The sequence below is a fragment of the Virgibacillus senegalensis genome, from assembly GCF_000821245.2.
Taxonomy (GTDB): Bacteria; Bacillota; Bacilli; order Bacillales; family Amphibacillaceae; genus Sediminibacillus; species Sediminibacillus senegalensis.
Genome location: NZ_LN611424.1, coordinates 320,732 through 378,402 on the forward strand (window position 1 = coordinate 320,732; position 57,671 = coordinate 378,402).

Consider the following 57,671-nt stretch of genomic DNA (forward strand, 5'->3'; position numbering starts at 1 on the left):
CCCGCCATGAAGATTTCGTAAAGTAGCGTTATAAGGAATAAACTTTTGAAAAAGGAAAGCTTTTTCCTCAAGGTGGGGAGCAAAAAACAAGACACAATTTCTGTTAAGCGGATTTCCTTAAATGCTGTCTTTTGATAGTTTAATAGCTAGATTTACCAAGAACCGGTTCTGAAGGTGAACCGGTTCTTATTTTTATTCTAACTAGCATTTTTTCTTTGAAAATCAATGGTTGTTTTCTTATTTTAATATGGTATTACCATAGAATCCAGGCAGCAAAAAGGTATCATCTTCCTATTAAACCTATTTTTTTTTACAATTTCATGTATAAAAACCGGGATTATTGCCCCACAATTACAAATATGACAAGTCTATGAAAAAGAGTTACCGTTGTAATTTACTCTTAAATAGGCTGTAACCACAATATGGATTTGTCTATGTTACTATAAGCCTTGTGAGAAATTTTGAGGAGGGAAACACAGATGAAGAAATTCGTAGTATCTCTAGCTACAGGACTTGTTATTGCAGGGACAGCTGCAACATCTGCATCCGCCGAAGACTATCAAGTAGATTCAGGCGATACGCTTTGGGGAATCGCCAATGACTACGACGTATCTGTTGAGACACTGAAAGATCTTAACAAGTTGGATTCAGACATTATCTACCCAGGACAAGATTTAGAAATAGATAAAGCAGAAACGTACAAGGTTAAGAAAGGAGACACGCTATACAGCATCGCTGATGATTATGGCGTAAGCGTCTCTGAATTGAAAGAATGGAACAAACTATCAACTAGCGTGATTCTGCCGGCGCAAGAATTGTTTGTAGAAGAATCCAATAATCTGGATATCATTCCACAAGTAGCAAACGAACCGGTGGATACAGAAACAGCTAAAGAATCTAGTAATGAAAAAACTGCGGAAGCAAAGACTACCCAACCTGAACAAAGCTCTGAAAAAGAAGCAGATGGAAAAGTGGTGACCGTTGAATCTACTGCTTATACAGCAGATTGTGCCGGTTGCTCCGGAATCACTGCGACGGGAGTCGACTTAAATGAAAATCCGAACGCTAAAGTGATTGCTGTTGATCCAAAGGTCATTCCGTTAGGTTCTAAAGTCTATGTAGAAGGGTATGGCGAAGCGATTGCGGCAGATACCGGCGGAGCAATCCAAGGTAACCGCGTGGATCTTCACGTACCGACAAAATCTGAAGCATATGATTGGGGCAGAAGAACCGTAGAAGTAACGATACTCGATTAATTCCCAAGGATAATCAAAAAGCAGAAGCGCTACAGTGCTTCTGCTTTTTTTATGTTGGGAAGGGTAACGTTCGGCACTATCTGTCTATAGAGCCCGTCCTCCATTTTCACAATTTATATAGTGAAGCTTTCGCTGCAGGGCATGGTTAGAAGCAAAATCCCGCTTCTAAAGAGCATTAATTGAGTAACTCGGTGCCTTTGTCCGCTTCCATTTCTACTTCGCCTTCCGGACTGACCGTTTGCACATAACCTACAACTCCAAAGCTAATAATTAACATAAGAAACAAAACGATTAACAGTTTCTTCACTACCAATTCTCCCCTTGTTAGATTCTTACTTTTATTGTAAATGATAGAGCCGTTTCATTTCTATAGGAAATTCTAACAATTTTCGATAAAATTCTAACAAGTTTGTAAGATAATATCTATTTGTTACGCCCCAGGTTAAAAGAATGGTATTTTAGGTAAGTAAACAATGTAAACTGTGGTTATACGGCAGAACTACAGGGAACACTATCAAGTAAACCAATAAAAGAGGTGAAACGGTTGGCGACATTTACTTCTCTAGGCATTTCTTCCAGGCTGGAAGAAGTTTTAAAACAGCAAGGTATATATGAACCGACTCCCGTTCAGGAACAAACCATTCCACAACTGCTTGAGGGAGAGGATGTCATTGCTCAGGCACAAACAGGAACCGGTAAAACATTAGCTTTCGTTCTTCCGATACTGGACCAATTACAGGAGGAAGGTGAAGGCCCTCAGGCACTGATTGTAACACCTACCAGGGAACTAGCTTTGCAAATTACGAGTGAGCTGAACAACCTGGCAGAACACCTTTCCGGCGTACATACATTGGCAATTTACGGTGGGCAGGATATTCAAGGTCAATTAAAGAAGTTGAATAAACGGGTGAACATCGTGGTGGCTACGCCAGGCAGATTGCTTGATCATCTCCGCCGAGGCACCATCTCCCTTTCCGACGTATCTATGTTTGTTTTGGATGAAGCGGATCAAATGCTGCAATTTGGCTTTATGCCGGAAATAAAAGAAATCATCAAACAGCTGCCCGTACGGAGGCAAACCATGTTGTTTTCTGCTACCATTCCGGACGAAGTGAGGGCCCTTGCAAACAAGTATATGATCAATCCCCGAAATGTTAAGGTAAAGGGAAGTGATACGACCTTAGCTGGCATTAAACAAATGGTGATTGAAACGACAGACAGGGAAAAACAGGATAAGCTTAAAACAGTGTTGGACCAGTTTCGTCCATTCCTGGCGGTTATCTTTTGCCGAACAAAGCGAAGGGCTGCCAAGCTGAACGCTGCCTTGCAAAGTGATGGCTATCTGTCAGATGAACTCCATGGAGACCTTTCCCAAGCGAGACGGGAAAAGGCAATGAAACGGTTTCGGGAAATGAAGACGCAATTTTTGGTGGCAACAGACGTCGCGGCAAGAGGGTTGGACGTGGAAGGGGTCACCCATGTGATTAATTACGATATACCGGAAGACACCGAAAGTTACATCCATCGGATCGGCCGTACCGGACGTGCAGGAAGCGAAGGTCTGGCAATCACCTTTGTTGCACCGAAAGACCGTAAATATTTACAGGCGATCGAACGGGATTTAAAAGGGAAAATAAAACGTAAGGAACTGTAACGGCAAGAAGGGGATGGTGGAAGTGTTACCATATAACCATACCGCTATCAATCTCGATTATGGCGATCTTGGCCGGATCAATGCAGCGGATGAAAATGTCTACCCCGGTACGAACATTACGATGGAACCGGGAGACATCCTCTATTCTGCCAAAGGAATGTCTACTTTTTTAGTAGGACATGTTGGAATGGTGGGGCATGATCAGCTTATCTATCATTCGCATCCTAAAGGCGGGTTTTATGAGAAATTGCCAGTCTATTTATCACGGCACAAGTTCGGTACTGTATTGACCGTTTTCCGTCCGGTGTACGGCGCGTCAGCTGCAGCACAGTGGGTGACAGACAATGTTGGCAGAATCCAAAGATATATCTTTGACCCTCGGTTAAACACGATTTCTACAAATTATTGTTCCAAATTTCTATGGCAATCGTTCTGGTACACCGGTATTGGGGACATCACCGGCAGACATAGACACGGTAAACAATGGGCCTGGATCTATCCTTTCATGATTAAAAAGGCAGAGAATTTAAAACAAATTGCTGTTATGAGATTGGGCAAGAGCTAATTTTCCTTGAGATGGCTGGAATAAAAACGACAAAGCGGGAATTTTCAAAAAAATCGATAACTTTTTATCGTTTCCTTATTGACAAATGAAAACGACCGTACTATGATTGTAAACAATAATTCAATGAGCTTTGGCGAAGACGAAGAGTAGTAGCACATACTGCGCGTTATAGAGAGCTGGTGGCAGCTGAAAACCAGTACGTCGGCTGTGTGAATGGACTTCCGAGCCCCAAACCGAACTTCCCGGAACAGTAGGCTTTGGCGGATTGCCCAACGTTAAAAGGGCAGGTGCAGACTTTGGTCTGTACTGTCAAAGTGGCTGTTTCTTAAATAGCTAAAAAGGTGGTACCACGGGTTTCCTCGTCCTTTATGGAGAGGAAGCCCGTTTTTTATACGTTCCAGACAATGATATACAAGCTTAAATCGCTGAGTAAGAAGAGTAAGCTTTTTGACTTCTCAAAGAGAGCCGGGGCTGGTGGAATCCTGGCAGAATAGGAAAGCTGAATGGCCTTACGAGAGTTTTTCTGAAAGCAGAGTAGGAAGAACCGTCCTTCCCACGTTATAGGGATAGAGTATCGGATGAGGATTTTATTCCATCCCGTACTCGAAAAGCGGAAGGAGAATATCCTTCAATAGAGGTGGCACCGCGGCAGAAACCGTCCCCTATAAACACAGATGCTTGTGTTTATAGGGGTTTTTTTTATCCATCAAACAACACAAAAACAAAGGAGCGTGTGAAAATGACAGTGACGATACATGAACCGGTATATAAACAAATGCAATTAAATGGAGACACACTGACCCCGATATCGGTTTTTAAACGGATGCAGGGGAAACGTAAATTTCTGTTGGAGAGCCTTTCCGGACAATCCGAAAAAGGACGATATTCATTTCTTGGAGCCAACCCTTATAAAGAAATGATTGGGGAAGGGAATCAAGTATTCAGCAAACAACCGCTCACAGATGAAGCGACAATCGAAACTGGCAGACCGCTCGAGATTGCCCAACGGCATTTAGGAAATCAAGAGCTGCCGCTTCCATTTCCGTTTTACGGAGGTGCAGTGGGTTACATCGGTTACGATGCCATCCGGCAATATGAATTTATCGGTGACATAGAGAACGATGAGATTGCGATGCCTGACATGCATTTATTGTTCTATCAGGATGTCATTGTCTTCGATCACCTTCATGATACGGTTTCGATAGTGGCGATAGATATGACGGGAGATCGTACCGAACAAGAACTGGGTGATAGATTAGATGAGTTAAGAAAGACAATTTTGACTGGGACAGAAGAAGCTGTTCCTGCCCTGGGATCTGTGGATTTCGAGCCTACAATCGATAAGCAGGCATTCATGGAAAGGGTGGAGCAAGCTAAACAGCATATTATTGATGGGGACATCTTCCAAGTGGTCCTTTCCCAGCGAATGAAAGCAAGCTTCGACGCTGATCCATTTACTTTTTACAGACATTTGCGCAGAGCCAATCCATCACCATATATGTTTTATTTGGATTTTGAAGATTACATCGTCCTAGGAGCTTCGCCAGAAAGCCTGATCAAAACCACAGGTGATCAAGTCATCACCAACCCTATTGCTGGAACACGACAGAGAGGGCGGACGGCTGAAGAGGATTACAGGTTAGCGGAAGAATTGCTGGCTGACGAGAAAGAGCTAGCCGAGCATAAAATGCTGGTTGATTTAAGCAGAAACGACCTTGGAAGGGTTTGTCAGATCGGATCGATAGAGATACCCAAATATATGACAATAGAACGATACCAGCATGTCATGCATATCGTTTCCGAAGTGCAGGGCACCCTGCTTACAGGGTACAGCGGGCTGGATATACTGGCTGCAACCCTTCCGGCAGGGACGGTGTCCGGCGCACCAAAGATACGGGCCATGCAAATCATCAATGAACTGGAGAAGGAAAGGCGAGGGGTTTATGCCGGAGCGGTAGGCTACTTGAATATGAACGGAGATGTTGATATGGCGCTTGCCATCCGGACGATGGTCATCAAAGACAAAGCAGCTTACGTCCAGGCTGGGGCAGGGATCGTCTATGACTCGGATCCGGCTGCAGAATACGAGGAAACGCTCAATAAAGCAAAATCGCTATTGGAGGTGAACCAGCATGATTTTATTAATCGATAATTATGATTCCTTTACGTATAACTTATTCCAATACATTTCCGAACTTGGTAAAACCGTACAGGTAGTCCGAAACAATGCGTTGCAAATAGAAGATATCCAGAGGTTGAATCCGGAAGCGATCGTGTTGTCCCCGGGACCTGGTACTCCCCGTGATGCAGGCATCTGTATCGAAACGGTGAAGAGCTTTGCTGGGAAAATACCGATACTTGGCATCTGCCTGGGACATCAGGCGATAGGGGAGGCATTCGGGGGTTCGATTGTTCATGCCGGGACAGTCATGCACGGCAAAACATCTGTCCTTTCTCATACAGGCTCACGGCTATTTACAGGCTCCCCAGACAAGTTGGAAGTGATGCGTTATCATTCACTGGTCGTTGATAAGACATCTTTTCCAGCGTGCCTGGACATAACTGCAACTGCGGAAGATGACGGGGAAATCATGGCCTTCCAGCATCGTTCCTTACCAGTTTACGGACTGCAATTTCATCCTGAATCGATCGGCACAGAATCCGGAAAGGCGATACTTCGGAATTTCTTTTCCATAATACGTAAGGAGGATAAATATGAAACGGTATCTTGATAAATTGATTCAACAGGAAGCGCTGAGCCAGGAGGAAATGGAACAGGCTGCACGGGAAATGTTCCTGGAAAGCACATCCGAGACGGAAATCGGTGCATTTTTGACAGCGTTGAAAATCAAGGGGGAGCAGGCAGGAGAAATAGCCGGACTAGTCACTGTCATTCGTGAAAAATCGATTGCGGTAACCGATGGAATCAATGGCGTGATGGATAATTGCGGAACAGGGGGAGATGGCTCGAGGAGTTTTAATATCAGCACAACTTCCGCCTTTGTCATTGCCGGAGCGGGTATTCCTGTCGCCAAGCATGGGAATCGCAGTGTTTCCAGCAAAACCGGAAGTGCAGATGTGCTCGAGGAGCTGGGAGTCTCGCTTGATTTGAGCAAACAGCAAATGCAGGAGATACTCGAAGAAAATGGCATTGCGTTCTTGTTTGCACCGCATGTGCATCCGTCTTTAAAGAAAATCATGCATGTTCGGAAAAACTTGCGGATACCGACAATTTTCAATTTGATCGGACCTTTGACAAACCCGGTGGCGCTTGAAACCCAGCTTCTCGGTATTTACAGCCGGGAAATGCTCGAAATGATGGCGTCTGCGCTACATCGTCTGGGCAGAAAACGCGCCTTGGTAGTCAACGGAGCGGGTTATATGGATGAAGCTTCACTGGCTGGTGAAAACCATTTGGTCTTAATGGAAAAAGGAGAGCTGATTCCGTTCACTTTACATCCGGAGGAAGTAGGGCTGCCAGTCTATCCCAATGCAGATATTCGGGGAGGAGACGCCAAGGCAAATGCAGATATTCTCTATCGTGTACTAAGAGGAGAACAAGGCGCTTATCGGGACACGGTCGTTTTCAATGCCGGGCTGGCGATCTTGGCCAACGGCAAAGCTTCTACCGTCCAGGAAGGCGTAGCCATGGCTCAGGAAAGTATAGACTCGGGAGCAGCTTTGACCAAGCTGGAGAAGTTGATTGATTACAGTAATAGAGTGAAACAAGAGGTGGTCGGCTGATGACGATTTTAGATAAAATTCTGGCAGAAAAAACAAAAGAAGTTGCCCGGTTAAAACATAACTATAACCCTGCCCCACATGCATCGGTGACAGCGAAACGTTCCTTATATGAACGCTTCATCCATGCAGATACTATCAGCATTATCGCAGAGATCAAACGCGCATCCCCATCCAAAGGGGTCATCAACCCGGACGTCAACCCTGCGGAACAGGCCAGGGATTATGCCGATAATGGAGCAGGAGCCATTTCGATCTTGACCGATCAACCATTTTTCCAGGGCACCATGCTTGATTTGGAAACAGTCCGGAAAACGGTCGATGTACCTATTTTGAATAAGGACTTTATCATTGATGAAATTCAGATCGACCGGGCAAAAGACTATGGAGCTGATGTGGTTTTACTGATTGCTGCGGCTCTTCCGCAAGAGCGCATGCAAGCATTATATCAGTATGCGAAGGCGAAAGATCTTGATGTCCTGCTGGAAGTACATGATGAAGCAGAATTAGAAGCTGCAGTGAACATTGGAGCGGAAATCATTGGTATCAATAATCGGAATTTAAAAACATTCGAAGTTGATTTAGCCGTTACGAAAAAGCTTGCTTCTCAAATAACGGATCCCGAAACGCTGATTATTAGCGAAAGTGGATTTAGGAACAGGAACGATGTAGAAAATGTTCGCCAGTACGGAGTGAGAGGTATTTTGGTTGGGGAAACGATGATGCGTTCCGGGGACTTATCGCAAACGTTTAAAGACTTGCGGGTGCCGCAGTTGTAGGAGGATGAAGACATGCAAGTGAAGATATGCGGTATTACGACAATCAAGACGGCCCAAGCAGCGGTGGATGCAGGTGCCGACTTTATCGGATTTGTTTTTGCTGCTAGTAAGCGGCGGGTTAGTAAGCAGCAGGCACGTGCCATTGCAGAGATAATCCCTCCAAAAGTGAAGAAGGTCGGTGTATTTGTCAATGAAACGACGGAAGTGATCGAAGAGATTGCCGAACACGTTGGCCTTGATTACGTTCAACTTCACGGCGATGAAACGCCGGAACTGGTCGAAAGCTTGAAAATCCCCGTAATCAAGGCATTTCAAATTACCAGTAAAGGTGATTTGACAAAGCTGGACCATTATAAATGTGATTATTTTTTGCTCGACAGTCCTGCCGGAAAATACCGTGGCGGCAACGGGGAGGTATTCGACTGGTCCCTAACCCGGAAACTGCCGGCACTGAACGGAAAGCTGATTCTGGCTGGCGGACTTCATGCAGATAACGTAAGCGAAGCGATAGCAGAGGTCTCCCCGGAAGCGGTAGATGTATCGAGCGGAGTCGAGACAGATGGCAGTAAAGATGAAGCGAAGATTTATGCATTTATTCAGGCGGCAAAAAGTACTAGAGAGGAAGGGTAACATGGAAACTTATCAACAACCCGATGTCCAGGGGCACTTTGGCAATTTTGGCGGACGATTCGTCCCCGAAACGTTGATGCCGGCGGTGTTGGAGCTGGAAAAAGCGTATGAAGAAGCAATGGCCGATCCGGAATTTATCGATCAAGTAGATTATTATTTTAAACAGTATATCGGCAGGGAAACCCCTTTGTATTATGCTGAAAATTTTTCCAACCAGCTTGGAGGACCAAAAATTTATTTGAAACGGGAGGATCTTAATCACACCGGTGCCCACAAGATTAACAATGCGATCGGGCAGGCTCTTTTGACCCAGCGGATGGGCAAGAAAAAAGTGGTAGCAGAAACCGGTGCCGGCCAGCATGGCGTGGCAACTGCAACTGTCTGTGCACTGCTTGGACTAGAATGCGTCATTTTTATGGGGAAAGAGGATATTCGCCGGCAAAAACTGAATGTGTTTCGGATGGAATTGCTTGGAGCGCGTGTGGAAAGCGTCGAGCAGGGCAGCGGTACGTTGAAGGATGCTGTAAACGAAGCGCTGCGTTACTGGGTGACAAACGTAGAAGATACCCATTATATTATCGGTTCTGTCGTCGGTCCGCATCCATTTCCGAAAATCGTCAGGGACTTTCAAAGTGTGATTGGAATTGAGACACGTAAACAAATCATGGAACAGGAAGGCAGGCTCCCAGAAGCGGTAATAGCTTGTATCGGCGGCGGGAGTAACTCGATGGGGATGTTTTATCCGTTTGTCGAGGATGAACAAGTGGCGCTTCATGGCGTGGAAGCAGGCGGTTCAGGTATTGAAACCGGCAAGCATGCCGCTACGCTGACGGACGGGAAAGCCGGTATTCTTCATGGCACACTTAGCTATTTGCTGCAGGATGAAAACGGCCAGGTAACGGAAGCACATTCCATATCAGCGGGACTGGATTATCCGGGAATAGGCCCGGAGCATAGTCACTTAAAAGAAACAGGAAGGGTGCAATACGATTCCATCACTGATGAAGAAGCACTGGATGCACTACAGCTTTTGACGAAGACGGAGGGAATCATGCCAGCATTGGAGAGTGCCCATGCAGTTGCTTACAGCATGAAGCTGGCCAAGACAATGGATGCCTCGCAGACTATCGTGGTTTGTTTATCCGGCCGCGGGGATAAGGATGTAGATACCGTGAGATCAGCGTTTGGAGGGAGTTCATATGAGTAAACAGTACATGCAACAAGCATTCCAGAAGGTTCTCGACCGGGGAGACAAAGCGTTCGTACCTTATATTATGGCCGGGGATGGCGGACTGGATAGTTTGGAAGAGAAGGTTCGCTTTTTAGAAGAAAGCGGGGCAACTGTTTTGGAGCTCGGCGTTCCATTTTCGGATCCTGTAGCAGATGGACCGACCATACAGGAGGCAGGTATTCGGGCGCTTAAGCATGGTGTCAGCCTTCGTGCGATTTTAGAAAAACTGGAACAATTCAAGGAATCCCGTTCGATTCCGATTGTACTTATGACCTATCTGAATCCGATTTATGCCTATGGTGTGGAGGCATTTGCTGAAGCATGCCGGACTTCCGGTGTCAGCGGATTAATCATACCGGATCTGCCGCTTGAAGAGGAAAACATGGTAACACGGCAACTGCAGGCAAACAATATTGCCTTGATCCGGTTGGCTTCTTTAACCAGTCCTCCGGAGCGTTTAAAGGAACTGGCGAAACGGACGGAAGGATTCTTGTATGCGGTAACGGTAACCGGTACAACGGGAGCGAGGTCGGCATTCCAGGATAATTTACAGGAACATTTGGCGTCGTTGAAGAATATTTGCCAAGCCCCGGTACTGGCCGGTTTTGGCGTTTCGACTCCGGATCATGTCAAACAATTGAGTGCCAACTGTGATGGAGTCGTGGTGGGAAGTAAAATCGTCGACGCCTTACATCAAAACAATCGTGAGGAGATTAAAAAGCTGATTGCTGCAGCAAGCTCAAAAGAGCAGGCAACGGCAGAGTAACAGGTAATAGACTCAGGTGGTTCTTCGGCTCGCGCTGTTCCCGCAGGCGTTAACACCGAACGCTCATCGTGGAATCGACTGGGTAAAACGAAATGCTGCGGGCATTCGTGAAAGATACAAACGACAGAGAAAGTACGTACCTTCTGTAAGAAAGAAAGGGATAACCAACCGCTGCGGCAGCATACTTCGCTTTCCGCGGGCACGGCCTCAGCTTCCTCAGAAGCACACTTCGCTTCTTGCGGGATCTTCGGACGCGTGCTGATCCCGCTGGAGTCTGCGTATGTTGCCTGCGCTAGGCGTAGGATAGCTATCCTGGATAAACGGATTACGAAACAAACAGGATGTTTGGATTTCCCTGTTTTTTCTAAAGAAGGAGCTTTCATCGCACCCTCAGAAAGTTGCACGTTTCCTAGCTGAGAATCTGGGAACGGTACATTGCGGAGGAAATACCCGAAGACTCCCGCGGGAGGAAAGGCCTCGGTGAGATCCCGCAGAGCTTTAGCTCGAGGAAGCTCACCAGCCGCCCGCGGAAAGCGCAGGGTATTTCCGGCAGCGATGAACAAATGAAGGAATATAGAGAGCGCAAACTTCTTGAAATGAAACGAAAAGCGGTCTGTATGGAAATGAAATTCCACACGGACCGCTTTTTTTACTATCTACCTATTATAAAGCTTCGATTTTTCAGTGGCCATCTTTTAAGAGACGGCTTTTTGTTGTTTGCCTTGTTTTTCCTCGATTTGTTTCATTGCCTGGATACAGACCTGATTGAGATAATTCCAGGGCTTATTGTAATGCGGCTGGAAGAAGAAATCGGTCATCGCCATTTGTTCAATCGTCATCTTGTTTTGAATGGCTACACTCAAGGTGTTCATCGCTTGGGTGAAATCTGCTTCAGAGATGACTTGGGCACCGACAATCCGGTGGCTGTCAACCTCGTAAACAACCTTCAACCGGAGCACCGCATTTTCCGGCATGAATTCTGGTCGATAGGTATCTTCCAGCAAGGCACTTTCCACTCGGATACCTGCTGCAGCTGCTGCGGTTTCAGTCAAGCCGGTCGCCGAAATATTGTGCTGATGGATTTTCAGACCAGAAGTCCCTTGTGTCCCTTGATGTGCAAGGCGTGGAGCTAATAGATTATATGCAGCGAGTGTCCCCATCCTGACAGCATTTGTAGCAAGGGGGATATAAGCCGTTTTCTTCGTAGGATTATAGGCGACAGCACAACAGTCACCTGCAGCGAACACGTCTTTTTTACTCGTTTGCATATATTCATCTACTATGATGGCTCCATTCTTAAGCATCTCTACTTGCCCTGTAAACAAGGTAGTGTTCGGGCGGAAGCCGATGCACATAATGACTAAATCTGCTTCATAGCTTGATTGACCAGTGATTACTTGCGTGACTTTTCCATCCTTACCTTGGAAGGAGCTGACTGTCTGCTTCAGGGCTAAGGAGACTCCCTTTTCTGTAAGTGTTCTTTCAATCGGGCTGGTAAATTCCTCGTCCAGATAACGATTAAGGATTCGCTTTTCACTATCAATCAAGGTGACGTGCTTGCCAGCCTGTTCGAATGCTTCGACCAGCTCGATACCGATATAGCCGGCACCGACTACAACGATGTTTTTGGCAGATTTTGCGCGTTCTATGATTTCGTTGGCATGGTGGAAGTTTTTGCAAATCTGTACGTTTTCCAGGTCACTCCCTGGAATTGGCGGTGTTACCGGCCAGGAACCAGATGTAATTATCAGTTTGTCATAACTGTATTTTTTTGTTAGATTTGTTTTCAAATTTTTGGCTTCCAAGGTTTTGTTGCTCGTATCGCATTCCGTGACGACGTGCTGCATATGCATGCGCACCCCTTGTTCTTCGAAGCCCTCGACGGATGCATAGAACAGTCCGTCGGAATCTTTTACTACTCCTCCTACATATAAAGCAATACCGCAAGATAAAAAAGATACATTATCGTTTTTTTCAAAGACATCGATTTCTGCTTCAGGGTACATATTCAATATATTGGTGATTGCTGCAGTTCCTGCGTGTGTACATCCGATAACCGCTACCTTCATGGAACATCATCCTCCAATGGAATAATTATATATAAATTGTGATGGAATTCACAAGTGAATGTGAAATCAATCACAATTACTTACAACCAAAGTATAGTCTTTTATAGTCCAGAAAGCAATAAGTTTGTGATAAATTTCACAAAATAGTCATTTAGTACGATGAAATGGAGGAGCCTCGTGCCATTCAACTTCTGGAGGTTGTTAGTAGCAGAGGATATTTCTACACCGCGTATTCCCGCTATTTTTTCAAGTATTCGGATGGCGTGGTTTCTCTCAAATACGCCAATGAAGATAGTATTAAGGAGAGGAAAATAACCTTCTAAACATAATAAAAAACCAGCCGCTTATGCGACTGGTTCAAAGGTTAAACAGCGTACATTTCTGCTACTTGCTGTTGCAATTTCTTATCGGCTACATATTCATCGTAACTCATTTCTTTGTCAATCAAGCCTTTTGGTGTAATTTCAATCAGGCGATTGGCAATACTGTCGACGAATTGATGGTCATGGGAAGTGAATAAAACAGATCCTTTAAAATTGACCAGACCGTTATTTAAAGATGTGATTGATTCCAAGTCTAAGTGGTTTGTCGGTTCATCCAACAGCAAAACATTGGCATTGCTGAGCATCATCTTGGAAAGCATGCAGCGCACTTTTTCTCCTCCAGAAAGAACGTCGGATTTCTTCAACGCTTCCTCACCGGAGAACAGCATTCTTCCCAGGAATCCGCGCAGGAAGGTTTCCGTTTGATCTTCCGGTGAATACTGACGCAGCCAGTCGACCAGGTTTAAATCACCATTCTTGAAATACTCGGTGTTATCTTTCGGGAAGTACGACTGCGAGGTGGTTACTCCCCATTTGTAGGTTCCTTCATCGGGTTCAATTTCGCCCATCAATATCCGGAGAAGGGTGGTTTTGGCAATTTCGTTTTTACCGACCAGTGCAATTTTGTCATCTTTATTCATGGTAAAGCTGACATTATCAAGTACCTTTTCCCCGTCAATCGTTTTGGAAATTCCTTCTACGCGCAACAGGTCGTTTCCAATCTCACGGCCAGGTGTGAACGCTACATACGGATAGCGGCGGGAGGACGGTTTAATGTCATCCAAGGTAATGTTGTCGAGCATTTTCTTTCTGGATGTAGCTTGCTTTGACTTTGAAGCGTTCGCGCTAAATCGTGCAACGAAATTTTGCAGTTCCTTGATTTTTTCTTCTTTTTTCTTGTTGGCTTCCTGGGCCATTTTCAAAGCCAGCTGGCTTGACTCATACCAGAAATCGTAGTTTCCGACATAGATTTCAATTTTGCCATAATCAACGTCAGCGATATGGGTACACACCTTATTCAAGAAGTGTCGGTCGTGGGAAACTACGATGACGGTGTTTTCGAAATTGATCAAGAACTCTTCCAGCCACTGAATTGCCTGGATGTCCAGGTGGTTGGTCGGCTCATCCAGCAGTAAAATATCCGGATTGCCGAACAACGCTTGGGCAAGAAGTACTTTTACCTTTTCCGAACCAGTAAGATCAGCCATTTTTTTGGAGTGGAGATCTTCGCCAATGCCTAATCCCTTCAATAAAACGGCTGCATCGGACTCTGCTTCCCAGCCATTTAATTCAGCAAATTCGCCTTCAAGCTCAGCGGCGCGCATACCATCTTCCTCGGAAAAGTCCGGTTTCATATAAATGGCATCCTTTTCTTGCATGATTTCATACAAGCGTTCGTGGCCCATTACGACTGTTTGCAGTACTTCGTATTCTTCGTACTCAAAATGGTCCTGTTTCAATACTGCCAGCCGTTCATCCGGTCCAAGTGACACATGGCCGGTTTGCGGTTCTACCTCTCCGGAAAGTATCTTCAAGAAAGTGGATTTTCCAGCGCCGTTCGCTCCGATCAAGCCGTAGCAATTACCGGCGGTAAACTTTATATTAACGTCTTCAAACAACTTTTTATCACCATAACGGAGACTTACATTGCTCACATTTATCATAAGTTATAACATTCCTCCAAAAAGTATTCCATCCAATCAAGGATAATGGTTTTACCGCTTTAAGTCAATGTATGGAAAGGGTTACTTGCTATTAATGCGGCTGCTTTTTTCTGCGGGCGGCTGTCAAAACGAGTTTTATCGATTAAAGCCTCTATATAATAAGGAAGAGATTTAACAGAAAAACTACAATCCGCCAAAATCACACTTTTCGGCAATTGTAGTTTTTCTCTAATGGATGACATTGTCAGTCATACTAAACAATCTTTTTACGTAGGTATCCGGAAATGATATCCACGATGGTTACCATCACGATAATCCCCAGTAGGATGATGCCAACACGGCTCCAGTCACGGGATTGCATGGCAAAAATCAATGGAGTTCCTATCCCGCCTGCCCCGATAATACCTAGTACACTGGCAGAACGGAGGTTGATCTCAAACCGATACAGAGTGTAAGAAATAAAGCCTGGCAATACTTGCGGGAATACAGCAAACCACAACGTCTGTAACGGACGGGCACCGGTTGCCTTCAACGCCTCGGAAGGCCCGAAATCAATATTTTCGACTTCTTCAGAGAACAGTTTGCCAAGCATGCCGATGGAATGCAGTCCTAATGCCAGTACCCCTGCAAACGAACCAGGCCCTACCATTTTGATGAATAACAAGGCCATGACCAATTCGGGGAAGGTACGGATAAAGCTGAGAAAGAATTTTCCGATACCTGCATTGGCTTTCCATTTACTCATGTTGTTCGCTGCCCAAAAAGCGAAAGGAATACATAGAAAAGCCGATATAAACGTACCAAGAATAGCAATGGCTAGTGTATCAAGAAGTCCGCGGAGCAAATCTTCTCCTTCCGGCAAGTAAACATAGTCCCAATCCGGTGAAAAGATTCCCGAAACGATGGCTTTCGAAATTTGCCCGGCTGTCTCTTTGAATCCTTCAATCGGAACACCGGATAAAGCCCAGATATACAATAAGGCGAGCGCGATAAAGATAACCCAGCGTCTAACGATTCTCTTTTTTGGTTTAATTGGTCTCGTTGCACTGCTCATAGTAAATTCTCCCGTAATTTAGTACTAATATAATCAATGATTAACACAACCAACAACGTAAATATAATAATCGTGCTGACCTTGTCATACTCCAGGAAGCCGAGGGTCCGGTCATAGTATTCACCGATCCCGCCTGCACCTACGAGCCCTAAAATAGCAGCAGCACGGACATTGATTTCAAAGGAATAAAGAACATAAGACACATAATAAGCGGCAACCTGTGGAACAACGGAAAACATGATCCACTGGATTTTATTAGCTCCTACTGCTGTCATTGACTCCAGCGGTCCTTTGTCGATTCCTTCAATTGCCTCATATGTCAATTTGGCAATGATTCCTGTTGAAAAGATTCCCAGGGCGAAAATACCTGGCAGCGGCCCTAAGCCAAAAATGGCAACGAATATTGCCGCAAGCAATAGCTCCGGAATAGTACGGACCAGGTTTAAAAGAAACCGGACAGGGTAATAAATCCATGTGGACTTTACCATATTACTTGCCGAGAAAATCGCGAAAGGTACGGCAATCAACGCGCCAATGGTCGTTCCCAAAACAGCCATACGAATCGTATCGAGCATAGCGCCGATGATGTTGTCGAAGTAGGCCCAATTGGGTGGAATCATTTGATCAAGAACAGAGAACATGTTGGGAAAGCCTTCAATCAATTCCCTGAATGTGCTGTCCGTTTGATAGGCGCTTCCCCATAGCAATAATAAGATCAGGAAAAAGGTAAAATAGTGCTTCAGATTACTTGGTGCTTTCGGAATCTTTTGCTCATTTACTTGGTTCATCGGCAGACTCTCCTACTTCTTCATCTTCTCTTGTTTCAAGAGGACGGCCATAAATTTCAGAGAACCTTTCGTCAGTCGCTTCTTCGACCGGACCGTCAAATACTACTTCGCCAGCTTGCAGACCGATAATTCTTGTCGCATACTGTCTGGCGATATCAATGAAATGCAGGTTTACAACGGTGGTAATGCCAAGTTCCTGGTTGATTTTTTGCAAGTCATCCATTACTTGTTTGGTAGTAAGAGGATCAAGGGATGCGACTGGTTCATCAGCCAAAATAATTTTTGCTTCCTGTGCCAATGCACGTGCAATCGATACCCTTTGCTGCTGTCCGCCGGAAAGCTGATCGGATCGTGTGTACGCTTTTTCAACGATGTTTACCCGCTCCAAAGCGTTAAGGGCAAGGTTGACGTCCTCTTTAGGAAACAGGCCCAAGACAGTCCGAAGTGTGGAGTGATAACCAACCCGTCCTGACAAAACATTGCGTATGACCGACGATCTTTTGACTAGGTTGAAGTTCTGAAAAATCATTCCGATATCACGGCGGGCAATACGTAAATCCTTTCCTTTTGCTTTCGTGATGGATTTCCCGTCGATGAGTATTTCACCTGCAGAAATCTCATGCAATCTGTTGATCGACCGGAGAAAAGTAGATTTACCAGCTCCGGAAAGGCCGACGATTACGACAAATTCACCTTTTTCAATCTTGATATTGATATCTTTCAGTCCTTGTGTGCCATTAGGATAAACTTTGGATACGTTCTTGAATTCTATCACTCTTCATACCAACCTTTATAAGAATTTAATCGATCTTAGCTGTAGGGATGTATCTCTTTGTTCACATAAAAGAAAAGCCAGTGCGAGATAATATCGACTGGCTGTATGTTCATACTATTGGATAAGTTATATCCCGAAAATGGATGAATCTATTCGGTTTTTACTTTGTCAGAGTATTCTCTTACAATATCAAATTTGCTGTCTTCGGACTCGACATATCCTTCATGAGTATAGATTTCTTTAATGATTTCGTGTCCTTCCTCATCTTGACCGATATCGATGAAAGCATCTGTAATCTTTTTGCTCCATTCCTCGTCCATGTCAGAACGGACAGCAATGGTATCGTTAGGAATCATTTCAGTAAACTCAATAATCTTTGTATCTTCGAATACAGTAGGGTAATCGCCTACTACCGTATTACGGGCATCCTGGAAGACAACTGCGGCGTCTACATCGTCATTCAGTACGGAGATAATACCCTGGTCGTGACCTTTGACCGTAACGCCTTGTACATCTTCAAGCGGGTCGATTCCAGCATCCATCAAAGACGCTGCCGGCCATACATAACCTGCGGAAGAAGTCACATCCTGGAAGGCGATTTTTTTGCCTTTTAAGTCTTCAATACTTTCAATATCGGAATCTGCTTTTACTACAAACTCGGATTTATAACCGTCTACCAGCTCGTCTGTCGGCTGGCCTGTTTCATCTTCTACTCCGTAACGTTGGGCTTGCAGGATTACTTCTGCTGCACCTTTTTCTTTTGCTAACACATAAGCAGTAGGGGGTAAGAATCCTACGTCAACTTTCTTTGAATCCATAGCTTCTATGATGGTGTTGTAGTTGGTGGATACACTAACTTCAACAGGGATGTCCAGACGTTCACTAAGCAATTCTTCCAATGGCTTCGCTTTAGCTTCCAATGTATCCGCGTTCTGGGAAGGGACGAATTGAACGGTCAATTTCTCTGGAACATATGCCTCTGAACCTTCACTACCAGCGCCATTTGCATCATCTGAACCGCCGCACCCACTAATAATACCAGCCGTTAAAGCTAAAGTCGCTCCAACTGTTGCAAGCTTCTTAAACAACATAGGAAAACTACCTCCAATATATTTTAAAATGTGTTACTTCGTTACTATAGCATAATTTTTGTTACAAGTTGTCAATATTTTGTAAAATTTTTTAAAAAATTTTTCCGATTTCGATTATAATAGATTTTGAAATTGTTATGATAATTTAAGAGAAAGTTAAGAGTAATCAAATCAGGAGGGGAACCATGCAAACAGAGATTCACGTGTTAGTCACCAGCGACATCCATGGGTATGTCTATCCAACAACCTATAGGGATCATACGGAAGAGGGGCTGGGACTTGCGAAAATTTCCACCCTGGTAAAACAAAAAAGGGCAGAGGGCAACGTATTGCTTCTTGATAATGGAGACTTGATCCAGGGTAGTCCTTTAACTTATTACCATGCAAAATATAAGCAGGATGAACCGAATCCGATTATCAAGGTCGCCAATCATATTGGTTATCAGTCTTCTGTTTTTGGTAATCATGAATTTAACTATGGACGGGAATATTTGAATAAGGTAGTGGAACAGGCTGATTTCCCCTGGCTTTCGGCGACCGTAGTCGATCAAAACACGGGGAAACCGGCATTTGGAAAGCCGTATATCATAAAGGAGATAGACGGTGCCAAAATAGCCGTTCTCGGAGTGACGACTCAGTTTATCCCTAATTGGGAGGAATCCCGGAATATTCAAGGATTGGATTTCCCGGATGCATTGGAAACGACAAAAAAATGGGTCGCTTCTATCCGGGAATCCGAGAGACCTGATGTGATGATTGTTTCTTATCACGGCGGCTTTGAAAGAGACTTGAAAACCGGTGAACCGACCGAACGGCTGACGGGTGAAAATGAAGGATATCAAATGCTGCAAGAGTTAGAAGGGGTCGATGTTTTGATTACTGGTCATCAGCATCGAACTATAGCAGAAAAGGTAAATGACATAGCGGTCGTACAGCCAAGCAATAACGGACAGGTACTTGGCGAGGTGAAGCTGACACTGGAGCAGACCGTTGAAGGCTGGAAAGTGAAGCAGGTACTTCCGAATATAATTGAGGTAGACGATGGAATCGAGGCCGATAAAGAGGTGTTGGATTTAATTTCCGATTTTGAAGCAGCCACACAACAATGGCTGGACAGCCCGATCGGAAAAATAGAAGGGGATATGACAATCGATGATCCACTGCAAACACGTTTGCAAGACAACCCGTTAATTGAATTTATCAATAAAGTTCAAATGGATGCTGCAGGTGTCGATATTGCCAACACCGCTCTGTTTAATAATGAATCTCCTGGTTTCAGGAAAGATGTCACCATGCGTGATATTGTTTCAAACTACGTTTATCCCAATACATTGAATGTCATCCGCATCAGCGGAAAGGATATCAAAGATGCGTTGGAGCAGAGCGCAAAATATTTTCAGCTGGTAGATGGGGAAATCACCGTCAATCCATCCTTTGTAGAGCCTAAACCACAGCATTATAACTATGATATGTGGGAAGGCATCGATTATCAGTTGAAGATATCCAATCCAGTCGGAGAGCGGGTCATCAAACTGGAATACCATGGAAGCCCGATCGACCCGGATAAACAGTATGATGTAGTAATGAACAATTACCGTGCAGGCGGGGCTGGCGACTATGATATGTATCAAGGCAAACCGTTAATCAAGGATATACCGGTAGATATGACGGAACTTATCGCCGATTACATTGTAAAACGGAAAACAATCAAAGCAACATGTGACCATAATTGGAAGGTCACAATCTAACAAAATGGCCTGGCGGAATTACGCCAGGTTTTTTGGTAACAGAACGCAGTATTACTAGTATGGATGATGGCTTTTTACATATAAATAATATGAACGGTCAGTCATAAGGTTTATCACTCATTGTTGTTTTTTTGCGTGTGATATAATTGATTATAAAGAGGAAGAGAAAAGAAAAAACGGAAAGGATTGGCAGAGTGAAATTATACACAATTTGTCGAAACTGTCGCGGAAAAGGGAGTGTATCGAAGAAGTTTCTGTTTTTTTATATGGAAAATAAGTGTCCGGAATGCAAGGGACTAGGAAAAACCATGAAAAAAGTTTAAGACTCAGTCTTGGCTGGAATCCTTCTTCATCTGAACAGGAATACGAAGGAGGAGACCAGAGCTGTTTTCATATTTTTTGATTGTTGTATATAAGCAAATTATTATATAATTATATAAGAATCAGGAAGGAGAGGCATTTATGGTTAAAACGGAAATTAGCATGGAGAAAGCAGCGCAGGTCCTCAAGCTGCTCGGAGATAAAACCCGCTTGACAATGATGAAGCTGTTGGTTAGCAATGATTGCTGCGTTTGTGAATTCGTTGAAATTTTTCATGCAAGTCAACCATCGATCAGTCAGCATCTTCGCAAGCTGCGCGATGCCGGTTTAGTAAAAGAAGAGCGCAAGGGACAATGGATCTTTTATTCCATAAATCAATCCAGCGATTACTTTCCGTTTGTCCAGCAAGTGCTCATGCAACTACCTGATCAAACAGATAAATTAAAAGAATTGGAAGCGAAAGGTACACGGATTACCTGTTGTTAACTGGAGGGAATAGTCGTTGTCTTTATCTGTCATCTTAGCATTACTAATCTTTTTGGCGACCCTTGTCCTGGTGATTTGGCAGCCAAAAGACTTATCGATTGGATGGTCCGCCTGCGGGGGAGCTGTCCTTGCATTACTGGTGGGAGTGGTCGGTTTCAGCGATGTTTGGGAAGTGATCGACATTGTCTGGAATGCCACGCTTGCTTTTGTCGCCATCATACTTATTTCTTTGATATTAGATGAAATAGGTTTTTTCGAGTGGGCAGCCTTGCACATGGCAAGGGCCGCCCAGGGGAACGGAACCAAAATGTTTGTATACGTCAGCCTGCTGGGGGCTGTTGTAGCTGCACTGTTTGCCAATGACGGAGCTGCGTTGATTTTGACGCCGATTGTGCTGGCGATGGTGCGAAACTTGGATTTTCATGAAAAAATGATTTTTCCCTTTATCATGGCGAGCGGCTTTATTGCCGACACGACATCACTGCCGTTCGTTGTCAGCAACCTGGTGAATATTGTATCCGCAGACTTCTTTGACATCGGGTTTCTGGAATATGCTTCGCGGATGATCATCCCTAACCTGTTCTCACTGGCAGCAACGGTCTTGGTACTGTTCATTTACTTTAGAAAACACATTCCAAAGCAGTATGACTTATCACAGCTTAAAAGGCCGGCTGAAGCAATCAGAGATCCAAAATTATTCCGGATTTCCTGGTATGTGCTTGGTGTGCTGCTCATCGGTTATTTTGTGAGTGAATTTATCTCCTTGCCTGTCTCCATTGTGGCAGGATTAGTGGCGTTATGCTTCCTGTTGCTGGCTCGTGGAAGCAAGGCAGTTAACACGACTGCTGTCGTGAAGGGAGCACCTTGGGAGATAGTTTTCTTCTCGATCGGAATGTACGTAGTCGTGTATGGTTTACGGAATGCCGGACTAACCGAGGTGTTGGCCCGTGCAATCGAGGTAAGTACCGAGCATGGTCTGTTCGCCGGAACAGTGGCAATGGGCTTCATTGCAGCGATTTTATCCTCGATTATGAACAACATGCCGACTGTCATGATTGATGCGCTTGCTATCGCAGAAACCAATACAACGGGTGTCATGAGGGAAGCACTCATTTATGCCAATGTCATCGGTTCTGACTTAGGTCCGAAAATCACACCGATCGGTTCCCTTGCAACGCTGCTATGGCTTCATGTTCTTTCCCAGAAAGGGGTTAAGATCAGCTGGGGCACTTATTTCAAGACGGGGATCATTTTAACGATCCCAATATTGTTCTTTACATTGGTAGGATTATTTCTAACGTTATTACTACTTTAAAAAAGGAGAATCAACATGGCTAAAAAAACACTATATTTCTTATGCACGGGAAACTCTTGCCGCAGTCAGATGGCGGAAGGATGGGGAAAAAAGTATCTTGGCGACGAATGGGAAGTAAAAAGTGCAGGGATTGAAGCGCACGGGCTAAATCCAAAAGCAGTGAATGCGATGAACGAGGCTGGCATCGATATTTCCAGCCAGACATCCGATATCATTGATCCGGAAATTCTTAACAACGCTGATCTGGTTGTTACCTTGTGCGGTGACGCAGCGGATAAATGTCCGATGACGCCGCCTCAGGTGAAAAGAGAGCACTGGGGATTTGATGATCCAGCCAAAGCAGAAGGAACAGAGGAAGAAAAATGGCAAGTGTTCCAGCGTGTACGTGATCAAATCGGTGAACGCATTCAACGGTTTGCCCAGTCAGGGGAATAATATTATTCGGGGACTATAGCATATTGACCAAGCAAAAACCGACCGATTCGATACATTCGGTTGGTTTTTGTATAAGCTACGAATAAACTTAGCAAAAAGTAAACCGTTCTAACCTTCTCTTACGAAAACTGCTATATATTAGGGAAAAACGCCACTAGTTTTAAAGAAGTTGGGGCATAAACATGGCAGACATAGCAAAAACCAACCTGTATTTTCTTTTACGCTGTTATTCGATGAGTGCGCATGCTACAGCAAGATACTACGCTTTCCGCGGGCACGGCTTCAACTTCCTCAGAAAGCACATATCGCTTTCTTGCGGGATTTTCTGCTCGTGCTGTTCCCGTAGGAGTCTCCGTAACTTGCCTTCGCTACATATTCGTCTTCTGATTTCCCCGTAATCAAAACACTTTAAGCCAAGGAACATCTATTCTGCCTAAAGTTAAAATGTGTTAAAGTAAAGAAGAGCATTATCCAGAAAGGATTTGTTTTAATGAGCAAAACTGTAGTACTAGCAGAAAAACCTTCTGTAGGCAGAGATATTGCCAGAGTGCTTGGGTGTCATAAGCAGGGCAACGGCTTCCTGGAAGGTTCTAACTATATCGTAACGTGGGCGCTTGGCCATTTGGTTACCTTGGCCGACCCTGAATTATATGATGATAAGTACAAAACATGGCGGATGGAGGATCTGCCAATGCTGCCGGATCGCCTGAAGCTAGTGGTGATTAAGAAGACTGGCAAGCAGTTCAATACAGTAAAAAACCAGTTAAACCGAAACGATGTCAACCAGATTGTCATCGCTACAGATGCCGGCCGTGAAGGAGAGCTGGTCGCACGCTGGATTATCGAAAAGGCACGGGTCAAAAAGCCAGTCAAAAGGTTGTGGATTTCTTCCGTCACCGATAAAGCGATTAAAGATGGCTTTAAACAGCTGAAGCCGGGCAAGCAATACGAGAACTTGTATGATGCAGCAGTTGCCCGCTCGGAAGCGGACTGGTATGTCGGACTGAATACAACGAGGGCATTGACGACCAAATTTAATGCTCAGCTGTCCAGCGGTCGCGTTCAGACGCCGACATTGGCGATGATTGCTGTCCGGGAACAGGAAATAAAAGACTTTAAACCACAGGAATACTTTGGCGTACAAGCAAAGACGGCTAAAGGTTTCACTTTAACATGGCAGGATGAGCAAAATAACAGCAGGACCTTCTCCAGGCAAAAAGCCGAGCAAATCTTGAACAGTGTTAAGGGTAAGCCGGCGAGAGTAGTCAAAGCCGATAAAAAGCAAAAGAAGAGCTTTGCTCCGCAGCTGTATGACCTGACTGAATTGCAACGGGATGCGAACCGGATTTTTGGTTTTTCCGGTAAGCAGACATTGTCTCTCATGCAGAAGCTGTATGAGCAGCACAAAGTGTTGACTTATCCGCGAACCGACTCCCGCTATCTGTCCAGTGATATTGTTCCGACCTTGAAGGACAGAGTGAAAGCGTGTGGAGTCGACGAATATGCCAAGCTCGCCAACAAGATCAGTAAGCGGGACATCAAGCTAGGGAAATCTGTGGTCGATAATAACAAGGTATCCGATCACCATGCGATTATCCCGACTGAACAGCCGGTTATATTGGAAGAGTTAAATGACAAGGAACGAAAAATTTACGACCTGGTGGTGAAGCGATTCCTCGCGGTCCTTTATCCGCCGCATGAATATGAGCAAACCAAAATCACTGCAGATATTGGGGGTCACACTTTTATAGCGAGCGGCAAACGAATCAGCAAACAAGGCTGGAAAGAAGTCTATGACAATCGCTATCAGGATGAGAATGACCAGGATGACGACCAGCAACTGCCGAACATCGAAACAGGCGACCAATTCACCAACTTGAACGTCTCCTTAACAAACGGAAAGACCAAGCCACCAGAACGATTTACCGAAGGAAACCTGTTGCAGGCGATGGAAAATCCGGTTCGTTACATGGCAAAGGACGACAAACACCTTGCCAAAACGATCAATCAGACAGGTGGATTAGGTACTGTTGCCACACGCGCCGATATCATTGAAAAGCTGTTCAACAGTTTTTACATGGAGAAGAAAGGCAAGCATATCTTCATTACATCGAAAGGGCGGCAGCTGCTTGACCTTGTTCCGGAAGACCTTAAGTCTCCCGCTTTAACGGCTGAATGGGAACAGAAACTTGGTCAAATAGCGGAAGGCAAGTTGAGCAAGGCGGCTTTCATCAAAGAAATGAAGGGGTACGCCAAGCAGGTTGTCCAGGAAATCAAACAAAGTGATGCAACCTTCAAGCATGACAATATGACTGGGACCAAATGTCCGGAGTGCGGCAAGCTGATGCTGGAGGTCAACGGCAAAAAAGGGAAAATGCTTGTTTGCCAGGATCGTTCTTGTGGGCATAAGAAAAATATAGCAAAAAAGACTAACGCAAGATGCCCAAACTGCCACAAACGTTTGGAACTCCGAGGAGAAGGGGAAGGCCAAATGTTCACTTGCAGCTGCGGCCATCGCGAAAAGTTGTCGACATTTAATGAACGAAAGAAAAAAGAGAAGCAGCAAAAAGTGTCGAAAAAAGATGTCAACCAGTATATGAAGAAACAGAACGAATCGTTCACCAACCCTGCACTGGCTGAGGCATTGGCCAAATTAAAAGATAAATAAAATCCAAAGAAGGGGTTATCCCAATAGTCCTCTTTAAAAGGAAAAAACCACGAAGAAATTGCTTTTTCTTCGTGGTTTTTTGTTATGAGCTTTTTTCAGAAAAACGTCGAGCATGGTGACTCGACCAAGCCCTAGACGCATTTTATCCATGCCACAATTAAGCAAAACTTAATTGTAGGACAGCCTCTTTCCTATTGGTAAAACAGATCATGCACGTATTGCAAATCTTCTGAAAGGTATGTTGCCAATCCATCGGTTTTCCCCTATATTAAAAAGTAATACGCCTTTAAAAATAGAAAATCACGGTCGTTGTTGATGGGGGAAAATGCGTGATGCAAACGAAGCAGGTTTTTGTTGTTTTTTCTGATACCGGTACCGTTTTAGGGAGAGTCATCAATCTTTGGACCAAATCGACCATGAACCATGTGTCGATCGCTTTAGATCGGGAGTTAACGGAACTATACAGTTTTGGCAGAAAAAATCCACGCAATCCGTTTATCGGTGGTTTTGTAAAAGAGGATATCCGCACGGCGTTTTTCCATAACAGCAAAGGCGCCGTCTACTGTTTAACCGTCAGCAGCCATGAATATCGGCGAATGCGGCTCAAAATCCAGGCAATGGAAGCGGAAAAAGCGAATTATCGATACAATTTTATTGGATTGTTCCTTGTGCCGTTAAAACGGGAGCTCCAACGCAAAAACGCATTTTTCTGTTCGCAGTTTGTGGCAACATTGCTTGGGGAATGCGGCAGCTATCGCCATGAAAAGCCTGCCTGTTTGACCAAACCGCAGGATATTCGTTCCTGGCACCAGCTACGTTTGATATATCGTGGTAAATTAGTAGATTACCCTGCATTTTTGGAAGATACAAATCAGAAGCAGATAGAACCTGAAAAAACGACAGCCTAAATTGGATCAAACCCAAAAAGGGTTTTTTGTCGTTAGAAGGAAAAAGAAAGTTTGGATAACCTTATCGTAGCTTTTTTGTGTGTCATCACGTTCCACTGACTTTAAAAACCCGATTCAGTCCATAATTTCTCATTCCCATGAAGGAATTCTACTCATCTATCATGAATAATGAAGATAGGACCCATTTATTTACAGGATGAAAAAAGGAGAAATACAATAATGGACTGTACAAACGAGCTTGAAGAGAAAATACGCCATATCGAGGCAGATTTATTGGAAGTGAAAAAGGAACTAAGAAGGTTAAAGCAGGAAGAGCAGGAAGCGGTGCCTGTAAAGAATATCAATACTCCAGTGGAAAAGGCGTCTTCCTCAATGGAAAAACAGCCAATCAGCATGGAAAAAATCATTAGTGACTGGCTGCCGCGGGTATTCATTTTCGTTTTCGTTTTGGGAGTAATCTGGGCCTTTATTGCTGCCGTGGACAGAGGGATTTTGAGCCCGCCGATCCGGGTGCTGGCTGGCTTTGTGGTGTCCGGATTGCTGTATGGATTAGGTCACCGGCAGTATCGCAGGGATGTCGGCGCGCTCAGCATTGTGCTACTTGGCGGCAGTATCGTCGTGTATATTGCCACCGTTTTTGCTGGCAACATCCTGTATCAGCTAATTTCATATTGGATTACCATGTTTTTGCTTGCTGTAGCAATAGGGATAGGAGTTTGGATGTCAAGAAAGTATGCTTCGCAAAGTCTGCTTGCCATCATCGGACTCGGAGCGTACGTTTATCCTTTTTTATTTGCAGGCGACAGAGGGACGGAAAATATCTTTTACGTATATGAAACACTGATTTTTGCCGGCCTGGTATTGGAATCGATTCACAGACGCTATAAAGTGACTTGGAACATTGCCAACTATGCCTTCCTATTCGCCGTGGTGTTTTTTGCTTTTGTGGGGATGGGATCGATAACTTACGTCACGTTGGCTGCACTGGCTTTACAACAGCTGTTGATCATCTATCTTACTTTTCGGTTTGATCACACGAGTAGTAAGGAAATGTATATTCCTGCTATTGCGACAGGTGCCTTTTTTCTGTATTTGATTGGAAGGGACGTTTTCTGGCAGAGTGAGGGCTATCTATACAGCTTTTATTTCGTGACAGCAATTATTTATGGTGGGTTGAGCCTTGTGAAAGGCAAGCCGCATACAGAGTTGAAAAATACCTTTTTCGTTTTTTCGATGTTTTATCTATTTTTGGTGCTCAGTGAATGGCTGGAAGATACAGAATACGTGCAGATGCTCATTTATATTATTCAGGCGGCAATTGTTTATTATCTGTCGCAAAAACGGAACAGTATATTTGGTACGGTGGCAAGCCTCTTGCTGTTGTTCATCGTCTTTAATCAATTAACTGCAAGTCCGGGCAGGGAACTGTTGGTAGTCGAAGTCTTATGCTGGCTGTTATTGGTTAGCTTCTTCCTGGCAATCTATCTATTTAAAGAGAAAGCAGTCGTGTTAACGGAATCGGTGATTACTCTTATTGCTCCCTATATCATTGCTGCATTGCTGTTACTATTCTTCAACGAAGTCGCTGACGCTGCTACGTACGGGAATAATTTGGACTTTAACATCGCCCTCTCGATTTCCTGGATGGTATTCGTTGCTTTGATGTATGCTGGATACAGCTTCTTTAAGGAAAAACAGTGGCAGTATCTCGGCTTAGCATTCTTGTTAATCACGCTCGGTAAGATCATCCTGGTTGATTTAACGACGATTGATATCATCTGGAGGGCAATTTTATTCATTACGCTTGGTGCTATAGGTTTGGTCATTTCGAGATTTTATTACAACCAGCAGAAAAACCAGGGATAAGGCAAGCGCTGCTTTGAGCAGTGCTTGTTTATTCTTCTTTTCCCGAAGATTGGGACCAGGTTGCGACTTGGTCATCTTCGTCGAATTCGATAATAACATCTGTTACGCCTCTTTGTGACTTGATTTGTTTCTCAAGTCTGTCCCGCATATCATCTGCCTCGGCAATGGTCAGTTGGGGATCGACTTCGATTTTCAACTCGACATGGCGTTGATCCCCTTCTTTGATGACATTCAGCCTTTTGATGTCTTTCACCAATTTTTCCTTCATAGCAAGGACACCGACCGTAGTTTCCATTTCGGGCACGGTAATTCCCAGTGCACCAGCTGCATTGTCGAGAAAAATTCTTCCTACCACAATAAATAATAAAAGGGCGATGAGAATGGAAGCATAACCTGTTGCACTATGAAAAGGTGTATAACTGGATAGGGCGATTGCAATCATGGCAATTAACGCACCAATAGTGGCCACTAAATCCTCCAGGAAGACTAACTTTGTTGCTGGGTTAGCTTTCTTAACATGTTTGAAACTTTGCGTGACCAGTCCAAGGCCTTTTTTTTCCTTATCGGGAATATGTTCTGTGATTTCTTTCATTGCCTTTGTAAGGACGAAACCTTCCAAAAGAAAAGATAATCCCAATACACCTATGTTCAGCCAGAACCATCCTTCGTGCCCGGCGGGCTCCAATACATGGTGGATTCCCTCTTTAATCGTTTCATAAGCAAGAATACCGACAATCAAAACAGCACCAAGCAGAACAAGGTTGACTAATCGGCCGAACCCGTTCGGAAAACGCTCGGTTGGCGCTTTTTTACTTAAAGCGGATCCAGTAAAAACGAACAATTGGTTGGCTGCATCTGCGTAACTATGCATCATTTCCGCAAACATCGCCACATTTCCAGTTATCAAATAAGCGATTGTTTTTATAATCCCGACGACGATATTGACAGTCGCCGCCCATAAGGAGGATTTTGTTCCTTGTTTTAAGAGTCTCCATAATTCTCCCATAACTCCTGCCTTCCTTTCCAAAGATGTTTGTCTAAGCCGTTGATTGTAATGAAACGAGATGGATTGCTGCTATTTATAATGCCTCTGTTTGGAGAAAATGAAACCTCTTGTCCGACATTTTATGTAATCAGATGACTGACAATGAAGCCAGAATAAGCCTTCAGGCTTAGTAGAAGTTATAGCTCCAGGTCGTTATATCTTGTTTTGATTCCTTTTATGATAGAAACAAGAAAGGAGGCTATCGACATGAAAACATTTTTGTTGCTATTACTAGGTGTGACAGCAGTCGTCCTCATTTTGGCAAATCTCGGGCCGATGATTTTATTGGCTGTCAGTCTGGTTGTTTCCTATTATGCCGTGAAAAAATTTATTCTAGCAGACACGGTTGGTCAGAAAGTACTTTGGGCCATCGCGGTGCTGGTCGGACTCTCGATTTCGTTGGCCAATCTGCCGGCGTTAATTGGCGTTGCTGCCTTTGTCGTCTTGTACTATACCTATAAAAAGTGGAAAAGAGATAAGCAAGATACCAGTTTTCTGGATGAAGATCTCTTTAATGAAACTGGAAAAGAATCCTGGTTGAACTAAACCTAATAGAGGAGTTGGATGAAAATGAGTAATTTATTTACAAGAATCAAGGATACCATTTCTGCGGACTTTAATGAGATGCTCGATCAAAAGGAGCAAAAAAATCCCATCGCACAGTTAAATCAATATGTCCGCCGCTGTGAGCAGGAAGTGAAGAAAATCAGAGGGCTCGTGGAGAAACAATACGCCCTCAAACAAGAATTCACTAGAGAATACCATCAGGCCGCTGCCATGGCGGACAAGCGTAAACATCAGGCAGAAGTCGCCTTGAAGGCAAATGAACAGGAGCTGTATGACCAAGCTCATAAAGATCAGGTGTATTTCGAGGAACGGGCGGCTAAGCTGGACTCCATCAGGCAAAGTGCCATTAAAGAACTGGAATCGCTGGAAAGTAAATATGTGCAGATGAAGCACAAATTAAAGGACCTTTATGTAAAACGGATGGAATTGAAAGGACGGGAAAACGCTGCTCAAGCCCACCAAGGGATGAATAGAGTACTGCAAGCCGATCGTTTCGCAGAAAAAAGCTATTCAACTTTTGCGGAAATGGAGGATTATATCGAACGGCTGGAAAACCAGGTGAATGCGGAATATCGAAGTTACACGCTTGATGCCCGGATCGCCGAACTAGAAAAAAGAGCGGATTAAGTAGGGGGCTTCTCCTTCTCTTCAGGTTCTGGTAATCTAAAAGGGAAACATTATCAGCATGTTTCAAAGGCGTACTTCTATCGTACGCCTTATTCTACTGTTGATTTCTGACTGCTTATTGGGAAAATTCCTTGTAAACAAACATATGATACATTCGATGAATCCGGGTGTGTTTTTTGCTGGCTCAGTGTTATTCATCCACCGTTATATGTTGATTGATCAGCAGATGCCCAGCGAGGTGCTTTTCCGAAGCGGAATTGGTTCCTAAATATTTGCTTTTAGAAAACAGCTTATTAGAAAAAGAGGAGTAGCCTTATGTTTAATCGTAAAAATACAGACCTCATTGTTATGATTTTGCTGATTACGGTCGTCATCTTTGTGTTTGAATTGCTTTTTGACGGTCCATGGCTTCTCTTCTGTATTATTATGTACATCGCAGCGATCTACTACGGCCGACTGCATATTGACAAGTCTTGGGGAAGGCTCGTTTTTTGGGCTGGGTTGGTCGGCTTGATCATTACAATATTAAACACCACTGCATTTAGATTTTTACTGTTGACCTCTTTGGCATACCTAATGTACAGATGGTATCATTCCAAAAAACAACCAGTATATCATAAACCACAGTTCGAGAAGGACGGTTCCGGAGAAGGGGCGATTCAGCGACCGACAATCTTCACGAATAAATGGTTCGGTCGTCAGAAAACAAGTACAAAACCTTATGAATGGCAGGATATCAATATACAAACAGGAATCGGCGATGCTGTCATTGATATGAACAACACCGTTCTTCCGAAAGGAGAAGCGGTTATATTCATTCGAAATCTTTTTGGCAATATGGAAATTCTTGTCCCTTATGAGGTGGAAGTAAGCATCAGTCATTCTACCTTGTTCGGTTCGGCCGAGATACTTGACTATGCTGAAGACCACATGTGGAATAAGGTCATCCATATCGAATCAGAGAATTATCAACATGCCAAACAAAAGGTGAAGATTGTCACATCCACACTGGCCGGCAAGATAGAGGTGAAGCGCGTATGAGAAACGTCTTACAGCGTTCACTTGTGGTTGGTTTGTTGACATCCTTGATACTCCTGGTTGTTTTTACTGCAGTTTTCTTTTTTGGTTTTCCACTTGATGAGTGGCAAGATCTGTGGCAGCGAAAAATATGGGAATTGCCATTTGTTGTTTTTATCATCACGATTACCCTGGTAGCAGGTGGAAGTTTCGGGGTGGCGGAAGGCTTGTACTGGAAAAAGCAGCTAACTGGGTTGGAAGCTGCACTGAAAAGGAATCGGGACAATCGGAAGCTTCCACAAGATAAAGCTTCATTAGCTGAAGTGCAAGCATTACATGAAAGAGCCGGAAATCTTCAGCGATACATGGACGAACAAACGAAACTGGCTCAAAAAATGGCAACGGAACGGGTAGAGAATCAGGAAAAGGAGATTGAAAGGGTAATATCAGAGGAAAGGAACCGGCTGGCAAGGGAGTTGCATGACTCGGTCAGCCAGGAGTTGTTCGCAGCTTCTATGCTAATTTCCGCGCTTAATGAGCTGAACAAGGATGAAGTTGTATCTGTCCAACTCAAACAAATCGAAGCCATGATTCAGCAATCCCAATTGGAAATGCGGGCGCTCCTCCTGCATTTACGACCTGCTGCTTTGAAAGGAAAATCGCTGCAGCAAGGGATCGAGCAACTGCTGGGAGAACTGAAACAAAAGGTACCGATAACAATTTCCTGGAAAATGGACCATGTACAGCTTGAGAGAGGTATAGAAGACCATCTTTTCAGGATTTTGCAAGAGTCGGTTTCCAATACGCTTCGACACGCAAAAGCCCACTCACTGGATATCCTGTTGATCGAAAGGGAAGGACAGGTTGTTTTACGGGTAATTGATGACGGGATTGGATTCCAGGTAGAAGAAAGCCAGTCGGGATCCTATGGCTTGCAAAACATGAAAGAACGGGCAGCCGAGATAGGGGCTGTCATCAAAATCATTAGCTTACCGGATAAAGGGACAAGATTGGAAGTAAGGGTACCGGTACTAAAATCAGAGGGTGATGTGGATGATTAAGGTATTGTTTGTCGACGATCATGAAATGGTCCGGATTGGAGTAAGTGCTTACTTGGCTACCCAGCTGGATATTGAAGTGGTTGCCGAAGCAGATAATGGCAAAAAGGCAGTTGATTTGGCATTGGAGCTTCGCCCGGACATTATTTTGATGGATTTGGTGATGGAGGAAATGGATGGGATCGAAGCGACGGAGAAGATTGTCCAAAATTGGCCGGAGGCGAAAATCATTGTCGTAACCAGTTTTATCGATGATGAGAAAGTGTACCCGGCATTAGAAGCAGGCGCTTCCAGTTACTTGCTGAAAACATCGAAGGCGAGTGAAATAGCTGAGGCAATACGTGCCACTTTTCAAGGAGAATCGGTTTTTGAACCGGAAGTGACCAATAAGGTCATGTCAAAAATGAGACACAGACGATCATCCCTTCCGCATGAAAGCTTGACTGCAAGGGAGATGGAAGTGTTGTTGCTGGTGGCTCAAGGAAAGACCAATCAGGAAATAGCGGATGAGCTTTTCATAGCCTTGAAAACAGCGAAAGTACACGTCAGCAACATATTGAGCAAGCTCGAGGTGCAGGATCGCACCCAGGCTGCTGTGTATGCCCATCGACAAGGGCTTGTTCAACAGTGAAATAACGGAACAAACCTGACACATGGAACGTTTAATTGTTAAACTTTATACCTCTCCGTAAAAAAGGCAGCCCTTTAAGGCCGCCGCATTGTCTTCAAAGACCTAATGTTTCATTTGGTACTTTTATTCGGAAGGAAATATCGTCATTCTTTAAGTCGAATTTTTCCGCTTTTACTTTGAAGTTGCTCTTTATGTCCATTTGGGTGATGGCGATATATATTTGTTCTTTATCGGGATTGACGACCACCCAGTCTGGAGTTGGGTAACTTTTATTCAAATACTCCAATACTTTCCTGTTAGGAAGGTATAATAATCCGAGTGAAATATCCTTCTGTTTTAGGACAAGGTCTCCGTTTTCCTGCACGATTGGTTCTAAGCGGATGGAAAAAGGAATATCGGTGCTAAATGCCCGTAATGTACCGGTGAATTGCACGTCATCCTCAAGAGACACTTCGTATTTTCCGGTAGTATCCTGGAACATTTGGTCTATATAAGCATTAACCAATTCATTGACGTTTTCTTTACTGGAAGTGACCGTGAATTCGGCCCCAGGTACTTGCTCCAGCTCTTCCCAATCAAGCGACGGATTTGACCAGGAAGGAATGAATATCAGAAACAGCAGGATCAGAATGACAGCTGCATCTATACCTAACAGTACTAGAAACCAACGCTTCCAATTCCTCCGTTTCTGCAGTTTTTCTTCGCTCATTGTTTCATTCCCCTATCTTGGTAAGGCTTACTCTGATCGTTCTATTTCCGGCCTGATATATTCAAGCACCCGTTCAGCCATCAACTTATAGCCGACAGGGTTCGGGTGGAAGTTATCTTCGTATAGTAAGTTCTGTTCCGCATTCGCAAATAAATCTTTGGTCGGAATGTAGTTGACTTGATCATATTCTAAAGCTACGCTACTTCCTGTCCCGTTCCAATCATCAATGATTTGGCCTAATTGTTCGACATCATTGAAATAATTGGCAAAAGGGTTATAAAATCCAATCAAATAAATGGTTGCATCTGGATTTAATTGCAGCATTTCATCAAAGATACTTCGTAAACGTTCCCTGTAATTTGCCTGTTCTTTTACAAATGGTTCGTATTCCAGGTTGGTAAAATTATCTTTTACGACTTTCATGATATCATTTGCTCCAATGGTAATCAGGACGATATCAGCATCCTCGAGGGAATCCTTTATTTCGGTCTGATCCAGGCGCTTTAGCAGCTGATCGGAACGGTTTCCCCGTTTTCCATAGTTGACGATATCCACTTCCTGCTTCCCGTCATCATTCAAGGTATTTTGAAGAATTCCTACATAACCGCCATTATGTGAGGTATCACCAACACCTTGGGTTAACGAGTCCCCAATAGCCACAATATCCAAGTCTTTTTTCACAAACAAACCGAGTGCGCTCTCGATAACCTGGCTGACTCTATCCTTTAGGTCCTCAGCCAAGGGTTGTTCCTCTTCTTCTGTTTCTTCGGCTTTTTGCAGTTCGGTATCCTCTGGTATGTCTTCTGAGACCTCAAGGTCTTTCTCTTGTGTATCCTGACTTATATTTTTTTCTGCATGATCGTTTTCATTGGGCTGCATTGCCTGAAAAGTGACAATCGACAGCAGTAAAATCAACAAAACGGCACCGATGAAAATCGTGGGGTATTTATTTCGCAATCTTATCACACCTACTATGCAATATATTAATTCAATATTAAAAGAATATTCCCCTCATCTTAGTTGTGGAAACGTGCGAAGGACAGTCGATCTCTATCAGTTGTTCGTACCATGTAAAAATATCGGCAAGGCCGATATACGGGTTACTAATAGTATACAATATGATACCATGTCTTGCGCTATCAGCCATAATTATTTTCGGTCAATGAAAAAAGAGATTGGAGAATAAAGAAAAAACCGGACTAGAGAATACTAGTGTCCGGTTTATAAATAAAGGATGTTGTCAGGTCCACCACATTTCTCCGACTTGTTCTTTCAGTATGACAGGTTGAAGATTCTCGACCGCTTTAGTGAATCCTTCATCAATAGACATCAAGCCATCTTCATGTTCAATACTAACCACGTAGTCATATCCAACCAGACGCAAAGCACTGGTGATATCAGCCCACGCTTTTCTTCCATGTCCAAAACCGACCGTCCGGAAATACCAAGCTCTGCTGCGCATCTCGTTATAAGGTGTCATATCCGTCAGTCCTTGCCGATTCATATTTTGCTGGTCGATGATGGTATCTTTCGCATGGAAGTGATGGATGGCATCTGCATCTCCAAGAATTTTAATTGCTTCTACGGGATCAATGCCCTGCCACCACATATGGCTAGGATCCAAGTTAGCTCCGATTGCAGTGCCGCATGCTTCCCGAAGCTTTAACATGGTTGCGGGTGTATGGACAGAAAATCCGCCATGGAGTTCGAGACCTATTTTCACGTGATGAGAAGCTGCGAAATCATTGATATCTTTCCAGTATGGAATGAGCTTTTCCTCCCATTGCCATTTCAGTACTTCCTGATAATCATGCGGCCATGCTGCCACCGGCCAATTTGGATAAAGAGCGCCATCATGGTCTCCTGGACAGCCCGAGAAGGTGTTCACAACCTGTACTCCTAATTGAGATGCCAATTTTATCGTGTTGCGGAGCAGCTTATCTGCGGGATCAGCTACCTTGTTCTGGGGATGCAGCGGATTGGAATGGCAGCTTAAAGCACTGATCATCAGCCCTTTATCAGCCAGTTTTTGAAGCATTTCCTGTTGATTATCAGGATTGTCCAATAGTTCTTCTATCTGGCAATGAGCATTCCCGGGGTATCCTCCAGTTCCCAGTTCAACTGCTTCCAATCCCTTGGAAGAAACATAATCGACCATGTCATCAAACGTTCTATCTGAGCATAAAACAGTAAAAACACCTAATTTCATCTTCCTCTCCCCCTTTGTGATACCTGCATTGTAATCCTTTACATAAAAAGTTACTTAGTTTTACAAAAACAATTGACAGACTCTTTTTCGTCCAGTACTATTTGTATTGTAAACGATTACAAAAAATAACGCAATGTAGAAAGAAGGACTGGGTAAGATGGCAACAATCCACCAGGTCGCAAAGCAAGCAGGGGTATCTGTGGCAACAGTCTCTAGAGTTTTGAATGGGCAAGACTCTGTCACGGCAAAAACAAGAATTAAAGTAGAAGATGCAATCAAGAAACTAAATTATGAACCTAGTCTTCTTGGCCGGAATTTAAGAAACTCTGAAAGCAGGCTCCTGTTAGTCCTACTCCCGAACATATCGAATCCTTTCTACTCAGAAATCATCAATGGAATTGAGACCACAGCAATCGCCTTGAATTATAATATCCTCCTTTGCGAAACCGACACCAATGCGGAAAGAGAGAATATTTACTTTGATTTGGTACGTAAAAAGATGGCCGATGGTATCATTTCTATGGACCCGGCTGTTAATATCGACACTCTCGTGAAACTAGCCGAAAATCACGCTATCATCCAATGCAGTGAATATGCTGTCGACAGTGGGATCCCTTATGTGACAATTGATAATGTTTCCGCTGCTTATCGTGCTGTGAAGCATTTAATAAGAATAGGGCATCAGAAAATTGCATTGATTAACTCGGATGAAAAATACCTGTATGCCCGTCAACGGCAGCTTGGTTACCAAAAAGCATTGGAAGAAAACGATATGGAATTAGAGGACAGCTTGATTATCCACACCCAGGGACTTGATTTTTCCAGTGGCCAACAGGCGATGAAAAAAATTCTGATGCAAGAAGAACGTCCATCCGCCATTTTTGCGGTATCCGACTTGCTTGCCATCGGAGCGCTGAAAGAAATTCACAGTCAAGGGTTAAGAGTACCGGAAGACATAGCGATAGTCGGTTTTGACAAAATTGCTTTTTCGAATATGACACACCCTACGTTGACAACTATTTCGCAGCCGATGTATGAGATGGGGAAGACGGCTGCCGAAATGCTCGTCAAGAAAATTCAGGGAGTAGAAGTGGAAAGTATCATTTTGGATCATGAATTAGTAATCAGGGAGTCTACTTTAGGTTGATCGACAACAAAGACTGGCACTGTGATATCAAGGTATTCTTGATATTAGAGTGCTGGCCTTATATGTAAACGATTACATTAAAGCGAGCTTCCAAAAACAAAAAAGGGGTGGAGAAGTGAAAAAACGACTACTTGTTTTGTTCGTGTCTATGTTGGTTTTATGGGGACTTTCAGCATGTGGAAGCGGAGAGGAAAGCGGTGGAGAGGCATCAGGAGAAGACGGGGATCTTAAAATTGGCATATCTTTGCCATCTGCAACCCATGGGTGGATGGGAGCATTGATCGATAATGCAGAAAAACAAGCCCAGGAGTTGAAAGAAGAGCAAGGAATCGACTATGTCATGACCAACGCAGCTGATCCAAACAAGCAGGCAAATGATGTGGAAGACCTCATTTCCCAAGAAGTAGATGTAATCGTCATGCTGCCGATTGAATCTGCGGCCCTGTCTCCCGTCGGCCAAAAAGTGAAAGATGAAGGGATTCCTTTAGTAATCGTTGACCGTGAGCTTGAAAATGACGCAGCAACTGTTGTTGTTAAAGGGGACAATGAAGGGATTGGAGTCAATGCAGGGAAATACTTTATTGAACAATTGAACGGTACTGGAAAAGTTGTCGAGATTACCGGACCGCCAAGCTCTGTAACGAATCAGAGAGGAAGCGGATTCCAGGAAGCAATGGAAGGAGAAGAAGGAATCGAGGTAATTGCTTCACAAAATGGCGACTTTTCTAAAGAGGCTTCATTAGAAGTAATGCAAAACATTTTGCAAGCGCATTCTCAGATTGATGCAGTGTTTACCCAGGATGACGAAATGGCATTAGGAGTTCTCCAGGCCATTAACGAAGCGGATCGCGAAGATATTCAATTCATCACCGGTGCTGGAGGCAATAAAACCGTTTTTGAAAACATGAAGGAAGATGGATTGATCAAAGCGACGTTTCTTTATTCTCCAACGATGGTCAGGGATGCAGTAACGATAGCGGCAGATCTCGCTAAAGGGGAAGAGCCCGAAGAAGGATTGGTGGTAAAAGAGGCAACCCAGGTAACCAAAGACAACGTAGACCAATACTATAACGAAGATTCCAAGTATTAAGCTGACACCCTGTAAAAGAAGAGGCATAGAAAAAGGAAATACAATCGATAAACGTTGTATTTCCTTTTTCTGATAGGGAGAGATGATAAATGAGTAGTAAGTATGTATTGGAAATGGAAAATATCGACAAATCATTTAATCGCGTTCCTGTGCTTAAACAGGCCGGTATTCGGTTGGAAGAGGGAGAAATACATGCCTTGTTGGGTGAAAATGGTGCTGGTAAATCAACGTTGATGAATATCCTGGGCGGCATTTTTCCTGCTGATAAAGGCACGGTGAAAATAAACGGTGAACTGGCGGATATAGCTGACCCGCGAACATCTCAACAGCTTGGAATCAGTTTTATCCATCAAGAGTTGAATGTAGTCGCTGACTTGAAAGTTTACGAAAATATGTTTTTAGGTGTGGAAAAAAGGAACCGGTTCGGACTGCTGCAAGTGGAAGAGATGTGCCGCAAGACTAGCGAGGTTCTGGCTGAATTAGGTGTTGAGATTGATCCAAAAGCTTATGTCCGCCAATTGGATGCCTCTTACAAGCAAATGATCGAAATCGCCAAAGCTCTGCTTCAGGAATCCAACATTATTATTATGGATGAACCAACTACTGCCTTAACGGAACACGAAGTTTATCGGTTATTCGAATTGATGAGGAGATTGAAGAAAGCCAATGTTTCGATTATCTATATCTCCCATAAATTAAAGGAAATCCAGGAAGTATGTGATAGTTATACAGTTTTGCGGGACGGAAAAGTAGTCGGTTCCGGCCGGATGGCTGAGCAGAGCCTGGAAATGATTACAAAGCTGATGGTCGGTAGGTCTGTATCGGAAGAGTGGTTTGCCCAGCAGCATGATGCTGGAAAGGAAGTACTGAAAGTAGCTGGACTGACTAGCCCGGGGTTATTTCAGAACGTCCACTTCACATTGCATGCTGGGGAGATTCTAGGTTTTACAGGGTTAGCTGGAGATGGTCGGACAGAGTTGTTTGAGAGCATTTTTGGATACAGAAAGAAGTATTCCGGCCAAATTACCGTGAATGGTCAACCGGTTCGTATTAACCATCCGAAAAATGCGTTACAGGCTGGCATCGGTTTTGTACCAAAGGATCGCAAAGAGAATGGAATTATTAAAGATTTGAGTGTCTATCATAACATGAGTTTATCCGCACTATCCCATTTTGAACGGATTGGATTTCTTCACCAGAAAAAAGAAAAGGCACGGTTTGAGTACTTCAAAGAAAAGCTGAATATAAAAGTTCACAATCCAACGGTGACCATCGATAAACTGTCTGGCGGCAACCAGCAAAAAGTGGTGCTGGCTAAATGGCTGGAAATCGATACGCCTATCCTAATATTTGATAATCCCACGCAGGGCATAGATATCGGAGCGAAGAGGGAGATTTACCAATTAATTGTCCAACTTGCTGAGCAAGGCAAGGCAATCATTATCCTATCGTCCGAAGCTCCGGAAATTTTAAAAGTCTGCCACACGATACATGTTATGTTTCAAGGAGAAATCACCGCAAAATTGAGGCGTGACCAAGCCAGTGAGGATGAACTAATGAAATTTGCCACTGGCTCCAAAAAGGAGGTCGAGCAAATTGGCTAGTCCAGCAATCAAACAGGAAAGTGAAAGTACGCAACCGTCAAGCAGAAGTCGATACTTGGCCTTTCTCTGGTCCGAGTATAGTGTAATTCTGGCATTTATCGTGATTTTTGTCCTGGCATCTTTCTTAAATCCACGGTTTCTTGATCTGAATAATCAGTTGAACATTTTCATGCAGGTTTCCATTATTGGAATTGTCGCATTAGGGATGACCATTGTCATGCTTTCCGGTGGGATTGACTTGTCTGTTGGATCGGTGCTGGCACTTGTCGGTGTTGTCTCGATTTTGGCATTGAATGGGACGGGAAGTATCTTGCTAGCGATTTTGACAGCTTTTTTAATCGGAACATTTGCAGGGCTGTTGAATGGACTGATGGTCGCCAAAGGGAGAATCGCATCGTTCATTGCTACATTGGGCATGATGGCTGGTGCAAGATCGATTGCGCTCTATATAGCTGACGGGGGAAGTATTTCCGGAGAGGTATCTAACTTCACTGTGATAGCAAACAGCGAGCTATGGATCATCGATTATCCCATCATCATTTTCCTGGTGATGACCGCTCTTGTTTATTTGTTGATGCAAAAGACGCGGTTTGGAAGATATGTCTATGCGATCGGAAGTAATGAAAAGGCGGCTTTGTTGTCGACCATCCGTGTAGACCGCGTCAAAATCGGTGTTTACAGTTTGGCAGGCCTGCTGGTAAGTATTGCGGCCATTATTGAAACATCAAGGCTTAATTCCATTTCTTCTTCAAGCTCCGGTCAAGCGTATGAACTGGACGCAATTGCCGCAGTAATCATTGGAGGGACAAGAATGACGGGCGGGAGAGGCAAGGTTATAGGTACATTTTTTGGTGTTTTGATTCTCGGTATTTTAAATAACATGATGAATCTGATGAATGTCTCTCCGCATTTACAGGGATTCGTAAAGGGCTTGATCATTATCATAGCGGTTGTTTTCCAGAAACGGGAATAGGAGGAGTGTCAATGAAGTTGAAAGCTGGGATAATCGGCTGTGGTTCCATTACCAAGTTTCGGCATGCCCCGGAATACGCGGCGAATCCGTTTGTCGAAGAAATCGTTTTTTATGATCGAAATCCCGAAAGAGCGGAGCTGCTAGCCAGCCAGTATGCAGGCTCGGTTGCAGCATCTTTGGACGACTTAATAGCAGATCCGACGATCGATATGATTAGCGATTGTTCCTCGAATGAGTTTCATCATATCAATTCCGTAAAAGCGTTGCTAGGCGGGAAGCATGTTCTATGTGAAAAACCAATTTCGTTAACCCTTGAGGGTGCAGAACAAATCGTTCAGGCACAGAAGACTTCGAATAAGAAACTGATGATCGATCATAACCAGCGTTTTACAAAAGCCCATCAAAAAGCCAGACAGTTGATAAAGAGGAAAGAACTAGGGGAGGTCCTTACTTTTAAAACGAGCTTCGGCCATGGGGGGCCGGAACTGTGGGGAATTAACAAAACGAATACCACTTGGTTTTTTTCAAAGGATCGTTCCGGGTTAGGGGTTGCAGGAGATCTGGGAATCCATAAGATTGATTTGCTGCATTACTTGCTGGACGATGAAATTCAACAAGTTAGTGCTTTTCAAGGGACATTAGATAAAACTACGGTTACTGGGGAACCCATTGAGGTTTGTGACAATCTTGTATGCACGTTAAAAACAGCCAAAGGACGAATTGGAACAGGAGCTTTCTCTTGGACTTATTACGGGGAAGAAGATAATAGCACGATTATTTATCTTACTGGCGGAATTTTAAAGATTTACCATGATAGTGAGTATCCGTTGATTGTTGTAGAGAAGGATGGGGCAATGGCGAAGTATCAATTGGAAACGATACAAACCAATGATAACCAAACATCCAGCGGTGTCATTGATTCCTTCGTGAATAGTATCTTACATGAGCACGAACCGCCTGTAACAGGGGAAGATGCGCTTGTTTCTCTAAAAGTGATTTTAGCTATCATGGAAGCGGCAGAAACAGAGTCTATCGTTCATATATCTGGACCGATGAGTAAAGTATGACAAGGTAATAGTGAAAAGAAAGGTTTAGCAGCACAAGGCGGCAAAGGTTTGGGTCGCGTAGCTGTCGGGAATTGTTTTATAAATACAAGTAAAGCAATTCTGAAAGGGAGCGATAAGCATGAAAGATTACAGCGTAGCACCAAACAAAAATGCAGAAGGCTGGTATGTAAAAATCGAAGACGTAGCTCCGACAGATTTATACAGCAATAAGGCGGATGCGATTGCAGAAGCAGAAAAACTTGCTTCTAATGATACACCAAGCCGGCTGATGATCCTGGACGAAAACCACGAAATCGTGGAAGAGAAAAAGTATTAAGCCTAACAAATACCCATATCAAACCAAAAAGAAAGGACAGCTCTGCATGAGCTGTCCTTTCTTTTATAGAAGGGAGGGGACAGTCCCTCTCCGGCTCATTATGGAAGATACTACCCTTAGAGGGGTCAGTCCCCCAAATCGTTGAAATGCTTGGAGTATCAGGATTCTCTTGAGAAAAACACCGGAAATCAGGGGTGAATTTGCTTGATGGGGACTGACCCCACCAAGGGCAATAGAGAGGAAATATTCCCTAGGAGGGACTGACCCCTGTTAGTCCCATCCTATTGCTTTTCCATTTATGGTATTCTTGTAAAAACATAGTCATTGGGGATGGGGAGGAATCGAAACATGGACACGACACAGCAAAACAGCAATGCCTGGGATCAGAAAGTAGAGGAGGGTTCGCGTTATACCCAATCGGTGGGTAGTGAAACGATTGAAAAAGCGAAGGCTGGTGATTGGCAGATCAGCGTGACAACGGAAAAACCTGTACCGAGAAACTGGTTTCCTGAGTCTCTGGTGGGAGTGAAAATCCTCTGCCTTGCTTCAGGCGGTGGCCAGCAGGCCCCAGTATTGGCAGCTGCAGGTGCGGATGTAACCGTCACGGACATATCGAGAAAACAACTGGAGCAAGACCAGTTGGTAGCAGAACGAGACGGTTTGTCATTACGTACTGTGCAAGGAGATATGCGTGATTTAAGTGATTTTGGCGATGAAACCTTTGATATGATTGTTCATCCTGTTTCTAACTTATTCGTGGATAACATCCGTCTGGTATGGAAAGAAGCGGCAAGGGTTTTAAAAAGCAATGGCACATTAATTGCCGGATTTACCAATCCATTATTGTTTATTTTCGATGACGATCAGGAACAAAAAGGAGTGCTCGATGTCAAGCATGCTATTCCTTCTTCAACTTTAGACCACTTGCCGAAAGATGAGGTAGAGGCTTACCTTCAATCCAATCAAACCATCGAATATGCTCATACCCTGGAAGACCAGATGCAGGGTCAAATCGACGCCGGCTTTGGAATAATGGGCTTTTATGAGGACAATTTCGGCGGTACACGGGTTTTGGATCAGTATATCAATACGTTTATTGCGACAAAGGCTGTAAAGCTGGGTGGATAATGGAATGGCTTACTAGATTGGCTTACTAGATTTCTTTCTCTCATTTACAATTGACGCGCAGTCCATATGAACTAAGTCCGTCTCTTCGCGGCGGAGCCTATATTAGATCAAATGGTACGGGAGGGAAGTGTTTTATCAGAAGAACTCCACAATGAGGTTTGAAGAAAATGGATGGGAGCATTAATTCAGGGCAGTCATATAGCATGGGATGACTGGAATAACATCAAGAAAGCTAAATAGTCATGGGGGTGGTTTTATAAAGAACACATATCGTATTACCGTGCATGTTATTAACATAAGATTGTTAGCTGCTTTCAGCATTCTTGGTTTTTTACTATTCATAAATATAAGCGCACTGGGCAGAGTGCCCAACGTCAACCCGTTAAAAATAGGCTATTTAATCGTATTGTTGTTCATGTGGGTGGTTAATTACTAGTACCAACTGTAAGAATAGAAAATGGATCGTACCGATAGCTGGAACTATCCTTTTCGTTGCCATTACTTTGCTGCTTTCGGGTGTGGCAATGCCATTTCTACAACAAGTTTTTTATTTTAGATAAACCCGCATTATCTCGGATTAAATAGAGACGACAAAAGAGAATGAAAAGAATAACGTTTAATGGAATATGTATCAAAAAAATAACCCTCCAGATCCATGAACACGGGGAAGGGCTTTTTTTCTATGCAAATACGATGTTATTATAGAGACCGCTACAAGGCACTTGCTCAGCGGAACAAGAATGTTGGAGCACCTGATAAAAATGTTAAAGGGGAGGGATTTTCTTGGTAGAAATAGGCTTATTGTTTATCATGGCGTTTGCTGGTGGTATCGTGGCCTTGTTCGGTTTTATCGGTATGTTTAACAAAAGAAATAGCGAACCAGAAAGGGAACTCCTGGAAAGAGTCGAACAGCTGGAGGAAGAGATACGTCAACTGAAAAAGTAGCGAGTAATACTTATCGCCTTGCTTAGCTGACAGAAGAAAGTCTTTTTCGTCTGCGTTTGTTTAAAAAAGCAATGATGGTAGTTTTTAACGAGGCATAGGAACCAATAGCTGCATATCCATAGAACCATCCCATGAAAATACCGTCAATCAGGCTGCCGCGATGGCTGATAAAAATAGAGAAGGCCAATCCAATTATCAAAGCGATTGTGGGGACGAATTTCTTCGGCACACGGAAAAACACCTTTATCAGTTGGGTAATGATCATAACTGCAGGGACCGCAATCACGGCATCCCAGAAATTTGTATGAATGGTCGGAAAATCCATCACTATTCCCTCCTTATCAAGAATAGTATGTAGGTTGAAAAGAAGTTTATACGGAAAGCCCAAGTGCCTCGAAAGCAAAACACGGTGGAACAAATGAGGTTGCTGAAAAAGTCCTTTTTAATCTATAGGGGCTGTCAAAGTTTGTTTGTCGTTGATTCCACAAATCGCTTGTCGGTGGATGCTTGCCGCGGGCACAGCCTCAGCTAACTTGGTCCAGAAGATCACTTGACCAAGTGGATCTTCGGCTCGCGCTGTTCCCGCAGGCGTCACCACCGAACGCTCATCGTGAAAATCAACAAAGGTTAAACGAAAAGACTGTTTCGAAAAGGTTGTCTCTTTCGTCCATTGTTGGAGTGGTTACCCAACGCTTTTTGCGTTGGGGGTATCCACATATACGGGAGCTTCACGGAAAATGTGTAAAGAATCGTTAAACGAATAAATGAACAGTGGGCACAAACTTGAATTAAACGAAAAGCGGTCTGGATGGAATTTATATTTCATCCAGACCGCTTTTTTAAAATTCTACCCTGCAATTTACTTAGGCATGCACAGGCTGTTGTTTGGATTCGCCGCTTCTTAGTCTTACCGCTTCTTGATAGGGGCAAAGACTTTCCACAACCGTAATTCCTTGTACACGAGCCTGATCGGTAACATCCAGGCTGGTTTCTTGGGAATCAAGCCACAATATCTTTGCATTCACCTCGTTGCCATTCGCCAGTAGCGCCTCGGCAGCCAATGTATCCTGAGTATAAAGGATGTCAATCTCCTCCTCAATCGCCGATACGCTAGCTACAGGAGTTTCTCCGAGAATTTTTTCGTTTCCATTATAGACCGGAATGATTTTGTAGCCAAGATTTTGCAATTTAGCTGTCGTTTGATGAGCTGGCTTAGATGTATCAGGGTCGATTCCCAATACAGCAATAGTCTTCTGGCGCAGGCCATTTTCACGGTCGAATGGTGAATGGAGTGCCCATTGAATGGCCTGTTCATTTGTTGCCGTAATAGTAGGCTGGCTACCGGTAGCTTTCGCAATAGCCTGATCCAGGTCCTGAATCAAGTCCTCTGCGGTTTCGATGCCGATGGACAGTCGGATTAATTCTTCGGTTACTCCGCTCTCTTTCAAACCATCTGCATCAAGCTGCTGATGGGTGGTGGAAGCAGGATGAATGATCAGTGACTTCGCATCTCCGACATTCGCTACGTGAGACCATAGTGTAATATTATCGATTACCTGGCGTCCGGCATCGCGTCCACCTTTGATGCCAAAGGTGATGATCGAGCCTGCTTTGCCGCTCAAATATTTTTGTGCAAGCTGGTGGGAAGGATGGTTTTCCAATCCCGGGTATGCGACCCATTCGACTGCTGGATGTTCATGAAGATAGTTAGCTACTTGCTTGGCATTCTGGTTATGCTTTTCGATACGAAGATGCAAAGTTTCCAGGCCTTGTAATAGCAAGAATGCGTTTTGCGGGCTCAGGCATGCTCCGATATCGCGCAGCAGCTGTACACGTAACTTTGTAGCAAAGGCAGCTGGTGCGGTATCGACAGCATAGCGGATGCCATGATAACTTTCGTCTGGGTTGATAAATTCAGGGAACTTCGGGTTGTTCCAATTGAACCGTCCGCCATCGACTACAACACCGCCGATTGTCGTTCCATGGCCACCGATCCATTTGGTGGCGGAATGGACCACAACGTCTGCTCCCCATGCGATTGGTTTGGTTAAGTATGGCGTGGCGAAAGTATTATCAATGATTAACGGAATATCGTGTTCATGTGCAATTGCAGAAATGGCTTCTACGTCAAATACGTTTAGGCTAGGGTTTGTGATGATTTCTCCAAAAACCGCTTTTGTTTTGTCCGTAATGGCTGCCCGTACATTTTCCGGATCGGTTGCATCGACAAAGGTGACATTGATTCCATAGCGAGGAAGTGTTTTGACGAATAAATTGTAGGTGCCGCCATACAAATTGCCGTCCGCCACGATTTCATCACCGCTTCCGGCCAGGTTCAAAATCGACAAGGTAATCGCAGCCATGCCGGATGATGTTGCAACTGCAGCAACGCCGTCTTCCAGCAGGGCAATCCGCTGTTCAAATGCATCGACGGTCGGGTTCATGATCCTCGAATAAATATTGCCTTGTTCGGCAAGGGCAAATAGATTTTGGGCATGTTCGGTATCGCGGAATACATAAGACGTTGTTTGATAAATCGGGACTGCGCGGGATCCTGTCGCAGGATCAGGTGTCTGTCCTCCGTGAAGCAGTTGTGTTTCGGTTCCATGCAAATGAAATGGGTTTGTCATCTTAATTCCTCCTAAAAATGAATGTTGTTCTAGGATAAAGCAGTACCTAAGGCCATTGCTGCAACGAAAGGCGTGTGGACTGGAAAAGAGGGGAAAATAGAAAAGCCCTCTTCCTAAGAAGAGGGCATGTAGTCGGAGTCCTCCTCTTATCTTTCAGATCATCGACCTGTAGGAATTGGCACCTTTTCAAGCTTCGTTGCTTGAAGGTTGCCGGGCATCATCGGGCCTAGTCCCTCCGCCGCTCTTGATAAGAGTCTAATTATTCAACTTGTTAGAAATTTCAATCTTTGAAAAAATTATAAACCACTCAATCTCTCTCGTCAACCGCTAGGGAAAATTTTTTATTTCGTCGATAAGGACAGTCCCCAGGCTTAAAAACGGAGGGACTGTCCCCCACTGCTCTACTAGAGTAAAGGATTTATTTAGTTTGTAGTTGGTTGGATGCTTCCACTTCGAACAGATAGGTTCCTTTTCCAAATGTTTTGGTTTGATCGCTGACTTCTTCTTGCCAAACATTTTCTACATGAAGTTGAACATCAGCCTTATCCGTATTAGTTAAGTATATCTGGTCCACTTCCGTCAAAGACCAATCGCTTGTGATAGTAGCCAGGTCTAGGTGTGCTTCGCTCAGCCAGGAACGAACTTCCGTATCAATGTCACCCGGTATCGAAACGGTGGCAGTATATTGACTATCATCATAACCAAAGCGACTGGTTGGAGCTTCCAGCATTTCAATATACAAGGTGTTGCCTATCTGATGGAAGGAGACAATTTCCTCTGGCTTGATGTCTTTTTTATCCATCGTATTGGAATGGTAGGTACCAAATAAATGAACGTCCCCAGTGTTATTTGTCTCCAGTGTGGTTCCAGGGGCTGGTTGCAATACGATTTTTTCCACCTTATCGTCGACGTTTTTTTCGATGGTTGGAAAAGTTGTTTCTACTTCTTCTGCCTCGACAGTGGACCTAATCTTGTCCAGAACTCCAGAGGAAGCCCCAATAAACAGTATGAGCGCAATTCCTCCTAAGCACGTGATAAAAATAATCGATAAGATATCGTACTTGACCACTGGCTGTTCCTGCTTAGCAAAGAAAACGTACAGGATGATTTCAATGCCCAGGATAACCAGGATGAGCGGAAACCACGCTAGCAATATAGTGGCTGAATCCCAGTCGAGAAATTGCGAGAGCATGATAATGAAACCCAACAAAACAAGTGCACTACCCATTGAAATAGATCCTACTCGCCACTTCCTCATTGTTCCTTTCCTCCTTTATTAGGTCCAGCTCCGACAATCAAGCGAATTCCGCCGGCGATCAAAAGCAGACATACGAGCGATACTTGAAAATATTGGTGGTAATAATACCAAATATCAATTTGAAAAACAGTACGTACTTGTTCCGCGATGACCGGCAGGAGAATGGAATCGGTTATATAAAACAGTCCGAGCAGCAGGAGTGCAATGCCAAGCCACTTTTGGTGATTGGCCAAGTATTTGACAATGGGTACGTCCTCGACATCGCCCCGTTCCGCTTTACTTGTGTGCTGCAGGGCATCGAAAAAGCTGAAAAACCAGATAATCGGAATCAAAAACAAAAAGATCGACAGGCGCAGAATATCCAGCACATAAATAGACAGTAGGAAGGCTGCCATTAACTGCAAGCCTCTTCGTTGCAATCCCAAGTACATATGCCCTGCTCCTGGAAAAATCGCTAATATCGTAGCTAGCATTTTGCTCTTTTGGCCTTCGTCTCTATACTGTTCCAGGTCTTCGATAATCGTCCGGTCTTCCAATGTTTCGCCGCTTTGTTTTTTGTTTAGTAACTGAATCGCGTCAAAAAAGCTGTAAATCCAGATGATCGGCATAGCTAGCAGGAAAATTAAAAAACCGTCCTGGTGGCTCACAAAGGCTACAAAGAAAATCATCGAAGCCACTCCGAAAAATCCAGCTAAAAACGTCAGGCCGCGCTGGTTTAATCCGAGCTGGAAATGGCCGACTCCCGGGATGAACGACAATAAAATGGTGGTGAATCGCTCATTTTGAATTTCCGGCTGACCACCCGGATACCCTGTTGCTTCCTGGCTCGAAGATGCTGCTTGGTTCATAGGCTGGATTCTGCTTCGTTTTAAAAGGGTTATGAGCATGTCGATGACATTTACTGCCCAAATCAGAAATGCCAAAAGCAAGGTGAAAGGAATTAACTCACCGACTGCCGATATAATGAACGCAAACGCTCCGAAACCAAGAACGCTAAAGAACAGCACGGGATAGAGCACACCTTTCCGCCTATGGCCGAGATACATATGTCCAAAACCAGGGATAAGCGCCAAAAAGAATGCCAGTATAGAAGATTTATTCATTGATCTTCCCCCTTCAGTAGTTGTGTCAGCCAACTGTCTGTTTTTTGCATGAGACTATCCGTCATGGACGGCCGGCTGTCTAAATTTGTTTGATCGGTTATATGCAAAATATCCTGGAAAATGCCGCTTGCCATCAATAAAAGAGTCAATCCAGCTGCCAATAAATAATGGCGTACTGTTTTCATTTTACTGGTATGGGAGGATGACTTTTGCTGTAAGGATTTTTGCGGAAAAGGTTGTTGGATATTTATTTTGTCAATGGCTGTCTCTGTAAAGGAATCAGATAGACGACCAGGTGCATTCCACTGTTCAAGTAAATCAATATAATAACCAAAACATTGTTCGCAGGTTTCCAAATGTCCCTCGATTTGCTGCCGTTTCTGTTCATCGACTTTTTCCTCGATGTATGGCCACAGATCTTTTTCAATATGTATCACTAAAAATCATCCTCCTTCCAATGGGTTTTCATCCATTTTCTTGCCCGATACAGCCGCACTTCAATTGTTTTTTCGGCTAAACCGAGCTGATTAGCGATTTCCGCATAGGACATGTCCTCTAAATAATAGCAACGGACGGCTAGCTGCAGTTTTTCCGGCAATTGGTCAATCTGATCACGGATACGTTGTCTTCTTTCTCGCAGCAAGACCTGGTCTTCTACGCTGTCAACATGGCCGTGGTGGTATTCATGCCGGGTACCGTTGAAATCCTCCTGCATGCGCTGCTGTTTCCTGCGTGCATCAATTGCTTTATGGAAGGCAATCCGCCCGAGCCAAGTTTTAAAGCCTTGTTGCTGGTAAGAGGGGAGGGCATCTACCATTTTAATAAACGTTTCCTGGGCGACATCCTCAGCTGCCTTTTCATCATGCAATACGCTCATCGTCACTTTGAACACGTGCTGTTTGTGACGCTCGACCAGCAACCGAAGTGCCTGCTGATTGCCGGATTTTATCTTTTTGATTAGCAGTTCATCTTGAATGGATGCTCCCCCCTCTCTTCGACCATTTCACTATATAGACGAACGAGCTAACCATATCCACTACAAAAAATAGTAATATTTTTGGGGACAGTCCCCAAAATCGTATCATGATGGGAGGGACTGTCCCCGGTTCCTGTCCCCGGTTCAACTAAAAAAAGGCTGCCCATTATCGTATTGGTGACGATAATGGGCAGCCCCTGTTTCTGTAAATCTATTTATTTATTATTTACCGATGAACTGTTGCGTCCAAACATTGCCGTTTTCTACATAGCCGACTCCAATATGAGTGAAGTTGCCGTTAAGAATGTTTTTACGGTGGCCATCACTATTCATCCAGGCATTGACTACTTCTTCCGGTGTGCGTTGACCTTTGGCAATGTTTTCACCTGCAGTTTTGTAGGAAATACCAAATTGTTTCATCATGTCAAACGGAGAACCATAAGTCGGGCTGTTATGGTCGAAGTAACCATTTTCAGCCATATCCGCTGATTTTTCACGTGCTACTTTGCTAAGTTCTGTATCGATTTCCAGTGGATCAAGCCCTTGTTTGGCTCTTTCCTGGTTAGTCAATTCTACAACTTGTTGTTCGAATTCGTTAAGCTCTTGTCCTGCTTTTTCAGGCTGTTCCTGCTTAGATTCTTCTGCAGTGGTCTGGTTGTTGTTTTCTTGTGGTGCTGGAGCTTGTTCAGCTTGTTCTTTACTTGGAGCTTCTTCTTTCTTGTCAGCAGGCTGCTCGTTTGTTTGCTCTTGCTGTTTGTTTTCTTCAGCTTTTTCTGGCTGGTCTTGTTCTTGCTTGGCTGGAGTTTGTTGTTGTTTCCAGTTACCGAAGCATTTATCTATAACACTTTGAATATCCTCTTTTGAAAAAGTACCGGCATTGCTATTGACAGAGTAATAGACTTGGTACGAATTTGCTTGTTCTTGGTTCGTGCTATCTGCTTGCGCACTTACTGAGGAAGAAAAAGCTCCTCCAAAAAGCAATGCGGCTGAAATTCCAGTGACAATACCTACTTTTTTGAACATTTCCTTACACTCTCCTCTTTGTTTTTGTATTACTGTTACATCATAGCATGACTTTTTTGTAATATTTGAGGAGCTATTTTCCATTTACAGACAGGCATTCATTCGTTCTATTTTATGTAAAAGTAGTAGACCTTGTTTATTTCCTATGATGATAAGGGGTAAATCGATCAATCCATCTCTCATTTCTTCCTATGAAAAGGAGGGAAAACGTGAAAAAAGCCTGCCAGAATGGATAATTTTACATAGGAAACCATGTTGACAGCCTTAAGAATCGAATTCCAATATTACAAATACCGCTGACCTTGTAAACGTCTTGTTACCTTGTAACAGAAGCGAGATATAAGAAGGGAGGGATTCACCCTTAAGGAACTGCCTGGGAGGGGTGACAAAACTCGCATGCGTGGAGAAAGCCTCAACCCCGGCGTATACTTTCGGTAATGAAAAGGGGACAGTCCCCACGCCTCGAAATCGATGGCGGGGACTGTCCCCGAAACTTGTTTATTCAAAGTTTTGGTTATGGAGCGGAGGTGGAATGAGCCAGCCTTTATCTTTATTGAGCCGGAGCAGTCTGGCACCGAATTGAGCTTTGCTCATATGGATTTGACCATACATCATCGCGATATCTTCCCTGATGCATTGGGCGATGATTTGACTGCAGGCAACTAGTCCTTGAGCAATGTCCCGTGAAATCGCCGCACTGATTTCCGGATCATTGAATCTGGCACCGGAAGGGATTTGCTCCAAGGCAGCTTTAGCTCGTTCCGGTGGTGAAGGCGGAAGAGCGATTCCGTTGTTTTTCAAAAGCTCTTCGATTTCTTCGTTTTCCTGTTTCATCGTTCTTATCAAATCTTCGATTAGTTTCTTTAAATCTCTGTCGCCAGTATGGTTTGCCATGGTCTGGTAACCAGCAATCATGCCTTTACTCCCGGCAAGGCTGCTCCAGATACCGAACACCTCGCCGTAATGCAATGGCTGGTTTTTAGGATTTCCGCTTAAAATACCCATGTTTTCACTCCTTGCTGTGTAGTCGCGCAAGGATATTTTTTGCAAATGTCAGGGAAACTATTCGGGATACACCAATCTTGTTTGCAATGTAACGGAAATGTACCCCTTAAAAAGCTACAAGAATTTCAAGGGGTAAAAGGTAGCCGTTTCGGGAAAAGATTGTAGTGTGTCATCCAATCTGTATTAATAACTTTTGGAGAACCTTGTCTCCAAGTGATGAAACCATTTGGTCCTGGAAATAGTATATATAGCCAGGGCTGCCCAAATACATGTGAACGAAACGAGGTGGGCGTGGGTAAATGTTTCATCATAGAGAAAAACACCGATAAACAGCATTAGAGTAGGAGCGAAATATTGCAAGAATCCAACCATTGAAAGTGGAATCCGCTGCGCCCCGCTGGCAAACAAGAGTAATGGAACGGCCGTAGCTACACCGCTTAAAATTAACAGCCCGGTTGTCGGGCTGACTAAGTCAGGAGAGCTGCCGGCTGCTGTTTGAACACCGACCAAATATACAAGAGCGATCGGCGTGACGATCAGTGTCTCAATTGCCAGTCCGAACATGGCGCTAATGGCAACGGTTTTTTTCAACAAACCATACAGACCGAAGGATAATGCCAGCAGGATGGATACCCATGGGAAAACACCAAAGCTGACGGTCAAATTGACGACACCTGCTGCCGCCAGCAAGAAGGAAACCAACTGCCACTTTGTCAATTTTTCTTTCAATACTACCATCCCCAGAATAATGCTGATTAATGGATTGATATAATAACCGAGACTTGCCTGTACGACATGATCGCTGTTTACCGCCCAAATGAATACCAGCCAGTTGATACTGATTACGACCGATGCGAGCGTAATCCCAATCAGTTTTTGTTTATCACGGATGATCTGCTTGGATTCCAGAATGAATGGCCTCCACTTTTTTAAAAAAGACAGCAACAAGGCCATGAAGACGAAAGACCAAACAATCCGGTGGGCGAGAATTTCGCCGGCGGGGACATCTTGCACCAGCTTCCAGTATATCGGCAGAAACCCCCACAAAATATAAGCGGCGGAAGTGTAAAGCACGCCAGCTTTAAAGTCTTTGTTTTCCATTATGTCCAACCTCTTTTTCTTTAGTATTTTTGCTGGTTCTTTCCTAATATAACTTAGGAAAAGGGAAACAACCGAAGGAAAGTGAATAGAGTAATTTTAGATTCATCAGGTGAAAAAATCAATCATTTAAAATGGAATGCTTGCTTCTTTTGATGGCGGAAAGCTTGAGAAAATAGTTTTGGAAAAAACCGGAGAGAAGAGTATAATAACACTGCTAATGTCTTAACAATGAAATGGAGTTCATGGCATGCTGTCCAGCCGATAGACAGATGAAAAGAAGACAACGAAACTTTTGGCGGAGGGGGGGAGCATTATGTTAACCGATATAATGATAGTATTTCCATATATTTTAGGTTCCATTTTAATTTTCAATATCCTTTTGGCGCTAGCGATTGTTTTTCTGGAAAGAAGGGATGCTTCTTCCACATGGGCATGGCTGATGGTGCTGTTATTTATACCGATTGCCGGATTCATTCTTTATCTAATATTTGGCCGTAAGCTTAGCAACAAGAAAATCTTTACCTGGGACACGAAAAGCAGGCTTGGTGTCAAAACTGCAGTCCAGGCACAAATGCGGGCACTGGAAGAGGGTAGCTTTCAATTCAAGGACGAGAGCTTGATTCCATATAAGGACTTATTTTACTTGCACTTACGGAATGATGATGCCATTCTGACCCAGGATAACCGCGTAGAAATTTTTACGGACGGTCAAAAAAAATTCCATTCGCTTCTCCAGGATCTTGAAGAAGCGGAAGACCATATCCACTTGTTGTATTACATCATGCGGGCAGACCGGCTTGGAGAACTGCTGGCCGATACACTTATCAAAAAGGCTAGACAAGGTGTGAAGGTCCGTATTCTTTATGATGATATGGGATCAAGGGAATTGAGCAGGAAGTACATCCGGAAACTCCGGGCAGCTGGAGCAGAAGTAGAAGCCTTTTTTCCGCCGTTAATTCCCAAGGTCAATTTAAAAATTAATTACCGCAATCACCGGAAGCTGGCAATTATAGATGGCAAAATCGGCTATATTGGCGGATTTAACATCGGGGATGAATACTTGGGGTATAGCAAAAAATTCGGCTACTGGCGGGACACTCACCTTAAAATCGTCGGTGACGCAGTCAGGAATATGCAGACCCGGTTTATCCTGGACTGGAATCAGGCATCCAGGCATGATATCTTATATGAGGAAAGATATTATGCAGCTGAGCCTACCGGAGATGTCGGAATTCAAATTGTATCCAGCGGTCCAGATTCGGACTGGGAACAAATAAAAAACGGCTATATCAAAATGATTATGTCTGCAAAGGAATACATCTATATTCAAACACCTTACTTTATTCCGGATGATAGTCTGGCGGACGCTTTGAAAATTGCGGTGCTGTCGGGCGTGGATGTACGAATCATGATACCGAACAAACCGGATCACCCGTTTGTCTATTGGGCTACTTACTCCAATATTGGCGATTTGTTAAAAGCGGGAGCAGATGTCTATATTTATCAAAATGGTTTTCTCCATGCAAAAACGATCGTAGTGGATGAAAAGATTGCCTCCATAGGAACAGCAAATATTGATGTGCGAAGCTTCAAGCTCAACTTTGAGGTAAATGCATTCCTTTATGATCGCCAGATTGCCGGTGAATTGGCTGAAAAATTCAACGAGGATATTTTGCATTCCAGTCAGTTGTCCTATAAGCTTTACTTAAAGCGATCCATATGGATTCGATTCAAAGAGGCGATTGCTCGTCTGCTCTCGCCGATCCTATAATTTTAATCAGAAAAGTGAGGAATCACGATGGAAGCAAAACCTTGTGTGGCATCTTTGACAGTAAAAAATTCACATGTCCTTCCACCCGACACGAACAGTCACGGCACGTTGTTTGGCGGCCGATTGATGGCGCATATCGATGATGTAGCAGCTATTGCGGCGAGAAGGCACGCCCGTAAGCCTGTTGTCACTGCATCTACCGATTCAGTCGACTTTCTGGCACCAGTAAAAGAAGGGGATACCATCTGTTTGGAAGCCTTCGTTACCTGGACGCATAAAACATCGATGGAAGTATTTATTAAAGCCGTTACCGAGGATTTGAATACCGGTGAGCGGAAGGTATGTACAACCGCGTTTGTAACGATGGTAGCGATTGGCCCGGATAACCGTCCGGTCACAGTGCCGCCGGTTTACCCAGAATCCGAGGAAGAGAAATTTTTACACGAGAAAGCACCGAAACGGGCAGAACTCCGTAAACAACGGAGAAACAATTCCAAAGAAATGGCTCAAACTTTTGGCACACGTTTTCCTTGGAATGAACATACGAGATACGAAGCATAATCGACCGCGTCCATGCAAAAAGAAAAGCTGCTGCATTCCTGATGATCAGGTTTGCGGCAGCTTTTTTCTGTAGCTTTATTCTTTCAGCAAGATTCGTTCAAACAAGGAATCCAGTTTTAGTATGGAGTTTTCGTGCCCCGATTCCGGGTCATGAAGATGGTTTTTTCGAATCTCCTGGTAGATTTTCCGGATTTCTTCTGCTTCTTTATCTGTAATCGCATCAAGGTCGACAGCCATGGTTTGCTTGATATCATTCGGTTCCAATTTTTTCAGTCCATTGCCGTATTGTCGTTGGGATTGTTCTATTACTTCTTGTGAAATGTTGGTCATAAAGTAAGCCATCAACAGGTCCAATTTCTCGCGGTACTGGGGATGGATATACAAACAATGAAAACAGGTCAGGCTCCGGGCTCCGGCTTCATTCCGGATAAATTTTACCTTTCCGCGGCTAAAAGTGGAAATGAAAATATCCGGTGGCAGTCTTGTTTCATTCTTATACCATGGTTTCCTTCGTTTCGTTAAATATCTATCACTACTGCCCGTTTCTTCCCCGTGCTTCAGATAAGCTTGAACATGTTCATTTTGGGGGCTGCTTTCCTCGATATTCAAAAGGAAAACCGGAGATCCTTTTTCGACAAGCGATTGATAATCCTGGGAAAAAAAGAAATGCTTATTTGCTTGGTTGGATTTTGAAAGACAAGGAAGAAAATGATCCCTGTCCAGTTTCCAATTTTTGCGTGTCGATTCTGAAACACAGAAGAATTTATTATCACCTGTTGCAATCCCCCTGGTCACACGGGTAAAATCAGCCAACGGTCTTAAATGGCGGTACGGGCTTTCGTTTGCCGGCTGATAGTAACGCCGCCACTTTGCGTATACATCTAAATCTTTATGGCTAAGTATACGTCCGATTGGGTTCCGCTGTCCGTAGTGCTCCACATATGTTTGCAACTCCGCCAGTTCTTCCTGGCTCTTGATAGGAATGAATTCTATCTCTGAGGTTTGCCGACTATTATCGAAAAAGAAAAGAGCGGAGGTCGTTGCAGCCTGGTCAAACCAGTTCATTGTAAAGTCGGTGACCGCAATGATCGGAAGGTTTTGCTGCTGCAGGATAAACTGTTTGATCACTGCTCCATAATCGGCATTCAAAAAGTCTGAAGGGACAATGAAGGCTGCGCGGCCGTCCTGTTTCAACTGGTAAATTGCCTTAAGCAAAAACAACGCATACATATTGGTGAACCCGGATAATTTAATGCCAAGATGCTCTTCAACTAATCGCAAATATTCCTGTTTTTCCTCATAATGTTTAAAGCGGATATAAGGGGGATTGCATATAATACCCTGATACCTTTCGCTCCATCCGTGTTTTAAAAAATCCTTCTGAATAAGTTCGGCTGTAATACCTTCTATTTGCAGGCGATGCCTGGCAAAGTCAAGTATCTGCCGGTCGATATCATAGCCGAGGACGGACAGTTGCTCCGGAAGACCGGTGATCAATTCGCCAAGCCCTACCGCGGGGTCTACGATTTGCCTGCACGCATGATTTCCAGTTACCCAGGCTTTCATGATTCTGGCAATGCTGTCTGGCGTAAAGTACTGTCCCAGTTTCTTTCGCTTATCGGCTGCCACCTGCCGATAATAGTGATTGATTATTTCCTGACTGTTACTCACCTCTGCGCACACACCTTTACAAGGAATAAAGAACAGCCGCTCCTGTGGAAGCGGCTGTTACCAGCTATTATAAAGTTTCGTTGACTTCTTCTGCAGCCACCCAGTTTTCGGACCAAGTCTTTATTTCTTTGATGACCGGCTCCATGGCTCTGCCTTTTTCTGTGAGTCTATACTCAATCCGAACAGGAAATTCCGAATAAACATTACGTTCCACAATGTTTTCCTGTTCCAGCATTTTTAATCGGTCGGATAACAGTCTACCACTGATTGGCAGTTCCGCTTCCATTTCGGAAAAGCGTTTCTCCC

General features: G+C 44.0%; 55 protein-coding genes, 1 riboswitch and 2 other annotated features (1 of these 58 cut by a window edge). Of the genes, 33 read left to right on the forward strand and 22 right to left on the reverse strand.

The features are described from left to right. Positions 1-479: 479 nt before the first annotated feature. Positions 480-1,256: a LysM peptidoglycan-binding and 3D domain-containing protein gene (locus BN1067_RS05820; RefSeq protein ID WP_053217957.1), complete on the forward strand. Its 777-nt coding sequence runs from the start codon at positions 480-482 to the stop codon at positions 1,254-1,256. Between the two features lie 175 nt (positions 1,257-1,431). Here the strand turns inward: BN1067_RS05820 and BN1067_RS20395 are convergent, their stop codons facing one another. After that, positions 1,432-1,563, reverse strand: coding sequence for a hypothetical protein (locus tag BN1067_RS20395; RefSeq protein ID WP_267893600.1), 132 nt, complete (start codon positions 1,561-1,563; stop codon positions 1,432-1,434). Between the two features lie 228 nt (positions 1,564-1,791). Here BN1067_RS20395 and BN1067_RS05825 point away from each other — a divergent pair, with 228 nt between their 5' ends. The 9 genes from BN1067_RS05825 to trpA all read left to right on the forward strand — a co-directional run bounded on the left by BN1067_RS05825 (position 1,792) and on the right by trpA (position 10,622). Beyond that, positions 1,792-2,910 carry a DEAD/DEAH box helicase gene (locus BN1067_RS05825; RefSeq protein ID WP_407701350.1) on the forward strand — a complete coding sequence of 373 codons (1,119 nt, stop codon included), beginning with the start codon at positions 1,792-1,794 and terminating at the stop codon, positions 2,908-2,910. Positions 2,911-2,932: 22 nt separating this feature from the next. Beyond that, positions 2,933-3,475 carry a hypothetical protein gene (locus BN1067_RS05830; protein ID WP_053217959.1) on the forward strand — a complete coding sequence of 181 codons (543 nt, stop codon included), beginning with the start codon at positions 2,933-2,935 and terminating at the stop codon, positions 3,473-3,475. A 127-nt stretch (positions 3,476-3,602) separates the two neighbouring features. Further along, positions 3,603-3,845: a binding site (T-box leader), on the forward strand. Between the two features lie 46 nt (positions 3,846-3,891). Beyond that, positions 3,892-4,141 (forward strand) — a binding site (T-box leader). Between the two features lie 73 nt (positions 4,142-4,214). Then, the gene (gene trpE, locus BN1067_RS05835; RefSeq protein ID WP_053217960.1) at positions 4,215-5,627 is read left to right on the forward strand and encodes an anthranilate synthase component I; all 1,413 of its coding nucleotides are present in this window, start codon (positions 4,215-4,217) and stop codon (positions 5,625-5,627) included. Further along, positions 5,608-6,207 carry an anthranilate synthase component II gene (locus tag BN1067_RS05840; RefSeq protein WP_053217961.1) on the forward strand — a complete coding sequence of 200 codons (600 nt, stop codon included), beginning with the start codon at positions 5,608-5,610 and terminating at the stop codon, positions 6,205-6,207. The genes trpE and BN1067_RS05840 overlap by 20 nt, the downstream gene beginning before the upstream one ends. Continuing rightward, positions 6,191-7,219 carry an anthranilate phosphoribosyltransferase gene (trpD, locus tag BN1067_RS05845; RefSeq protein WP_053217962.1) on the forward strand — a complete coding sequence of 343 codons (1,029 nt, stop codon included), beginning with the start codon at positions 6,191-6,193 and terminating at the stop codon, positions 7,217-7,219. Before BN1067_RS05840 ends, trpD begins: the two co-directional genes overlap by 17 nt. Then, on the forward strand, positions 7,219-7,995 hold the full coding sequence (trpC, locus tag BN1067_RS05850; protein WP_110943338.1) for an indole-3-glycerol phosphate synthase TrpC: 777 nt from the start codon (positions 7,219-7,221) through the stop codon (positions 7,993-7,995). The genes trpD and trpC overlap by 1 nt, the downstream gene beginning before the upstream one ends. 12 nt (positions 7,996-8,007) lie before the next feature. Then, on the forward strand, positions 8,008-8,625 hold the full coding sequence (locus BN1067_RS05855) for a phosphoribosylanthranilate isomerase (protein WP_053217964.1): 618 nt from the start codon (positions 8,008-8,010) through the stop codon (positions 8,623-8,625). A gap of 1 nt (position 8,626) precedes the next feature. Beyond that, positions 8,627-9,832, forward strand: a complete 1,206-nt coding sequence (gene trpB / locus BN1067_RS05860; RefSeq protein ID WP_053217965.1) for a tryptophan synthase subunit beta — start codon at positions 8,627-8,629, stop codon at positions 9,830-9,832. Beyond that, positions 9,825-10,622, forward strand: a complete 798-nt coding sequence (trpA, locus tag BN1067_RS05865; RefSeq protein ID WP_053217966.1) for a tryptophan synthase subunit alpha — start codon at positions 9,825-9,827, stop codon at positions 10,620-10,622. Before trpB ends, trpA begins: the two co-directional genes overlap by 8 nt. A 695-nt stretch (positions 10,623-11,317) precedes the next feature. Here trpA and BN1067_RS05870 read toward each other — a convergent pair. From BN1067_RS05870 to BN1067_RS05895, 6 genes are all read right to left on the reverse strand, one after another. Beyond that, positions 11,318-12,691, reverse strand: a complete 1,374-nt coding sequence (locus BN1067_RS05870; RefSeq protein WP_053217967.1) for an FAD-dependent oxidoreductase — start codon at positions 12,689-12,691, stop codon at positions 11,318-11,320. A 364-nt stretch (positions 12,692-13,055) separates the two neighbouring features. Then, complete coding sequence (locus BN1067_RS05875) at positions 13,056-14,678, reverse strand: ABC-F family ATP-binding cassette domain-containing protein (RefSeq protein WP_053217968.1); 1,623 nt, start codon at positions 14,676-14,678, stop codon at positions 13,056-13,058. A 253-nt stretch (positions 14,679-14,931) separates the two neighbouring features. Beyond that, the gene (gene phnE / locus BN1067_RS05880) at positions 14,932-15,732 is read right to left on the reverse strand and encodes a phosphonate ABC transporter, permease protein PhnE (RefSeq protein WP_053217969.1); all 801 of its coding nucleotides are present in this window, start codon (positions 15,730-15,732) and stop codon (positions 14,932-14,934) included. Next, positions 15,729-16,520 (reverse strand): phosphonate ABC transporter, permease protein PhnE, encoded by a 792-nt coding sequence (phnE, locus tag BN1067_RS05885; protein ID WP_053217970.1) that lies wholly within the window; start codon positions 16,518-16,520, stop codon positions 15,729-15,731. The genes phnE (BN1067_RS05880) and phnE (BN1067_RS05885) overlap by 4 nt, the downstream gene beginning before the upstream one ends. Further along, a complete protein-coding gene (phnC, locus tag BN1067_RS05890) occupies positions 16,504-17,295 on the reverse strand; it encodes a phosphonate ABC transporter ATP-binding protein (protein ID WP_053217971.1) in 792 nt (263 codons plus the stop codon). Before phnC ends, phnE (BN1067_RS05885) begins: the two co-directional genes overlap by 17 nt. A 149-nt stretch (positions 17,296-17,444) precedes the next feature. Further along, positions 17,445-18,386, reverse strand: coding sequence for a phosphate/phosphite/phosphonate ABC transporter substrate-binding protein (locus tag BN1067_RS05895; RefSeq protein WP_110943339.1), 942 nt, complete (start codon positions 18,384-18,386; stop codon positions 17,445-17,447). A gap of 185 nt (positions 18,387-18,571) precedes the next feature. Here BN1067_RS05895 and BN1067_RS05900 point away from each other — a divergent pair, with 185 nt between their 5' ends. The 7 genes from BN1067_RS05900 (at position 18,572) to BN1067_RS05930 (ending at position 28,133) form a co-directional block, all read left to right on the forward strand. Continuing rightward, on the forward strand, positions 18,572-20,134 hold the full coding sequence (locus BN1067_RS05900) for a bifunctional metallophosphatase/5'-nucleotidase (protein WP_053217972.1): 1,563 nt from the start codon (positions 18,572-18,574) through the stop codon (positions 20,132-20,134). 462 nt (positions 20,135-20,596) lie between these two features. Continuing rightward, positions 20,597-20,941 carry an ArsR/SmtB family transcription factor gene (locus BN1067_RS05905; protein WP_053217973.1) on the forward strand — a complete coding sequence of 115 codons (345 nt, stop codon included), beginning with the start codon at positions 20,597-20,599 and terminating at the stop codon, positions 20,939-20,941. A gap of 16 nt (positions 20,942-20,957) precedes the next feature. Further along, positions 20,958-22,256 carry an arsenic transporter gene (locus BN1067_RS05910; RefSeq protein ID WP_053217974.1) on the forward strand — a complete coding sequence of 433 codons (1,299 nt, stop codon included), beginning with the start codon at positions 20,958-20,960 and terminating at the stop codon, positions 22,254-22,256. A 15-nt stretch (positions 22,257-22,271) separates the two neighbouring features. Then, positions 22,272-22,691, forward strand: a complete 420-nt coding sequence (arsC, locus tag BN1067_RS05915) for an arsenate reductase (thioredoxin) (RefSeq protein ID WP_053217975.1) — start codon at positions 22,272-22,274, stop codon at positions 22,689-22,691. Positions 22,692-23,181: 490 nt separating this feature from the next. Continuing rightward, entirely contained in the window at positions 23,182-25,359 is a 2,178-nt protein-coding gene (locus BN1067_RS05920; RefSeq protein ID WP_053217976.1) for a DNA topoisomerase III, read from the forward strand. A gap of 332 nt (positions 25,360-25,691) precedes the next feature. After that, a complete protein-coding gene (locus BN1067_RS05925) occupies positions 25,692-26,267 on the forward strand; it encodes a hypothetical protein (protein WP_053218011.1) in 576 nt (191 codons plus the stop codon). A gap of 219 nt (positions 26,268-26,486) precedes the next feature. Then, positions 26,487-28,133 (forward strand): DUF2339 domain-containing protein, encoded by a 1,647-nt coding sequence (locus BN1067_RS05930; protein WP_053217977.1) that lies wholly within the window; start codon positions 26,487-26,489, stop codon positions 28,131-28,133. 28 nt (positions 28,134-28,161) lie between these two features. Here the strand turns inward: BN1067_RS05930 and BN1067_RS05935 are convergent, their stop codons facing one another. Then, positions 28,162-29,139: a cation diffusion facilitator family transporter gene (locus BN1067_RS05935; protein ID WP_053217978.1), complete on the reverse strand. Its 978-nt coding sequence runs from the start codon at positions 29,137-29,139 to the stop codon at positions 28,162-28,164. Between the two features lie 246 nt (positions 29,140-29,385). Here BN1067_RS05935 and BN1067_RS05940 point away from each other — a divergent pair, with 246 nt between their 5' ends. The 5 genes from BN1067_RS05940 (at position 29,386) to BN1067_RS05965 (ending at position 33,078) form a co-directional block, all read left to right on the forward strand. Next, the gene (locus BN1067_RS05940) at positions 29,386-29,724 is read left to right on the forward strand and encodes a lmo0954 family membrane protein (RefSeq protein WP_053217979.1); all 339 of its coding nucleotides are present in this window, start codon (positions 29,386-29,388) and stop codon (positions 29,722-29,724) included. A gap of 24 nt (positions 29,725-29,748) precedes the next feature. Next, positions 29,749-30,372, forward strand: a complete 624-nt coding sequence (locus tag BN1067_RS05945; protein WP_053217980.1) for a PspA/IM30 family protein — start codon at positions 29,749-29,751, stop codon at positions 30,370-30,372. A gap of 315 nt (positions 30,373-30,687) precedes the next feature. Continuing rightward, the gene (gene liaF, locus BN1067_RS05955) at positions 30,688-31,413 is read left to right on the forward strand and encodes a cell wall-active antibiotics response protein LiaF (RefSeq protein WP_053217982.1); all 726 of its coding nucleotides are present in this window, start codon (positions 30,688-30,690) and stop codon (positions 31,411-31,413) included. Then, positions 31,410-32,450, forward strand: a complete 1,041-nt coding sequence (locus BN1067_RS05960; RefSeq protein ID WP_053217983.1) for a sensor histidine kinase — start codon at positions 31,410-31,412, stop codon at positions 32,448-32,450. Before liaF ends, BN1067_RS05960 begins: the two co-directional genes overlap by 4 nt. After that, entirely contained in the window at positions 32,443-33,078 is a 636-nt protein-coding gene (locus BN1067_RS05965) for a response regulator (protein ID WP_053217984.1), read from the forward strand. The genes BN1067_RS05960 and BN1067_RS05965 overlap by 8 nt, the downstream gene beginning before the upstream one ends. Positions 33,079-33,172: 94 nt before the next feature. Here BN1067_RS05965 and BN1067_RS05970 read toward each other — a convergent pair whose 3' ends face one another. The 3 genes from BN1067_RS05970 to BN1067_RS05980 all read right to left on the reverse strand — a co-directional run bounded on the left by BN1067_RS05970 (position 33,173) and on the right by BN1067_RS05980 (position 35,996). Next, entirely contained in the window at positions 33,173-33,787 is a 615-nt protein-coding gene (locus BN1067_RS05970) for a YpmS family protein (RefSeq protein ID WP_053217985.1), read from the reverse strand. A 27-nt stretch (positions 33,788-33,814) separates the two neighbouring features. After that, a complete protein-coding gene (locus tag BN1067_RS05975) occupies positions 33,815-34,753 on the reverse strand; it encodes an SGNH/GDSL hydrolase family protein (protein WP_234400635.1) in 939 nt (312 codons plus the stop codon). A 274-nt stretch (positions 34,754-35,027) separates the two neighbouring features. After that, entirely contained in the window at positions 35,028-35,996 is a 969-nt protein-coding gene (locus BN1067_RS05980; protein WP_053217986.1) for a sugar phosphate isomerase/epimerase family protein, read from the reverse strand. A gap of 157 nt (positions 35,997-36,153) precedes the next feature. Between BN1067_RS05980 and BN1067_RS05985 the strand changes: the two genes are divergently transcribed. From BN1067_RS05985 to BN1067_RS19790, 9 genes are all read left to right on the forward strand, one after another. Continuing rightward, the gene (locus BN1067_RS05985) at positions 36,154-37,143 is read left to right on the forward strand and encodes a LacI family DNA-binding transcriptional regulator (RefSeq protein ID WP_053217987.1); all 990 of its coding nucleotides are present in this window, start codon (positions 36,154-36,156) and stop codon (positions 37,141-37,143) included. A 115-nt stretch (positions 37,144-37,258) separates the two neighbouring features. After that, positions 37,259-38,233 carry a substrate-binding domain-containing protein gene (locus BN1067_RS05990; RefSeq protein WP_234400636.1) on the forward strand — a complete coding sequence of 325 codons (975 nt, stop codon included), beginning with the start codon at positions 37,259-37,261 and terminating at the stop codon, positions 38,231-38,233. A gap of 89 nt (positions 38,234-38,322) precedes the next feature. Continuing rightward, positions 38,323-39,837: a sugar ABC transporter ATP-binding protein gene (locus tag BN1067_RS05995; RefSeq protein ID WP_053217988.1), complete on the forward strand. Its 1,515-nt coding sequence runs from the start codon at positions 38,323-38,325 to the stop codon at positions 39,835-39,837. Continuing rightward, on the forward strand, positions 39,830-40,810 hold the full coding sequence (locus BN1067_RS06000; RefSeq protein WP_053217989.1) for an ABC transporter permease: 981 nt from the start codon (positions 39,830-39,832) through the stop codon (positions 40,808-40,810). Before BN1067_RS05995 ends, BN1067_RS06000 begins: the two co-directional genes overlap by 8 nt. An 11-nt stretch (positions 40,811-40,821) precedes the next feature. Then, entirely contained in the window at positions 40,822-41,877 is a 1,056-nt protein-coding gene (locus BN1067_RS06005) for a Gfo/Idh/MocA family protein (RefSeq protein WP_053217990.1), read from the forward strand. A gap of 118 nt (positions 41,878-41,995) precedes the next feature. Continuing rightward, positions 41,996-42,193, forward strand: a complete 198-nt coding sequence (locus BN1067_RS06010; RefSeq protein WP_053217991.1) for a DUF2188 domain-containing protein — start codon at positions 41,996-41,998, stop codon at positions 42,191-42,193. Positions 42,194-42,541: 348 nt separating this feature from the next. Then, positions 42,542-43,321 carry a class I SAM-dependent methyltransferase gene (locus tag BN1067_RS06015; RefSeq protein WP_053217992.1) on the forward strand — a complete coding sequence of 260 codons (780 nt, stop codon included), beginning with the start codon at positions 42,542-42,544 and terminating at the stop codon, positions 43,319-43,321. Positions 43,322-43,782: 461 nt separating this feature from the next. Beyond that, positions 43,783-43,881, forward strand: a complete 99-nt coding sequence (locus BN1067_RS20595; protein WP_407701363.1) for an archaellin/type IV pilin N-terminal domain-containing protein — start codon at positions 43,783-43,785, stop codon at positions 43,879-43,881. 223 nt (positions 43,882-44,104) lie between these two features. Next, the gene (locus BN1067_RS19790; RefSeq protein ID WP_199868475.1) at positions 44,105-44,266 is read left to right on the forward strand and encodes a hypothetical protein; all 162 of its coding nucleotides are present in this window, start codon (positions 44,105-44,107) and stop codon (positions 44,264-44,266) included. Positions 44,267-44,288: 22 nt separating this feature from the next. Here BN1067_RS19790 and BN1067_RS06025 read toward each other — a convergent pair whose 3' ends face one another. From BN1067_RS06025 to rarD, 9 genes are all read right to left on the reverse strand, one after another. Next, positions 44,289-44,591 (reverse strand): hypothetical protein, encoded by a 303-nt coding sequence (locus BN1067_RS06025; protein WP_053217993.1) that lies wholly within the window; start codon positions 44,589-44,591, stop codon positions 44,289-44,291. 538 nt (positions 44,592-45,129) lie between these two features. Next, on the reverse strand, positions 45,130-46,896 hold the full coding sequence (locus tag BN1067_RS06030) for a PLP-dependent aspartate aminotransferase family protein (protein ID WP_053217994.1): 1,767 nt from the start codon (positions 46,894-46,896) through the stop codon (positions 45,130-45,132). A gap of 143 nt (positions 46,897-47,039) precedes the next feature. Next, a riboswitch (SAM riboswitch) is annotated at positions 47,040-47,150 on the reverse strand. A gap of 164 nt (positions 47,151-47,314) precedes the next feature. After that, on the reverse strand, positions 47,315-48,154 hold the full coding sequence (locus tag BN1067_RS06035) for a hypothetical protein (protein ID WP_053217995.1): 840 nt from the start codon (positions 48,152-48,154) through the stop codon (positions 47,315-47,317). Continuing rightward, entirely contained in the window at positions 48,151-49,257 is a 1,107-nt protein-coding gene (locus tag BN1067_RS06040) for a hypothetical protein (RefSeq protein ID WP_053217996.1), read from the reverse strand. The genes BN1067_RS06035 and BN1067_RS06040 overlap by 4 nt, the downstream gene beginning before the upstream one ends. Then, positions 49,254-49,694: a zf-HC2 domain-containing protein gene (locus tag BN1067_RS06045; protein ID WP_053217997.1), complete on the reverse strand. Its 441-nt coding sequence runs from the start codon at positions 49,692-49,694 to the stop codon at positions 49,254-49,256. Before BN1067_RS06045 ends, BN1067_RS06040 begins: the two co-directional genes overlap by 4 nt. Beyond that, positions 49,694-50,233, reverse strand: coding sequence for an RNA polymerase sigma factor (locus BN1067_RS06050; RefSeq protein WP_053217998.1), 540 nt, complete (start codon positions 50,231-50,233; stop codon positions 49,694-49,696). The genes BN1067_RS06045 and BN1067_RS06050 overlap by 1 nt, the downstream gene beginning before the upstream one ends. Positions 50,234-50,455: 222 nt before the next feature. Beyond that, a complete protein-coding gene (locus BN1067_RS06055; RefSeq protein WP_053217999.1) occupies positions 50,456-51,256 on the reverse strand; it encodes a CAP domain-containing protein in 801 nt (266 codons plus the stop codon). A gap of 498 nt (positions 51,257-51,754) precedes the next feature. Beyond that, positions 51,755-52,261: a DUF3231 family protein gene (locus BN1067_RS06060; RefSeq protein WP_053218000.1), complete on the reverse strand. Its 507-nt coding sequence runs from the start codon at positions 52,259-52,261 to the stop codon at positions 51,755-51,757. A 183-nt stretch (positions 52,262-52,444) separates the two neighbouring features. Then, a complete protein-coding gene (rarD, locus tag BN1067_RS06065; protein WP_053218001.1) occupies positions 52,445-53,362 on the reverse strand; it encodes an EamA family transporter RarD in 918 nt (305 codons plus the stop codon). Between the two features lie 328 nt (positions 53,363-53,690). On the opposite strand from rarD, the gene cls reads away from it, so the two are divergent. Both cls and BN1067_RS06075 read left to right on the forward strand, forming a co-directional pair. Continuing rightward, a complete protein-coding gene (cls, locus tag BN1067_RS06070) occupies positions 53,691-55,133 on the forward strand; it encodes a cardiolipin synthase (RefSeq protein ID WP_053218014.1) in 1,443 nt (480 codons plus the stop codon). Positions 55,134-55,160: 27 nt separating this feature from the next. Next, positions 55,161-55,694 carry an acyl-CoA thioesterase gene (locus tag BN1067_RS06075; protein ID WP_053218002.1) on the forward strand — a complete coding sequence of 178 codons (534 nt, stop codon included), beginning with the start codon at positions 55,161-55,163 and terminating at the stop codon, positions 55,692-55,694. Between the two features lie 75 nt (positions 55,695-55,769). On the opposite strand, the gene BN1067_RS06080 is transcribed toward BN1067_RS06075, so the two are convergent. Both BN1067_RS06080 and BN1067_RS06085 read right to left on the reverse strand, forming a co-directional pair. Next, positions 55,770-57,365, reverse strand: coding sequence for an HsdM family class I SAM-dependent methyltransferase (locus tag BN1067_RS06080; protein ID WP_053218003.1), 1,596 nt, complete (start codon positions 57,363-57,365; stop codon positions 55,770-55,772). A 67-nt stretch (positions 57,366-57,432) separates the two neighbouring features. Further along, positions 57,433-57,671, reverse strand: the 3' portion of a protein-coding gene (locus BN1067_RS06085) for a winged helix-turn-helix transcriptional regulator (RefSeq protein ID WP_053218004.1). The gene runs 88 nt beyond the window's last position; the window shows 239 of its 327 coding nt (coding positions 89-327); its start codon lies beyond the right edge, outside the window; its stop codon occupies positions 57,433-57,435.

Bases quoted from the DNA above. Each gene is read 5' to 3' on its own strand.
- BN1067_RS05820 (WP_053217957.1), top strand. From the start codon at position 480: ATGAAGAAATTCGTAGTATCTCTAGCTACAGGACTTGTTATTGCAGGG.
- trpE (WP_053217960.1), top strand. From the start codon at position 4,215: ATGACAGTGACGATACATGAACCGGTATATAAACAAATGCAATTAAAT.
- BN1067_RS05840 (WP_053217961.1), top strand. From the start codon at position 5,608: ATGATTTTATTAATCGATAATTATGATTCCTTTACGTATAACTTATTC.
- trpD (WP_053217962.1), top strand. From the start codon at position 6,191: ATGAAACGGTATCTTGATAAATTGATTCAACAGGAAGCGCTGAGCCAG.
- trpC (WP_110943338.1), top strand. From the start codon at position 7,219: ATGACGATTTTAGATAAAATTCTGGCAGAAAAAACAAAAGAAGTTGCC.
- BN1067_RS05855 (WP_053217964.1), top strand. From the start codon at position 8,008: ATGCAAGTGAAGATATGCGGTATTACGACAATCAAGACGGCCCAAGCA.
- trpB (WP_053217965.1), top strand. From the start codon at position 8,627: ATGGAAACTTATCAACAACCCGATGTCCAGGGGCACTTTGGCAATTTT.
- trpA (WP_053217966.1), top strand. From the start codon at position 9,825: ATGAGTAAACAGTACATGCAACAAGCATTCCAGAAGGTTCTCGACCGG.
- BN1067_RS05870 (WP_053217967.1), bottom strand. From the start codon at position 12,691: ATGAAGGTAGCGGTTATCGGATGTACACACGCAGGAACTGCAGCAATC.
- BN1067_RS05875 (WP_053217968.1), bottom strand. From the start codon at position 14,678: ATGATAAATGTGAGCAATGTAAGTCTCCGTTATGGTGATAAAAAGTTG.
- phnE (WP_053217969.1), bottom strand. From the start codon at position 15,732: ATGAGCAGTGCAACGAGACCAATTAAACCAAAAAAGAGAATCGTTAGA.
- phnE (WP_053217970.1), bottom strand. From the start codon at position 16,520: ATGAACCAAGTAAATGAGCAAAAGATTCCGAAAGCACCAAGTAATCTG.
- BN1067_RS05895 (WP_110943339.1), bottom strand. From the start codon at position 18,386: ATGTTGTTTAAGAAGCTTGCAACAGTTGGAGCGACTTTAGCTTTAACG.
- BN1067_RS05900 (WP_053217972.1), top strand. From the start codon at position 18,572: ATGCAAACAGAGATTCACGTGTTAGTCACCAGCGACATCCATGGGTAT.
- BN1067_RS05905 (WP_053217973.1), top strand. From the start codon at position 20,597: ATGGTTAAAACGGAAATTAGCATGGAGAAAGCAGCGCAGGTCCTCAAG.
- arsC (WP_053217975.1), top strand. From the start codon at position 22,272: ATGGCTAAAAAAACACTATATTTCTTATGCACGGGAAACTCTTGCCGC.
- BN1067_RS05920 (WP_053217976.1), top strand. From the start codon at position 23,182: ATGAGCAAAACTGTAGTACTAGCAGAAAAACCTTCTGTAGGCAGAGAT.
- BN1067_RS05925 (WP_053218011.1), top strand. From the start codon at position 25,692: ATGCAAACGAAGCAGGTTTTTGTTGTTTTTTCTGATACCGGTACCGTT.
- BN1067_RS05930 (WP_053217977.1), top strand. From the start codon at position 26,487: ATGGACTGTACAAACGAGCTTGAAGAGAAAATACGCCATATCGAGGCA.
- BN1067_RS05935 (WP_053217978.1), bottom strand. From the start codon at position 29,139: ATGGGAGAATTATGGAGACTCTTAAAACAAGGAACAAAATCCTCCTTA.
- BN1067_RS05940 (WP_053217979.1), top strand. From the start codon at position 29,386: ATGAAAACATTTTTGTTGCTATTACTAGGTGTGACAGCAGTCGTCCTC.
- BN1067_RS05945 (WP_053217980.1), top strand. From the start codon at position 29,749: ATGAGTAATTTATTTACAAGAATCAAGGATACCATTTCTGCGGACTTT.
- liaF (WP_053217982.1), top strand. From the start codon at position 30,688: ATGTTTAATCGTAAAAATACAGACCTCATTGTTATGATTTTGCTGATT.
- BN1067_RS05960 (WP_053217983.1), top strand. From the start codon at position 31,410: ATGAGAAACGTCTTACAGCGTTCACTTGTGGTTGGTTTGTTGACATCC.
- BN1067_RS05965 (WP_053217984.1), top strand. From the start codon at position 32,443: ATGATTAAGGTATTGTTTGTCGACGATCATGAAATGGTCCGGATTGGA.
- BN1067_RS05970 (WP_053217985.1), bottom strand. From the start codon at position 33,787: ATGAGCGAAGAAAAACTGCAGAAACGGAGGAATTGGAAGCGTTGGTTT.
- BN1067_RS05980 (WP_053217986.1), bottom strand. From the start codon at position 35,996: ATGAAATTAGGTGTTTTTACTGTTTTATGCTCAGATAGAACGTTTGAT.
- BN1067_RS05985 (WP_053217987.1), top strand. From the start codon at position 36,154: ATGGCAACAATCCACCAGGTCGCAAAGCAAGCAGGGGTATCTGTGGCA.
- BN1067_RS05995 (WP_053217988.1), top strand. From the start codon at position 38,323: ATGAGTAGTAAGTATGTATTGGAAATGGAAAATATCGACAAATCATTT.
- BN1067_RS06005 (WP_053217990.1), top strand. From the start codon at position 40,822: ATGAAGTTGAAAGCTGGGATAATCGGCTGTGGTTCCATTACCAAGTTT.
- BN1067_RS06010 (WP_053217991.1), top strand. From the start codon at position 41,996: ATGAAAGATTACAGCGTAGCACCAAACAAAAATGCAGAAGGCTGGTAT.
- BN1067_RS06015 (WP_053217992.1), top strand. From the start codon at position 42,542: ATGGACACGACACAGCAAAACAGCAATGCCTGGGATCAGAAAGTAGAG.
- BN1067_RS06025 (WP_053217993.1), bottom strand. From the start codon at position 44,591: ATGGATTTTCCGACCATTCATACAAATTTCTGGGATGCCGTGATTGCG.
- BN1067_RS06030 (WP_053217994.1), bottom strand. From the start codon at position 46,896: ATGACAAACCCATTTCATTTGCATGGAACCGAAACACAACTGCTTCAC.
- BN1067_RS06035 (WP_053217995.1), bottom strand. From the start codon at position 48,154: ATGAGGAAGTGGCGAGTAGGATCTATTTCAATGGGTAGTGCACTTGTT.
- BN1067_RS06040 (WP_053217996.1), bottom strand. From the start codon at position 49,257: ATGAATAAATCTTCTATACTGGCATTCTTTTTGGCGCTTATCCCTGGT.
- BN1067_RS06055 (WP_053217999.1), bottom strand. From the start codon at position 51,256: ATGTTCAAAAAAGTAGGTATTGTCACTGGAATTTCAGCCGCATTGCTT.
- BN1067_RS06060 (WP_053218000.1), bottom strand. From the start codon at position 52,261: ATGGGTATTTTAAGCGGAAATCCTAAAAACCAGCCATTGCATTACGGC.
- rarD (WP_053218001.1), bottom strand. From the start codon at position 53,362: ATGGAAAACAAAGACTTTAAAGCTGGCGTGCTTTACACTTCCGCCGCT.
- cls (WP_053218014.1), top strand. From the start codon at position 53,691: ATGATAGTATTTCCATATATTTTAGGTTCCATTTTAATTTTCAATATC.
- BN1067_RS06075 (WP_053218002.1), top strand. From the start codon at position 55,161: ATGGAAGCAAAACCTTGTGTGGCATCTTTGACAGTAAAAAATTCACAT.